Raw genomic sequence first — 55,090 nt, 5'->3', positions numbered from 1 at the left:
TCCCCATGGGGAAGACCCTAACGGTCCATTCGTACGACTGCTATCGCCGGGCGCGCTGTGCCGCGCGGATTCTCCGGAGCCGGTTGACCGTGCCGGGCGCGTGCTCCAGGGCCCGCGGATCGTCCATCAGGGCGTTGAGCAGCTGGTAGTACCGGACCGGGGTCATCCCCAGCCCTTCCCGGATGGCCCGTTCCTTGGCTCCGGGCCCCGACCAGGTGCGTCCCTCGTACGCGAGCACGGCGGCCTCGGCGGCCGTCAATCGCCCGTCGTCCGTCATACGGCCAGATTAACGCCGCCCACCGACACACCCCCGGCCGGACCCGAGCGCCCCAGAGCGCATCCGCCCGACCCGCCGCCCGGACCCGCAGCCGCCCCGGCGGGCGCCGCCTCAGCGGGCGCCGTCGGCCTTCCGCGCCGCGTCGGCGATGTCGCCCAGCACCTTCTCGGGCTGCCCGCCCGGCTGGACCACCTTGCCGATGTTCTGCTTGACGTCCTCGCTCACCCCGGCCCACGACTTCTTGCCGACCGGGTACAGCCGCGCGGTCGGCAGCGCCGTCAGGAAGGTCTTGAGCTGCGGCGCGGCGCCCCCGCCGCCTGCCGCGGCGGCTTCCATGGCCCGGTAGCCACTGGTGGTGACGGGCAGCAGGTCGTACTTGTTGGTGAAGGCCGTCACGTTCTTCGCCTCGTACAGGTAGTCGAGGAACTTGCCCGTCTGCGCCTTGTGGCCGTTCTTGAACGCCATGACCCAGTCGGCGACGCCCATCGTGGGGTGGTCGGTGCCGTCGGCGGTCGGCATCGGCACCATCCCGAACTTGACGCCCTTGCCGCCGGCCTGCTTGAGCAGGGTCGGGTGGCCGTTGAGCATGCCGACCTCCCCGCGCGCGAAGGCGTCGAAGGCGGCCTGCCGGTCGAGCTTGCCGGGCTCGACGGGACCGGTCAGGCCCTGGCCGACCATCCTGTCGCGCAGGAACTCGAAGGTCTTGACGTTCTCCGGGGAGTCGATCTCGTAGCTGTCCTCGTTGTCGGTGTAGCCGCCCCCGCCGGACAGCATCCACATCATCGACTCGGCCTGTGCCTCCTCGCGGCCCAGCGGCAGCGCGAGGGGGGTGGGGACACCCGCGGCCTTGAGCTTCTTGGCGGCCGCTTCCAGGTCCGCCCAGCTCTTGGGCTGCCAGCCGCCCTTGGTGTCCTTGGGTATGACGCCCGCGTCGGTCAGCAGCTTCTCGTTGTAGAAGAGCAGCCGGGTGCTGGCGACGAAGGGCATGCCGTACTGGGTGTGCCTGACCTTGCCGGCGTCGGCGAGCGGCCCGAGGAAGTCGGCCTCGGTCTGCACGGAGAGCAGTTCCTCGGCGGAGTACAGCTTCCCGGCTTCCGCGTAGTCGGCGTAGGCGCCGATCTGCGCGATGTCGGGCGCCTTGTGGGCCTTGACCATCTCGGCGACCTTGGCGTCGACCTCGGTCCAGGAGTAGACGCTGACCTCGACGTTGATCCCGGGGTGGGTCTTCTCGAAGGAGTCCCCGAGCTCCTTCCAGTAGGCGGCGGAGGAGTTCTGTGGATTGTCGCCGTAGTCGGCCGCCACGACCCGCAGGGTCACGTCGTTGTCCCCGGTGAGGCCCAAGGCTCCGCAGCCCGTCAGCGTCACGACGGTCAGACAGAGCGCGGCCCCGGTCGCGGCCAGGCTCAGGTAACGGCCCTTCACAGTTCTGATCCACCCCTTGTCGTACCTACTATTCGTCGTAAGGTCTACACCACTTTCCGGCTGCTTCACATTCGGAACACGCCGCTCGCCCGGACCGTGTCCGGACCGTTGCCGGAGCGGGCTCCCGGATTTGTATGGCCGCTCAACATTCCCTCCAATGGACTAGACCTTTGCCTCCCGAGCACGCGAGACTGTCCTCTGTGAAACCCGTGAAACACGTCATCGCCCTCGATGTGGGCGGCACCGGGATGAAGGCCGCCCTCATCGCCGAGGACGGCACCCTGCTGCACGAGGCGCGCCGCGCCACCGGTCGCGAGCGGGGCCCCGAGGCCGTCGTCGAGACGATCCTCGGCTTCGCCGCCGACCTCCTCGCGTACGGCCGCGAGCACCTCGGCCGGACCGCCTCGGCCGCCGGTGTCGCGGTGCCCGGCATCGTCGACGCCGAGCGGGGAACCGCCGTCTACGCGGCGAACCTGGGCTGGCGCGACGTACCGATGCGCGAGCTGCTCGGCGCCCGTCTCGGCGGCATCCCGGTGGCCCTCGGACACGACGTACGCACGGGCGGCCTCGCCGAAGGCCGGATCGGCGCGGGTCGTGACGCCGACCGGTTCCTGTTCGTCCCGCTCGGCACCGGCATCGCCGGCGCCATCGGCCTGGCCGGCCGCATCGAGGCGGGCGCCCACGGCTACGCGGGCGAGATCGGCCACATCGTGGTCCGCCCGGGCGGCCCGGCCTGCGGCTGCGGTCAGCACGGCTGCCTGGAGACCCTCGCCTCCGCCGCCGCCGTCAGCCGCGCCTGGGCCGCCGCCTCCGGCGACCCAGACGCGGACGCCGCGCACTGCGCCAAGGCCGTCGAATCCGGTGACGCCCGCGCCCGCGAGGTGTGGCTGGCCGCCATCGACGCCCTCGCCGACGGCCTGGTCACCGCCATCACCCTGCTGGACCCGCGCACGGTGATCATCGGTGGCGGCCTGGCGGAGGCGGGGGAAACCTTGTTCACACCTCTTCGGACGGCCGTCGGGGAGCGCGTGACGTTCCAGCGGCTGCCCGAGATCGTTCCGGCTGCCCTCGGGGACACCGCCGGATGCCTGGGCGCAGGGCTGCTCGCCTGGGACCTACTCGCCACGGAGGTACCTGCCTGATGGCCGCAAGCACACAGAGCGCTGTTCTGTCAGGTGCCAAGGTGGTGCTGCCCACCGGGATCGTGGCGGGCGGCCGCGTCATCGTCGACGGCGAGCGGATCGCGGGCAGCGCCGCCCCGGACACCCCCGTGACCGACCTCGCCGGGCACTGGATCGTCCCCGGCTTCGTGGACATGCACAACCACGGCGGCGGCGGCGCCTCCTTCACCTCCGGCACCGCCGAAGAGGTCCTCAAGGGCGTACGCACCCACCGCGAACACGGCACGACCACGCTGGTCGCCTCCACCGTCACCGGCGAACTCGACGAACTGGCCCGCCGCGCCGGACTCCTGGCCGAGCTGACGCAGCAGGGCGAGATCGCGGGCGTCCACTTCGAGGGCCCCTTCATCAACGCCTGCCGCAAGGGCGCCCACAAGGCGGAGCTGCTCCGCGACCCCGACCCGGCCGAGGTCCGCAAGCTGGTCGACTCCGCCCACGGCGCCGCCCGGATGGTCACCCTCGCCACCGAACTCCCCGGTGGCCTGGACTCCGTACGCCTGCTGGCCGAACACGGGGTCATCGCCGCGATCGGCCACACCGACGCCACCTACGACCAGACCCGACGGGCCATCGACGCGGGCGCCACCGTGGCCACCCACCTCTACAACGCGATGCCCGGCCTCGAACACCGTGCCCCCGGCCCGATCGCGGCCCTGCTGGAGGACGAGCGGATCACCGTCGAGCTGATCAACGACGGCACGCACCTGCACCCGGCGATGCTGGAACTGGCCTTCCACCACGCCGGCGCCCACCGCGTCGCGCTGATCACCGACGCCATGGACGCGGCCGGCTTCGGCGACGGCACCTACCACCTCGGGCCGCTGGAGGTCGAGGTGAAGGACGGGGTCGCCCGTCTCGTGGAGGGCGGCTCGATCGCCGGTTCCACGCTGACCCTGGACACCGCCTTCAGGCGCGCGGTGACCGTCGACAAGCTGCCCGTCGAGTCGGTGGTCCAGGCGATCTCGGCCAACCCGGCCAAGCTGATCGGCCTGTACGACCAGGTCGGCTCGCTGGAGCCCGGCAAGTACGCCGACCTCGTGGTGCTCGACGCCGAGTTCGGGCTCAAGGGCGTCATGCGACGCGGCGAATGGATCGTCAAGCCCGGAGCCTGAGAGGCCGATCGACTGGACGGGAACGGGCCGTCGCGCCGCCGGACTGGGCGGACGGCCCGCGGTTTGGCATGATCCCGGCACACACCAAGACCGGGGCTGACCATGATCCTCACCGTGACCCTCAACGCCGCACTCGACGTCACCTACCGGGTGCCGCGACTGCTCCCGCACACCTCGCACCGGGTCACCGGCGCGACCGAACGCCCCGGCGGCAAGGGCGTCAACGTCGCCCGCGTGCTCGCCGCGCTCGGCCACCGGGTCACCGCGACCGGGTTCGCGGGCGGCGCGGTGGGCGCGGTCGTACGGGAACTGCTGGCCGCCGACCCCGGCGTGACGGACGCCCTGCTCCCCTGCGCGGGCACCACCCGGCGCACGCTGGCGGTGGTCGACGAGGCCTCCGGCGACACCACGCAGTTCAACGAACCGGGCCCCCAGATCACTCCCGCGGAATGGACCCGCTTCCAGTCCCGCTACGAGGAACTCCTGGACGGGGCCCGCGCGGTCGCGCTCTGCGGGAGCCTGCCGCCGGGCGTGCCCGTGGGCGCGTACGCGGTACTCGTCCGGACCGCCCGCGCGGCCGGGGTCCCCGTACTGCTGGACACCAGCGGCGAGGCGCTGCGCCGGGGCGTCGCCGCCCGGCCCGAGATGATCAAACCGAACACCGCCGAGTTGGCCGAACTGACCGGCTCGCGCGACCCGCTGCCCGCCACCCGCGACGCCCGCAGGCGCGGCGCCCACGCGGTGGTCACCTCCCTCGGCCCGGCCGGGCTGCTCGCCGCCACCGCCGACGGCACCTGGCAGGCCGCCCCGCCCCGCCCGCTGAGCGGCAACCCCACCGGCGCCGGCGACTCCGCCGTCGCGGGCCTGCTCTCGGCCCTGACGGAGGGTCTGGACTGGCCCGCCCGCCTGACCCGCGCCGTGGCCCTCTCGGCGGCCACCGTGCACGCCCCGGCGGCGGGAGAGTTCGACCCCCGCACCTACGAACAGGTACGGGGGTCGGTGAAGGTGACGGCCGCTCAGGTGGGGTAGCTTCCCGCTACGACTTCTCCAGCCAGAGCTGGTCGATGATGATCTCGCACTGATTGCCCGTCTCGCAGGACATCTTGACGGTGTTCGGGCCCTTGTTCAGGTCCACCAGCGAGTACGTGGAGACCCAGTTTCCCCAGTCGCCCGGCTTGGCGTTGGCGAAGTTCTTCATGTTTATCGGCCGGCTCTGCTGCTCACCGTTGACGGTGAGCGTGGTGCTGGCGTCCTTGCCGGGGACGGCGTAGCTGATCTTGAGCTTGTACTTGGCCGTCTTGGGCGCGTCCAGGCTCCAGGTCAGCGCGGCGCCCGGCTGGTTGAAGTTGCCGACGTACTGGCCGCCCGTGCTCTTCGCGCCGGGCACCGTGCTCGTCAGCGCCGCACCGCCGGTCAGGGTCATGCCGGAGCCCGAGGCGTCCGCCTTGGGAAGCGGCGCCTCCGAGGGCTGCGCGGAACCGCTCGGCTGCGGGCTCGGCGAATTGTTCTGCGGCGCGCCCGACTGCTGGTTCTGGCCGTTCGCCTGGTTCTTGTCCTTGTCCTTGCCCTTGTCGCCGAAGGCCAGGGCCGCGCCGATGCCGATCGCGACGGCGGCCACCACCGCGACCGCCGCGATGAGCAGCCCGCGGCGGCTCGATCCGCCGCCACCGCCGTGCCCGCCGTGGCCGGGGACCGGGTGCGTCTGCGTCTGCTGCGTCTGCTGCTGCGGAACGGCGTAGCCACCGGCCTGGAGCGCCTCGGGAGCCTGGTACTGGGCCTGGTAGCCCTGCGGACCCGGCTGCGCCGGCCCCGGCTGGTACGGGACGGCACCGCGCTGGCCGCGCCGGTCGCCGACCGTGCGCACCTGGTTGTACGAGGTACGGGGGACACCGGGCTGTGCACCGCCCTGCCCACCGGCCGCGGGGCCGGGGTATCCGTACCCGCCGGGGGAACCGGGCGGGGTGGCACCGGCAGCCTGGCCGTCCGCGTAGAGGTAGCCGAACGGATCTTCGTCCTCGGGCTGGTTCGCCCCGCCGTGCGGACCGCTGTTCGCGGGCGTCGTCATCGCAGGTCACTCCTTTCGACCCACGGGAGCCTACCCCGAACACGTGCGCCCACGGGCGGTCGATCGACTCAGCCCGCCCGGCGGTGCGCCTTGGAACGGGACCTTTTCTCGATGTACATCCGCTGGTCGGCGGAGCGCAGCACCTCGTCCGCCGACATGCCGCAGCTGGCCCAGCCGATCCCGAAACTCGCCCCGACGCGGACCGCGCGGCCGTCCACCCGGATCGGCGGGATGATCGCGTTCCGCAGCCGGACGGCCAGGTCGGCGGCGTCGGCCGCGCCCAATCCGTCGGCGAGGACGACGAACTCGTCACCGCCGAGCCGGGCGACCGTGTCCCCGTCGCGCACGCCCGTCGTCAGCCGCCGGGCGACCTCGATCAGCACCGCGTCGCCCGTGTGGTGACCGAACCGGTCGTTGATCGACTTGAAGCCGTCGAGGTCGCAGAAGAGCACCGCGAGCCCCTTCGTCCCGTCGTCGATGTCAGTGGCGGGTGCGACGGTGTGGACGTGGTGGTCGTACGGGCCCACCTCGCCCGGTCCCGCCCCGGCGACCGGCCCCACGCCCTGCCCTTCGAAGGGATCGCCGTACCCGTCGGGGCGAAAGCCGTGCTCCGCGACATCGCCTCCCGTCTCCGGTCGCCCCTCGAACGCCGCGTCCAGCGCCTCCACGGCGGTGGCCCGCACCGACTGTGGCCGGCGACACAGTCGCGCCCCGAGCCGCGAGCGCAGTTCGGCGCTGTTGGGCAGGCCGGTCAGCGCGTCGTGGCTGGCCCGGTGCGCGAGCTGCAACTCGTGCCGCTTGCGCTCCTCGATGTCCTCGACGTGGGTGAGCAGGAACCGGGGACCGTCGGCGGCGTCCGCGACCACCGAGTTGCGCAGCGAGACCCAGACGTACGTGCCGTCGCGCCGGCCCAGCCGCAGCTCGGCCCGGCCGCCCTCGGCCGAGGTGCGCAGCAACGTGCCGATGTCCTCGGGGTGGACGAGGTCTGAGAAGGAGTACCGGCGCAGTACGGAGGCCGGCCGCCCCAGCAGCCGGCACAACGCGTCATTGGTCCGCAGCAGCCGGCCGTGTTGGTCGCCGCCCATCTCGGCGATGGCCATGCCGCTGGGCGCGTACTCGAAGGCCTGGCGGAACGACTCCTCGCTGGCGCGCAGCGCCTGCTGCTCGCGCTCCAGCCGGACCAGGGCCCGCTGCATGTTCGCGCGCAGCCGCGCGTTACTGATCGCAATCGCCGCCTGGAAGGCGTACATCTGCAGCGCCTCGCGGCCCCACGCGCCCGGGCGGCGGCCGTTGCGCGGTCTGTCCACCGAAATGACACCCAGAAGTTCCCCGCCGGACGCATACATGGGGGCGTAGAGCCGGTCCTCGGGGTGCCACTCGTCGACGAAGCGGGGATCGGGCCCCTCGGTGTGCCACTGGGGCACGTCGTCCTCCAGCAGGACCCAGCCCTCGGTGTGCGGGATGAAGCGGAGCCCGTCCCAGTTCTCACCCATCGTCAGACGGCGTTCCCAGGAGAGGCGGGAGCCGACGCGACCGGTGATCAGGGCCTCGGCGGCCGGGTCACCTGCGAAGGCGGCCACGACGAGATCCCCGTCAGGGCGTACGAGGTTGACGCAGGCGAGTTCGTAACCGAGGCCCGCGACGATGCCGTCCACGACGGTCTGCAGTGTGTCCGCCAGGCTCCGGGCCGTGTTGAGGTCGGCCACCACCCGGTGCAGCTGCCGCAGGGTCGCAAGACGGACGTACGGCTCCGACTCGGTCTCCATTGCTCGCTCTCCCCGAGACCTCGACAGCAACTCCAGGTGTGTCATCGGCGGTTCGTTGCGGTGTCCCGTCCACTGAATCACAGTGAGCTGTGCGGCAGGTACACAGGGTCAACAAATCTTGCCGTCTGTGACTCAAGTCACATGAGATGAAGAACGTGCTCCGAAGAGGCGCGAGTTCCCGCGTCCCGACCGGGAGCGCTCCCTCTCCTTTCCGGGGGCAAACGATACGCGCGGTCCCGCGTACTCGGGGGTCCGACAACGCCGGTGGCCGGGGGAAGTGCCGGGAGCGACTTGGGCGACAGGCCTAGGACCGAGGGTCCGTACCGGCCTCGGACCAAGGCCCGATGTGCGGGGCGGGGGAGCGAGACTAGCGTTCCAGGCGTGCCGAAGACGACCCTGGAACCCGCCCCCGCAACCACCACCCCGCATCCTGAGGGGGTGACCGACGAAGAATTCCGGGCCGCCATGTCCCGCCTGGCGGCCGGCGTGACGCTGATCACCGCCCACGAGCCCGCCCTGACGGCCGACGGCCCGCGGGGGGAGGACGTCGGCATGACGGCGACCGCCTTCATGTCGGTGTCCCTGGACCCGCCGCTGGTGCTGGTGAGCCTGCGGGAGGGCTCACGGATGGACGACCTGCTGGCGGAGCAGCCGCTGTGGGCGGTGTCGCTCCTCGCGGACAACCAGCTCCAGGTCGCGGGGCGGTTCGCGATGAAGGGCCGGATCAGCGACCGACTGCTGTTCCAGGGCGTGCCCTACGAGCGGGGCGCGCTCTCGGGGGCCCCGCTGCTCACGGGGGCGCTGGCCACGCTGGAATGCCGCACGGAATCCCGCGTCCCGGCGGGCGACCACACCCTGATCGTCGGCCGCGTCCTGTCGGCCGCCCTCCCCACCCCGGACGCCCCACCCCTGACCTACTTCCGCGGCCGCTACCGCCACCTGACCCCGTGACGGCCACATCCGGCCCCGTCCAGCCCACCCCGGCCAAAACCAGCCCCGCCGGCGCTTGAGGCGCGGCCGACCCAAATCCCCCGCCGGCGACCGAGGCGCGGCCGACCAAAACCGGCCCCGCCGGGGTTTGAGGCGCGGGGCCCGGGGCGGAGCCCCGTGAGCCCGGCGCAGCCGGGGCCGCTCAAACGCCACGCCGCGCAACGCACGCCGCCGGAGCAACCCCGCGGAGCACCCCGCAAAGCGCCCGGTCTACCAGTCCCGCCCCGTCCGCCCCCGCTTCGTCTCGGCCCGCGCCTTCTTCTCCCGCAGCCGCCGCTCGTTGATCCCGCGCGGGATCTTCGTCGCCCGCCGCTGCTTCGGCGGCGGCGCCGTCGCCTCGGCCAGCAGCGAAGCCAGCCGCACCAACGCCATCTCCCGGTTCCGCAGCTGCGAGCGGTGCTCGGACGCCCGGACCGTCAGGACCCCGCCCACCAGCCGGGACGCGAGCCGCTCCAGCGCCCGCTCCTTCCACACCTCCGGCAGCGCCTTCGTCGCCGCCAGGTCGAACAGCAGCTCCACCCGCGAGTCGGAGGTGTTCACGTGCTGACCACCCGGCCCGGAGGAACGCGAGAACCGCCAGCCGAGCTCCCCCTCGGGCAGCACGACGGAACCACGGATGACATAGGGACCAGGCATGCCCCTATGATCCGCCCGGCACAGCGCCGCGTCACCCCATTTCCCCTCCGCCGATCCCGCGCCACGCCGGCCGGTGGAACCTACCGACCCCCTCCCCGCGTTATGAAGGGCAGCGGTAACTTGGCCACGTCCGGCGGTCATGTGATTGAGGAAGGGACACCAGTCAAAATGGCAGTAAGCCTGTCCAAGGGCGGCAACGTCTCGCTTAGCAAGGAGGCTCCCGGCCTCAGCGCCGTCACGGTCGGCCTCGGCTGGGACGTCCGCACCACCACCGGTGTCGACTTCGACCTCGACGCCTCCGCCATCGCGGTCAACGCGACGGGCAAGGTCGTCTCCGACGGTCACTTCGTCTTCTTCAACAACAAGTCCACCCCGGACCAGACCATCGTCCACACCGGTGACAACCGCACCGGCGAGGGCTCCGGCGACGACGAGTCCATCAAGGTCAACCTCGCAGGCCTCCCGGCCGATGTCGACAAGATCGTCTTCCCGGTCTCCATCTACGACGCCGAGTCCCGCAGCCAGAACTTCGGCCAGGTCCGCAACGCGTACATCCGCGTCGTGAACCAGGCCGGCGGCGCCGAGATCGCCCGCTACGACCTCTCCGAGGACGCGGCGACCGAGACCGCCATGGTCTTCGGCGAGCTGTACCGCAACGGCGCCGAGTGGAAGTTCCGCGCCGTCGGCCAGGGCTACGCCTCCGGTTTGACCGGCATCGCCCAGGACTTCGGCGTCAACGTCTGATTTCCCCGGCACCGCCGCCGGCGAGGCGCCTTCCCGCCATCGGGAGGGCGGTCTCGCCGCGGCCCCCGCCCGACCCGACCGGCACGGGCTACGGCTTCGGGCTGTCCGCGCCGTACAGCCACACGTCCCAGACCTTCCTCAGGTCATGGCCGGTCTTCTGCTGCGCGTAGGCGGTGAAGTCCGCCGTACTGGCGTTCCCGTGGCGGTGGTCCGCGGCCCAGCCCCGCAGCAGCGCGAAGAACCGCTCGTCGCCGACCTCCTGCCGGATGCGGTGCAGCACCATCGCGCCCCGGTAGTACACCGGCCCCTCCGAGATGTCCGCGGGCCCGGGCGGCGCCGCCGGCGGGAACGCGTCCCAGTCCGAGGCGAGCTTCCCGTCGAGGGACGTGTCACCGGCGAGCAGCGCGTCGAATCGTTTCTGCGCGCTCGGCCCACCGTGGTCCTCCGACCACAGCCACTCCGCGTACGTCGCGAACCCCTCGTTAAGCCACATGTCCTTCCACGACTTCGGCGACACCGAGTCCCCGAACCACTGGTGCGCGAGTTCGTGCACCACGAGCTCCACCGAAGGGGCCCCCGAGAAGACGGGTTTGGTCTGCGTCTCCAACGCGTAGGGCAGCGTGCCGTCCGGCACCACGATCGTCCCCACGGTGGCGAAGGGATACGGCCCGAACCGCCCGGAACCCCAGTCCACCACCTCCGGCAACCGCCCCAGCGCGGCGGTACTGCGGGCCTCCTCCCCGGGCGCGACCGCGTCGTAGACGCCGATGCCCGAGGACGTGCGGCCGGTGGCCACCTTGAACTTCCCGATGGCGACGGTGGCCAGGTAGCTCGCCATCGGCTCGGCGCTGTGCCAGGCGAAGGCGGTCCGCCCGTCACCGGTGTCCGTGCGGGAGCCCAACTCGCCGTTGGAGACCGCCTCGTAGCCTTGGGGAACGGTGAGCGTGATGTCGTAGGACGCCTTGTCGCTGGGGTGGTGGTTGCCCGGGAACCAGGTCATCGACCCGACGGGCTCACCGACGGCGACGGCCCCGTCCGGGGTCGTGATCCAGCCCTCGGGGGAACCGTCCGCGTCGGTGAGGGGCTTCGGCGTGCCGCTGTAGCGGACCTCCGTACGGAAGACCTCGCCCTTGTCCACGTCCTCGCGCGGACGCACGGTGAGCTCCCGGCCCGTCCGGTTGTAGCGGGCCGGCTTCCCCCCGACGGTGACCGAGTCGACGCGCAGCCCGCTGAAGTCCAGGTTGAAGGAGCTCAGCGTCTGCTCCGCGCGGGCGGTGATGACGGCCCTGCCGGTCAGCTGCCCTCCGGCGGGCCGGTAGCCGAGGTCGAGGGCGTAGTGGTCGACCTGGTAGCCGCCGTTGCCCGCCTTGGGGAAGTACGGGTCGCGCAGCCCCGACGCGCCGGGCCGCCCCTGCACGGTCGTCGCCGTACACCCCGCGGTGAGGGCGAGGAGGGCGGCGACCGCGGGGGCGGCGAGGCGGGTGAGCACGCGGTGATCCACGCGTTCGATCCTATGCGGGAGGGCGCGAGGGCAGCCTGTTCACGGCCTCCCGCACTACTTGTCGAGGGCGTCGACCCCGGCCTTGGCGAACTTCTCGTCCAGGTCACCGCTCGGGGCGCCGGCCACGCCGATGCCGGCGACCGGGGCGCCCTTGGCCTGCACCGGCGCGCCGCCCGCCAGGAAGAGGGTGCCGGGGATGTCCTTGAGGTTCGGGGTCTGGGCGAGCCGGCCCGCGAGCACCGAGGTCGGGGCGTTCCAGGACACGGCGGTGTAGGCCTTGCGCTGCGCCGACTCGTAGGACTGCGGGCCGGCGCCGTCGCCGCGCAGGGTGACGACGGTGTTGCCGTTCCGGTCCACCACCGCGACCGTGACCTTCTGGCCCTCCTTCTGGGCGGCCTGGAGCGAGGCCTGGGCGGCGCGGGTGGCGGCGTCGACCGTGAGGTGGGTCGTGGTGGTGAAGTTCCTGTCGTCGCCGTCGCCCTTCTGGGCCTCCGCCTTCTGCGCGTCGTCCTTCTGCGCGTCGCCCTGTGCGGCGACGGCCGCCGGGGCGGAGCCGGTCTGCGCCGCGTTCGCGCTGACGGCGCCGAAGGTCCCCGCGCCGAGCGCGACGGCAAGGGCGGTACCGGTGAGGACGCGGGTGCGGGTGTTCATGTCTGTTGCTCCTGAGGACGTCGGGGGCCGTGACCTGTGCGGCCGGCGCGGCTGTTCCAGCTCGTGCTGCTCGTACGGCTCGTACGGCTCGTGCTGCTCGCCGCTGGTTCAAGCCTCGGGCCGGACCCCGGGGCCGGCCGTCCCCGGACCGGCTCGCGCCGGCCACCGCACCGGATGACGCCGGGGTCATCCGATCGGTCGATGCGGACCCGGCACGTCGGGGCTTGGCTCAGGATGGACGTACGCACCACCCACCTCAGGAGCACCCCGTGAGCAGCCAAGCACCACCGCCCGGGACACCTGCCACCGTTGCCGCGCCTGCCACCGCGGCCCCTTCCGACCCCGCTCCCGCCGGCGCCCACACCGGGACGCGGATGCTGGCCGCCGTCACCCACACGGCGTTCTTCCTCCTCCTCGGCGCCTCGATGGCCCGCTTCCTGCTCCACCACCCCGGCGACCCCCGCACCCCCTGGGTCATCGCCCTCGGCACCGCCCTCGCCCTGCTGTACGTGCTCGGCCCCGCCGTCGGCGCCGCGCCGACCGCGCGACGACTGATCTGGCTCGGCGTGGTCGTCGCCACCTGGGTGGTCCTCGTCGTCCTCGCGCCCAGCTTCGCCTGGTGCGCCGTCCCGCTCTTCTACACCTCGCTGCGCACCCTGCCCCCGCGCGCCGCGGTGGTCCTGGTCGCCCTGCTCACGGCCCTCGTCGTCGCCGCCCAGCTCAAGCTGTCCCCGTCCTTCGACCCGAACCTGTTCCTGGCCCCGCCCGCCGTCGCCGCGCTCGCCACCGCCGTGTTCGTCCACATGGAGCGCCAGACACGGGCCCAGCGGACCCTGATCGATGACCTGCTGCGCACCCGCCGGGAACTGGCCGCGACCGAGCGCCGCGAAGGCGCCCTCGCCGAACGCCAACGGGTCTCCATGGAGATCCACGACACCCTGGCGCAGCACCTGTCCAGCCAGCAGATGCTGCTCCAGGCCGCCGACCGTACCTGGGACAGCGACCCGGCCACCGCCCGCGCGCACGTCCGTACCGCCACCGACATCGCGGCGCGCGGCCTCGCCGAAGCCCGCCGACTGGTCCACGACCTGGCCCCGCCCGAACTGGCGGGCGGCGGGCGCCTCGCGGACGCCCTGCGCGCGCTGGACGCCGGCCCGGACATCGAGGTCCGCTTCCACCTGGAGGGCGCGCCCGCGCCGCTGCCCGAGCGCGCCGAATCCGCCCTGCTGCGGATCGCCCAGGGCGCGCTGGCCAACGTCCGGGAGCACTCGGGGGCCCGTACCGCCGCCCTGACCCTGAGCTTCCTGGGCGATCAGGTCGTCTTGGACGTCGCGGACGACGGGCACGGCATCACCACCCCGCGAGCACCCCGAGGACCCCACGGCGGGGCCCCCGACCGGGGCCACGGCCTCCCCGCGATACGTGCCCGCGTACGACAACTCGGCGGCACTCTGACCCTCGAATCCACCCCCGGCGAAGGCACCGTCCTCTCCGCCGCGATCCCCCTGGAGCCGGTCCGATGACCACGATCCTGCTCTGCGACGACCACGTGGTGGTCCGCGCCGGTCTGCTGGCCCTGCTGGGCAGCGAACCCGACATCGAGGTGCTCGGCGAGGCGGGCAGCGGCGAGGAGGCGGTCGCGCTGGCCGCGAAGCTCCGGCCCCAGGTGGTGCTGATGGACCTCCAGCTGGGCGACGGCATCGACGGTGTGGAGGCCACCCGCCGCATCGCCTCGGCGCCGAACCCCCCGCACGTGCTGGTCCTGACGACGTACGACACGGACGCCGACATCACCCGCGCCATCGGGGCGGGCGCCACGGGCTACCTGCTCAAGGCGGAACGCCCCGAGGAGCTCTTCGCCGCGATCCACTCGGCGGCAGCGGGCCGCACCACCCTCTCCCCGCCGGTGGCGAGCCGCGTGATGGCCCACATGCGGGGGTCCCGCCCGACCCTGACCGACCGTGAACTGGACATCCTCGGTCAGCTCGCCCACGGCCTCGGCAACCGCGACATCGCCCGCGCCCTCTTCATCAGCGAAGCCACGGTCAAGACGCACCTGGGACGCATCTACGACAAGCTCGGAGTCGACACCCGCGCGGGAGCCGTCTCGGTGGCCAAGGAACAACGCCTCCTGCCCTGACCCCGGCGCCGTCCCACCCACATTCGAGGCGCGGAAGCCCGCACCCATCCCCGCCGGCATTCGAGGGGCAGGAGCCCGGGGACCGCCCCGAGGCCCCCGCCCCCCGCACCGGCACACCGCCCCGCCGTGACACCATCAATACGTGCTCGACATCGGCTACTCCCTCTCCCGCCGCTTCCCCGACCCCCCGCAGACCGACTACCGCTCGGCGGACGTCCACACCCTGCGCCACGACCTCTTCTGCGGTGACGTCTACCTCGCCGACACCAACGCCGACCGCGAACTGTCCACAGCCTGGGGATGGGTCCCCGTCCTCGACTTCGCCTGGGCCCTCTGCGACATCGTCGAGCAACTCGACCAAGACCCGCGCGGCAGCCGTTCCGCCAACCGCCAGTACGCCGAACTCGACTTCACCGAGTCCTCCGACCGCATGCTCTTCGAGCGCCGCTTCGGCTGGGTCGACATCGAGGCCGACTGGATGCCGCCCGAGGAAGCCCCCCTCACCTTCACGCACCGGCTGCTCCGCCGGGAGGCCCGCGACTTCCTGCACGACCTCGTCGCCGACCTCATCGACATGCACGACGGCCTCGCCGACAACCCCGCCATCTGGACCCTCCAGGCCCGCTTCCCCCGCGTCCCCGCCTGACCCGCGCCCCCGTCACGCCCCCGCCCCCTTGCGGTCCTCACCGCCCTTAGGGCACCACCCGCAGCCCCAGTTGCGCCGCCAACGCCGGAGCCAAGTCGTAGAGCTGCGCCGGACTGATCACGGCCCCCGCCAGGGCCTCCACTCCCCGGGCGATCCCCAGCTCCCCCGCCTCCCGCAGGTCCACGTCCGTCATCCGCGCCCCCTGGAAGTCCGCTCCCCGCAGCGTGCAGTCCCGGAACTCCACCCGCTCCAGCACCGCCCCCGCGAAATCCGGCTCCACCAGCACGCACCCCTCGAAGACCACGTCCTTGAGCCGCGCCTCGCGCAGGTTCAGGTAGTCGATCTTGCCGCCCCGCACGACGACCCGCTCCAGCACCGCCCCGTGCAACTGGACGCCGCCCAGCCGCGCCTCGACCAGTTCCACGTCACGCAGCGACGCCCCCGACAGGTCCGTCCCCACCCCACGCACCCCCTCCAGCACCGAGTCCATGACGCGCGCCTTCGCCAGCCCCGCCTCGTCCAGCGCGCACCGTCGCACCGCACAGTCCATGAACCGGGCCCCGATCCCCTCCTGGCCCCCCAGGTCGAGGTCCGCGAACTCCACCCCGTCGTAGTCCCCGTCCGGCTCCAGCCCACCCCCCTCCCATGCGACGAGCTCCGGCAGCCGCACCTCCGCCCGCTTCGCCGCCTTCACCGCGCCGCCCCGCCCGCCCTGACCCTGCCCCTTGCGCACCATCCCCCCATCGTGACGCACACCACCGACAGCGGCCCGCCTACGAGGTCCCCGCCCCCGCCCCGGCCAACCTGCCCAGCGCCTCGTCCGTCAGCCGGTACACCGTCCACTCGTCCTGCGGCCGCGCGCCCAGGGCCTCGTAGAACGCGATCGTCGGCTCGTTCCACTTGAGCACCGACCACTCCAGCCGCTCGTACCCCCGCTCCCCACAGATCCGCGCCAGCTCCGCCAGCAGCGCCTTCCCGTACCCGCCCCCGCGCGCGCCGGGACGCACGTACAGGTCCTCCAGGTAGATCCCGTGCACCCCGCGCCACGTCGAGAAGCTGAGGAACCACAGCGAGAACCCGACGGGCTCCCCCTCCTCCGTCTCCGCGACGTGTGCGAACGCCGCCGGCCGCTCCCCGAACAGCGCCTCCCGCAACTGCTCCTCGGTGGCCCGCGCCTCCTGCGGCACCTTCTCGTACTCGGCCAGCTCTCGGATCATGGAATGGATGACGGGAACGTCCGCCGGCTCAGCGCTACGAATCATGCCCGCACCCTACGACCGGGCCGCCCGGCCGCATCAGCCAACCGGCCCCCGATCCGCCCCCGAAACGCGACACCCCGTCCCTGGACACCCCCGCGAAACCGGGTGTAGCAACTCCCCCATGACGATCAACGGCGGCATTTCCTTCTGGTACGCGACGGATCACACCGCCACCGCACCGCCCCGCGCCCCCCTCACCTCCGACACCACGGCAGACGTCGTCATCGTCGGCGGCGGCTACACCGGCCTGTGGACCGCCTACTACCTCAAGGCCTCCGCACCCGACCTCCGCGTCACCGTCCTGGAGCAGAAGTTCTGCGGCTACGGCGCCTCCGGCCGCAACGGCGGCTGGCTCTACAACGGCATCGCCGGACGGGACCGCTATGCCGCGCTCCACGGCCACCAGGCGGCGCTCCGCCTCCAACGGGCCATGAACGAGACCGTCACCGAGGTCATCGACGTCGCCGCCAAGGAGGACATCCGGGCCGACATCCACCACGGCGGCGTCCTCGAAGTCGCCCGCACCCCCGCCCAGCTCACCCGCCTCAAAGCGTTCCACGCCGCGGAACTCGCCTTCGGCGAGAGCGACCGCACCCTCCACGACGCCACCGACACCCGCGCCCGCATCGACATCGCGGACGCCGTCGGCTCCAGCTGGACCCCGCACGGCGCCCGCGTCCACCCCCTGAAGCTGGTCACCGGCCTCGCGGCGGCCTGCGAACGACTCGGGGTCGTCATCCACGAATCGACCCCCGTCACCGAGATCGCCCCCGGCCGCGCCCACACCCCGTACGGCACGGTCACCGCCCCGTACGTCCTGCGCTGCACCGAGGGCTTCACCGCCGCCCTCAAGGGCCACAAGCGCTCCTGGCTCCCGATGAACTCCTCGATGATCGCGACGGCGCCGCTCCCGCCCGAGGTATGGGACTCCCTCGCCTGGTCGGGCCGCGAGGTGCTCGGGGACATGGCCCACGCCTACATGTACGCGCAACGCACCGCGGACGACCGCATCGCGATCGGCGGCCGAGGGGTCCCCTACCGCTACGGCTCCCGCACCGACAACGACGGCACCACCCAGGAACGCACCATCGCGTCCCTCACCGCCCTGCTGACCTCCTTCTTCCCGCTCCTCACCGGGGTGGAGATCACCCACGCCTGGTCGGGGGTGCTCGGCGTCCCCCGCGACTGGTGCGCCACCGTCACCCTCGACCGCACCACCGGCCTCGGCTGGGCCGGCGGCTACGTCGGCTCGGGCGTGGCCACCGCCAACCTCGCCGGGCGCACCCTGCGCGACCTGGTCCTGGGCGAGTCCACGGACCTGACGGCCCTCCCCTGGGTCAACCACCGCGTCCGCCGCTGGGAGCCGGAACCCTTCCGCTGGCTCGGCGTCCAGGCCCTCTACGCCGCCTACCGCGAGGCGGACCGCCGCGAGACGGCCACCCACACCCCCACGACCACCCCGCTGGCCCGCCTCGCGGACCGCATCTCGGGCCGCCACTGACCACCCGACCTCCCCCGACGACACAGAAGGCCCCGGACCACAACGGTCCGGGGCCTTCCCGCGCAGAGCCCCCTGTCGGATTCGAACCGACGACCTACGCATTACAAGTTGTCCGGTCCCGTTCCGCAGGCGTCCACAAACATACGCTCCACCCATCCTGCTGCACGTCAGCACCGTTTCCGGATGCGCCTGGACTTCGGTACACGATCACGGAATAGCCTCATAGTGAGCCCGTAACTGAGACCTGCGTGCCGCCAGCAGCACGATGCAACAGCGGACCTCACCATAGGCCCCACTGCGGCTACAAGAGGGAGCCTCTTCACGCTACGGGTACCACCCCATGTGTGCCAGGCCACCGCTCATCCCCGTCAACTGGGGTGCCTGAGTGCCCGACTCCATCTGATCAACTGTCCGATGATCCTCTCAGCACGAGAACAAGCCTCAGCGCCAACAAACGGCAAGAGGCACACTGCCGGGACAACGGCGAAGCTGATCAGAAGCAGCGGAACCAAGCAGAGAGCGATGATCAACACCCTCTGTATCGACCTAGCGCCCTCGAAGACGAATGTCCAGATCTCCAACCTCTTCGCTCCTTCTACGTAGCAGACTGGCAAGCGCTGACGCGGTCAACATCTAGAGCACCGCGCCCAGTTGCGGCAGGGCGCAACCGTTGCCGCTTGTGCCGCACCATGAACACGCACGAGAGGGTGGTCGAAGTGACAGACATCGTCAGGTCACACGCGCGGCGCAGCGAGCTGGAGATCAGCTCCATCCCAGAGGTTGCAGCCCTCGCAACGGAGTTGACGACTCTGTTCAACGGCCTTGAGGTGCCGCAGCAGCAGTACGCAGTGCGGGTGATGCTCGACAAGAGCACGGTCTCCCGGTTCTTGAACGGCAGGCGAGTCGCCTCACAGGATTTTATCGATCGGCTTTTTTCCGAACTTGAGCGACATCGGCGCACAAAAATCACCGAAGAGACACGCGCACAAATAAGGGGACTACGCCTAGCCGCACTAAGGGAGACCGACCAAGCATCATTTCAGCTCGAAAACCTTCGCGATGAGCTAGATAAATCCCATAGAGCAATCCGAATGCTTGAGAGACAGCAGGAGGCGTTGGAGCTTCTATTGGATCAGCGGGAAGCCGCTGCCGAAAACGCCGAAAGGGAGATACACGAGCTGCGCGGAGTCTGGATCTCAGAACGAAGAGAAAATGAGACCACCGCCATAGAGCTCACCAAACGAAACGAGAAACTAAAAAGCGACAGCGAAAGACTACAAGACGAAATCTCAGAACTTAAAGAGCAGCTAGCCCAAGTGACGCACCTAAAAACTGGCGCAGAGGATAGGTGTTCTCGGCTAGAGGAGAGGCTGCTGGAAGCAGAAAGACGATTGGCTGAACAACTCGACCAAGCCGGTGAGCAGGCGTTCAATCTAAGCCCGCAAGAGGCGTTCGAGGAGATCAGGACGAGCGAGACACACAGGAGGTACTACGACGCCGCCCGAACACTGTCACTTTCTGCCGCTCACTTTTCGGTATCCGACCTAGCCGAACTATGGGACCTCCTGCTCGCCTACGGTCGACCCACAGAGCCCACATCTCTCATCAGTGATGCCATCCGGTTTCGATCCGCCGAATTTTGTGCGCATATCACAGAAGACCTATTGACGCGAAAGCTTTCCTTTGACCAGCGGAAGATGATCGGAACCCTTCTCGGCACGTACAAGGCCCCGGAAGAATTGGACTATCTGTACTCGCGCTGGAAGACCGGCGGCCCCCCCTACGGAGTCCTGAGGTACACGTTTCGGGAGTGGGCCACGTTGGCGCCGCCACGACAGGTCGGCATGCGACTGACCCAACTTGCCCAAGATTCCGACACAACCATCTCGGTGGGAATTCTATACAGTTATGGCACCCGAGACGTATCCGACATTTTCCTACTTTCGGACTGGCTGCTCGGCACGTCCATGGCTGAGGAATTCCAAACCCTGTTTTTGCGATGGTTTCCGACTATTCTGGAAGCCAAGACGAAGGAGACGGAGAAGAAGTGGATGAAGCTATCCGCCGAGTCTCGGTATGGAGACATCTTGAGAGGGGCCTTCGAAGGCCACTTTCCGCGCATGAGAGCGTAGCCCTGTCCTGGATCGAAGGCACGGCTGCGGCTAAATCCCGTCCGGAGCCCGAGACGATCTGGATCGAAGGCCCCGCCTAACATCGGCGGTCACTCAGCCCCGCGTTATGAGGCGGTTGGTGAACCCTCCGGCGCAGAGACGTTCGTAAGCCGCGATGACAGCCGACGGGACGTCCTGTTCGACCAGGAACCCTTGCTGCGGATAGACGAGTAGTCGCTGCTGCGCACCTACGAGCATGTCAAAAACCAAATGCGGGTCCCGAATCGAATCCACATACTTCGCGAGCGTTATCGGGGCGGACGCGCTGACGACATCAACCTCCGGCCAAAGCTTGCGGGCGGTTGCGTAGGCCCGCCGCTCCTCGTACGGCTTGCTGACGAGCAGTACCGACGAAACATCGACCCCACGCTCTACGAGGAGGTCACGGGAGAACTGGATGTTCTCGCCGGTGTTCCGCGCGTTCGGCTCGACGAGGACGGCGTCCGCTGGCATACCCAGCTCCAGCGCCCGCTCCCGGTAGTGCTCCGCCTCGCCCCGCGGCATCCGCTCTCGCGTGGTGCGGCTCGTGGCTCCAGTGAAAACGATGAGCGGCACGAGCCCACGTCGGTACATGTCCACCGCCACATCAGCCACGCCCAGGTCATGACTGCCAAGCCCCATAGCTACCGAGCACGGCCGTAGCTCGTGGCGCATCTGCTGGAAGTCCCAGAGGCACTGGGCATCAGCCCAAGCCTGTTCCGAAATCACGGGGCCACCTCCCGCGCTGAGTCGGGGACCTTGAAGTCATAGGCCCAGGCGAAACGAGTCGCCGCATGGAGGCCGATGGCGAATTCCACCACGGTCCCGTCGGCCGTGTAAGTCGTGCGGTGCAACTCGACCACCCATTCGCCGGGCGCCAATTGCAGCAGCGCGGCCTCGTCGGGCTTGGCCACCCGGGCGAACAGCTCCTCCCGCATGTGGTCGATCTCGTACCCCGCGTCGTACAGGACGCGGAATCCGCCTCCACGGCCGGCGGGGCCTGGGGTCGGGTCAACGATGCGCGTTCCCTCTACGTGCTCGGGCCGGTAGTAGCTGGTCAGCGTGTGCGTCGGCTGGTCGCCTTCTTTCACGAGCCTGGCTCGCGCGTACACCCCTGCGCCCTCGGGAAGCCCGTGAGCCGCGGCCACCAGCGGAGGTGCCGGCACGCGGCTGACGCTCTGAGTCTGTTCCCCGCGCTTGTAGGCGCGGCCGGACGCGACGCGGTCGGCAATGAACGCGACCCCGTCCCCGTCTCGCCACTTCGCCTTGTCGTACCGAGCGATGCCGAGCCGTTTCAGCGGCGCCTGTTCGCGCACGACCGTGCCATGCCCCCGCGAGGACGTCACCAGGCCCTCGGCTTCGAGCGCCTTGTACGCCGCGTGAACCGTGGACTTGGAGCCCTCGCCCGCGTCCACCAGGTCCCGAATATGCGGTAGCTGCTGGCCAGGGGCGTAGTCGCCGCTTCGGATGCGCTCGGCCAGCTTGTCCGCCAGCTCTCGCCACTTCGGTGCCATGCGAACTCCTCTCGATGTACTCAGTCAAACACAGTCCCAGGACTGTTGACAGTCCTGGGACTGTAGGTCCATAGTCATCCACAGAAGTTCGCAGTCCTAGGACAGCGGACCGGAGAGCGCCTATTGGGGCTGCTCTCGGCGCCCGGAGAGCCCGGAGGGGCTCGAAGGAAGCGGCGGTTCCTTGAGAACTCAACAGTGGATCGAGGTATCCGCCCCCCTCCGAGAGGGCGGCGTACGCGGGTCCTGTCCCCACGTACGGATCAGCGCCAATCACCAACTCCTCCGCTGCCCTCTGCGCAGCGGCCGGTTGCCTCCTCCGTCCGTCCGGCGCCTTTGCGCTGTACGGACGGGGCCGAGGGGAGCCGGACGTTCCGGCCCCGGAAGGGGTTCGAGATGAACAAGAAGCTCGCCGCGGCGATACAGCGTTACAACGAGCTGGAAGACGCCGGCATGCACAGCGACGACCGCAAGACCCCCTGGAGCCACCAGAGCTGGGCCGAGGACTGCGCGGACCAGCCGTTCCACACGCAGCCGAGCGTCAGCCACTACCCGCGCCCGGCCTGACCTTCCACCCCAACGAAGTGCGGCCCCGGTGTTCGAGCACCGGGGCCGCTTCGAGCCGTCCACCTGCTAGGGAGAACACGACTCATGAAACACATCGTTGCACGTCAGAAGCCCGTTACGGTCCTGCCGGCGGACCTGGAGCCGTCGGGTGCGGAACTGGACGCGATCGAGACCGAGATGCCGGTAATCCTGGCCGAGGTCGAGTTGCTGGACGCGCTGATCGCGCTGCTGGACCGCCCGGCGTCCGAGTTCGACGCCCAGCGCGTCCGGCGGGCCCGCAACCGGGTACTGACGGCCCGGCGGGAGCTGGCTAACCACACCATCGGCATCACGGTGTCGGGGGACGTGGCATGAGTAAGCAGATCTTCGGAGCCCAGTTGTCGCTGCGCTGCTGCGACATCACCGCCCCGGACGGGACGGCCGGACCGTGCTGGCAGCTGTACGTGGCCATGACCGGTCTGGTGAGCGAGTGGCCCACCTTCACCTGGCCGACCTCTACCGATATCCCGAGCGTCCTCGCGCGGCAGGCGGCCCTGGCGTACCTCGGGTTCACGCTCGCCGAGGACGCCGAGTGGGAGTGGACGGAGCACGTCGGCCCCGGCTACCACCACCGCCCCCGCGTCCTCCTCATCGGCGCGGCCAAGGTCCAGCCTCTGACGCAGGGGGCGCCATGAACAGCGTTCACCTGCGTTCAGCGGAACGCGCGCTGGCCGTGGGCACGTGGCTGATCGTGGGCGGGGCGATGCTCTACTCCGTCCTCACCGTCACCCCGCTGATGGCCGCGCACACCCCCGGGGCATGGGTGTGGACGGCGCCGATCCTGCCGCTCGTGGTGGATGCGGCCGTGGTCATCGTGGTCCGCCTCGACTCCGTCCTGGCCCGTCTGGGCGGGCACGGCGGCACCTGGCCGGTGGCCCTGCGGTGGATGACCGGCGCCATGACCCTCGCCCTCAACATCGGCGCGTCCGCCCTGGTCGGGGACCTCGTGGGGGTCGCCATCCACTCCGTCGCACCGCTCCTGCTGATCGTCACGGCGGAAGCCGGCCTCGCCTACCGGCGGGCCCTGACCGCCGCCGTGCGGGCCCTGGAAGCCGAGCAGCATGCCAAGGCGGAAGCTCGGGCGAAGGCGGTCCAGGACCGGGAGGACGCCCGCGAACAGCGGGCCCGTGAACGCCGCGAGCACGAGGCGGCCATCGCCCGTGAACAGCGTGAACACGAGGCCCGACTCATCCGTGAGGAAGCCGAACGCCAGGACCGCATCCGCCGCGAAGCACAGGAGCGAGCGGAGGCTGCCGAGCGTGCGGAGCGCGAGGCCCGTGAACGCCGTGAACACGAGCGTGAACAGGCCCAGGCCGAGCGTGAACGCCTTGAACGTCAGGCAGCGCAGCAACGCGAACTGGAAGCCCAGCAGCGGGCCGAGCGTGAACGCCGTGAACGGCTCCGTGAACAGGAACGCATCGAGCGTGAACGCGCCGCGCTGCTGGCCGCCGGACCGCCGGAAAAGAAGCTCGACGAGGAACCGGCCCTCGCCACCGTCGGCGCCGCGTTCCACGCCGGACTCCCCGTTCGGGTCGCCGCTGAACTGACCGGCTGGTCCGTGGGCTGGGTCTCCACCCGCTACCAGGAACTGCGCGACGCGAACACCGCCCCCGTCCTGGAAGGAGCCACCCAGTGAAGCTCTCCCCGCACACCACGCCCGCCGAGCCGGACAACCTGCTGATCCGGATGCACAACCAGGTAGCCGCGGCCGTCGACGTAATCGGCACCCTGGCTTACCACGGCTCGGGCTGGCGTTGCCACGGCTGCGGTGATCGCTCCGAGATGTTCGACAGCCTGCTCTTCACCCGCTGCACGGCGAACGAGCACGCCACCGCCTGCCGGGCCGCCTACCACCGCCTCGGCTGATGAGCACGCTGCCCGTCTACTCCTGGCGTCTTGCCCCGGACGGTTTGGCCACCCGCCGCCAGCTCCGCGCCCAGGGCCTGCGGCCCGGCGGACAAGACGTCGTCGCCCAGCTTGAACGGCCCCGCTACCGGCGGGGCCCGCTGGTCGCCTACCTCTACCTCGTGGAACGAGCCAAGCCGGTCCGCCCGATGACCGCGCGGAAAGCCGCGGCCCTCGCCAAGGCGAACGCGGCCCGCCGCACCTGCCCCCAGTGCCGCACCGATGCCGGATACGTCATCCCGGCCTCGCTCGGCATGTGCGTCCCCTGCGCCTACCCCGATGAACAGCGCGTCGCCTGAACCACCCGGCGAGGGCCCGGCCGTAGGCGCCTCCTACAGCGACGGCCGGGCCCTCTTCTCCCGTGAAGGAGCACGTTCAGCATGACCGAGACCATTACCGAACCGCAGGCTCCCCCCGAAGAATCCACCCCCGCCCCGGCCCCGCCGGAGGCCGACAAGCCCGCGCCGGCCAAGGACATGGAGCACACCCCGGGCGGTTTTCCGGTGGTGCCGTTGTCCCTGTCCGGGGCGAACACCACGGCGGGCCTGCTTGCCGCCTCTGCCCTGGTCGGTGGGCCGATCGTGGCGGCGGTCGCGATGACCGGCGCCGCTGTCCTGGGCACCGCCGCCGTGCGGCGCCGGTCCAAGGCCGGCGCGAAGAAGACCGCTGCGAAGCCGTCCGAGGGCGCCGGGCGGACGCCGGGCGGAAGGGGTGGCCGTGGCCTCTTGGGCCGTGTGCCGTCCCAGCCCCACGCGTCATCACGTGCCGGTGGTGGGGGCGCCGGCGCCCGAAAGGCCGCTGCCGGTCGGCAGGTCGGGCATCGTGTGGGCGCCCCCTCTGGTGGCCGGCTCGGGCCGACCGTGGCCAAGACGGGTTCACCGTCGGCTCGTCAGCGGGCCGCCCGTGCGGCGGCCGGTCTGGCCGGTGGCCGGGCTGGTCAGGTGCAGGCACTGCGTTCCCAGGCCCGCACCCAGTCCCCGACCCGGGCGGCTTCCCGCGCGGCGACGGTGCAGGCCCGCCGGCAGGTCGCCGACTCGCGGCGGGCCGCCAAGGCCGCCGAGCGCGCCGCATCGACCGCCGGGAAGCCGCGGGGGGTGGCGGCGCGGACCCTGGCGAAGGGCATGGGCAAGGCCGCCGGCGTTCGGGACAAGGCCGTGAGTGCCGCCCGGGCGGCGCGGGATCGAAGCTCCGGCCGGGCCGTGGCCTCGGGCCGTGAGGGTGTCCGGTCGGCAGCACTCCGGGCGAGGGTCGCCCAGCTCAAGGCACCCGCCCAGAAGGCGGCCCGCAAAGCCCTGCTCCGTTCCACCGCCCGCTTCCACGGGCGGCGGGCGTTGGCCGCGTTGTGCGGGCTGCTGGCCGGGGTGGTCGGCATGGTCACCACGCCGCTCGGGCGAAAGCTCGGCTGGGCATGGCTGATGCACCCCGGCCGCCGCCTCTACCGACTTCTCGCCGGCCGCGCCGAAGCCGAGCGCGAGACCCGGGACGAGGAGATCCGCGCCCGGCTCGACCAGGACGAGAAGGACGCCGAGCAGGAAGCGGCGGCCGAGCTGGAGCAGGACGACGAGCAGCAGATCACCGACCGGGTCGAGCGGCCCGAAGGACAGGTACCCGCACCTCCCGTCAGCGAAGGAGCACACGAGATGGACAGCACCACGTCCGGGTTCAGGTTCGAGGAACTGGCCGCCGAGATGGAACAGGCCGCCCAGTCCTACGAGCCGGAAAGCGCGATGGAGATCCTCGCGATGATCGAGGGCCTGCCCCAGGCTCTCGGCTCGATCGCGAACATCATGCAGATCCTCGCGGAGCGCTCCGACTCGGAGTTCCCGCTGGAGAAGGAGGTCGCGGGCGGCTTCAACGACATCTACGGCGCCCTGAACTCTGCCACCGCCGTCGCCGAGGACCTGGGCGCGGTGTTCCGTCAGGCCCACGAGGCCGACATCGCCCGCCACGAGGACCCCCGCAACGGCCCCGACGCCGAGAAGGGATGGAACGTCTGATGACCACCACTTCCGCCATCAAGCACGAAGGTCTGGCCTTGGACTGGGCCGCCGGCCACGGACCGGTGACCGGGGCCCTTTCCGCGACGACCGGCGCGTTCGCCGTCGCCACCGTCGGCACCCTCGCCCACATGCCGCCGAGTTGGGCGCTGGCGGTCGGTACGGTCGGCGCGATCGGCCACACCGCGACCGGCCTGCGCCAGAAGCTGGCCGGCCGCACCATCGGCGCCCGGGCCGCTTCCTGGCTCCTCGGGTCCGGCTGGACCACCTGGGCGCTCGCCACCAACCCCCTGACCTGGACCGCCCTCGGTTCTCTCGCGGTGATCGGGGTCGGCATGGGCGCCGCGGCCCGCTCCGTCGGCTTCTACGAGGAGGCCCGCGAGCTCGAAGCCCTCGCGGCGGCCGAACGACAGGTGGCCCGGGAACTGTCGGCGGAACGGCGGGAGATCGCCGCCGAATGGGTCGATCGCATCGAGCGGGTCTGCCACATCACCGTTCGCGTTCTGGCGGTGGAGATGTGGCCGACCGGGGCCGGGTTCACCATCGACGCCGAACTCCCGCCCGGCGGGATCACCTACGCCAAGATCGCCACCGAGTCCGCGCGCCTGTCTGCCGACGCCCGCCTGCCGCACGGCTGCACCGCCACCGCCTCCCGAGGCATCCACCAAGGACGTGTCCTCATCGACGTGACCACCGTCAACGTCCTGGAACAGGAGATGCCCTACCCGTCGAATTACGGGCCGCTGTCGGTCCTGACCGGCATCCCCTGGGGCGTGCGCACGAACGCCGACGAGGTACCGGTGTTCCTGCGCGAGCAGTGCGCCCTCGTCGTCGGCCCCACCGGATCGGGCAAGACCAACATGGTCCACACGATCCTCGCCGGGTTCGCACGCTGCACCGACGTCATCACCTGGGTGATCGACCTCAACGCCGGCTCGGCCGGCCTGCCCTGGGTCCGCACCGAGGGCACCGGGGGCGCGCGACCGGGCATCGACTGGCTGGCCTCCACCCACGAGGAAGCCCTGATCATGCTGGACACGGCGATCCGGGTGGCCAAGCACCGCAAGATGGCCTACCAGGACCTCATGTCCAAGGCGAACACCGACCTCCTTCCAGTCAGCCACGAGATTCCGCAGATCGAGATCGTCATCGATGAAGGCGCCGAGATCCTCGCCTCCACCGACAAGCAGCACCGGGTCCTCGCCCGGAAGATCCTGGAAGTCATCCGCATCGCCCGCGCCATGGCGCTCCGGACCGTGCTGACCGCGCTCGGCGCGACCGGCGCGGTCCTCGGCGACCTGATGATCCGCCGCGAGGCGAAAGTCCGCGCCGCCCTGACCGGCGGGGAGACCGAGGGCATGGACCTGTCCAAGCTGTTTCCCGGCTCCCGGGGACTCAAGGTCGACCAGGCCCCCTACAAGGGCGCCGGTTTCCTCGGCACCCCCGAATCGGGTATCGGCCTGTTCAAGTCCTGGCGGATCAAGCCCGCCCAGATCCGCGACATCGTCATCGCCACCTCCGACCGCCACCCCCGCCTCGACCCGGTCTCCGCGAAAGCCGCGGGCCCCGACTACGCCCGCCGCTGGGACCAGAACCGCACCGCCTGGATCACCGAGCACCACACCACCCCGGCCGTCGAGTCCCAGGCGCCGGCGGGCGGGTCGGGCCTGAACCTCTCCGCGTTCCGCACCGGCCCCGCCCCGGCCGCGCCGGCGGTGGACGCGGTCGACGCGGAGTTCGAGCGGCTCATCGGTATCGAGTTCACCGCCAGCCCCCAGCCCCAGACGCCCGACACTCCGCAGGAGCCGAAGGCCGAGCCGTCGGGGCTGAACCTGTCCGCGCTCCGCGACGACAAGGAGACCGGGCCCTCCTGGCTCCCGGACGCGATCACCGCGATCCGCGCGGCCGGCGCCGAGGGCATGAAGCCTGCCGCCGTCGCCGACCTCGTCGGCCGCAGCCGCGAAGCCGTCCGCAAGACCCTCAAGGCCGCCGCCGAACGCGGTGAACTCCACTACCGCGACCGGGGCCCGCACTCCGTCTACGTCCACCCCGATCACGCCTGAACGGCCACCCACCGCTACCGCCTACTGCCTACCGCCAAATTGGCAGTAACCCCCGATACGGGCCTCCTACTGCCCACCAGGCGCCCTCACCAGCCGTTTTGGCAGTAGGCAGTACCGGGTTGGCAGTAGGCAGTAGGCAGTAGCCGCACACACGCAGAGCGACCACCCACGCGGGCGGCCCCACCACCAAAAGGGGCCGCCCGCACCGCGTCCAGGAGCCTGCAATGCCCTATGAGCCCACGACCGCGAGCACCACCCCGCCCGCCCGCTACGGCGACCCCATCTACCACCCGACCGCAATCCGACAGCCGGTCCTGCCGCTTGCGGAACTCCCGCCGGGGGTCGAGATGGTCACCCTCCCGAACGGCTACCGCACCCTCGCCTACACCCAACCCACGACCCCGCAGCCCGCGCCGGCCGTCCAGTCGATCCCCGCGTGGGCGAAGACGACCGCGCTCCTCGCCCCTACCGTCGGCGGTGGCATCGCCGCCGCCGGGTTCGGGATCTCCTACGCCGCCCCGGGACTGATCGCCATGACCGATGCCCTCTGGGCCGCCATCGCCCTCATCGCCGCCGGCACCCTCGCCCCGCTCCTCCTCCGCACCACCCGCGGAACGGGCCGGGGTGGGGCGCCGGTCCAGCACGTCACCCAGAACATCACCGCCTCGGGGATGTTCGGCCGTGCCACCGGCACCCTCAACAACCGCTGAAAGACTGGCCATGGACCAGCAGCCGGAGCCTCTTGCCGACCGCGTCTCCGACGCCGTCGCCCTGCTCGTCGGCAAGCACACCGTCCGCTGCCCGCAGCCCGGTTGTCGCGTCAGCGTCCGCTACCGCGCCGTCACCCCCGACGAGGCCAAGCGCCTCACCGACCTCGCCACCGACCACACCCGCCACTGACCAGTACAAGGAGCAGAACCATGCGATTCCGCATCCTCCGCACCAACTGGCCGCGTCCGACCGTGGTCCTGACCGATACGCCCCGGCCCGACTGCCCCGACTGCCAAGGGGTCGGAGGCCACAACTGCGACTACGGCGACTACTCCACCGGCGAGTACGCGGGCACCGAATGGGAGCCCTGCCGCTGCTGGGACGAGACCCGCCGATGGGTCCTCCTCCCGCTCCCGCACCGCCGGAACCGGCCCGGCACCAGTCCGGACCCGTGGGCCGACGCGTACAGCGACGAACCCCCGTTCTAGCAAAGCGAAGGGCGGCCCCCGTCTCGGCAAAGTCCGGGGCCGCCCTCATCCAGCACGTTCCACTGAACTGGAGGAATCCAGCATGACCCACACGACCGACATCCGGCCAGAGGACCACCGGCCCGCCTTACTGGATCTGTTCTCCTGCGCCGGCGGCGCCGCCATGGGTTACCACCGCGCCGGATTCGACGTGACCGGCGTCGATATCCGCCCCCGCCCGAACTACCCCTTCACCTTCATCCAGGGCGACGCCCTCACCGTCCTCGCGGACCTGATCGAGTCCGGCGAGATCCGCCGGTTCACAACGGCCCACGCCTCCCCGCCCTGCCAGAAGGGTTGCGCCCTCACCGTGGGCACGAACACCTCCCGAGGCTGGGGCGGAACGCATGTCGACCTCGTGGCCCCCACCCGTGACCTCCTCGACGCATCCGGCCTGCCTTACGTGATCGAGCAGCCCAACGGCAAGGCCGACGTCCGCAAGGACATCACCCTGTGCGGGGAGATGTTCGGCCTCGGCGTGCTCCGCCACCGCAACTTCGAACTCGGCAGGTGGAGTACACCGCAGGCCGCGCACCCGAAGCACCGCGGCTACGTCCGAGGCTGGCGCCACGGCGCCTACCGCGACGGGCCGTACGTCGCCGCCTACGGCGAGGGCGGCGGCAAGGCCACCGTCCCCGAGATGCAGGCCGCCATGGGCATCGACTGGACCGACGTCCGCGAGGAACTCACCGAAGCCATCCCACCCGCCTACACCGAATGGCTCGGCCGTGCTCTCCTCGCCCGCCCCCGATCCGGGGCGGTGGCCGCATGAGCGACCTGCTGACGACCGCCCTGAGCATCGCCGCCCGCGGCTGGCCCGTCTTCCCCCTCCGGACCGGCTCCAAAGTGCCCGCCTTGCACGGGGAGACCCGGTGCCCGCGCACGGGTGCCTGCACGGACGGCCACACCAAGCCCGAACAGCGCGCCACCACCGACCTCGACCGCATCCGTACCGCATGGGCCACCACCGCCTACAACGTGGGTTTGGCGACCGGGCCGGCCGGGTTGGTCGTGATCGACCTCGACCCGCCCAAACAGTCCGACCCGCCCGGCACCCAGAGCGGCGCTCAGATCCTCGAAGCCCTCTGCCAGGCGACCGGCGAGCAGGTCCCGCCCACGTTCACGGTGACCACGCCGTCCGGTGGCCGGCACCTGTACTTCACCGCCCCTGCCGGGGTCACGATGCGCAGCACCCAGGACATCCTCGGGCGGCACATCGACACCCGGGCATGGGGCGGGTACGTCGTCGCACCCGGCAGCGTCACGCCCGCCGGTGCCTACCGCGTCACCGACGACCGGCCCGTCGCCCCGCTCCCGAACTGGTTGCAGGCGAAGCTCGCCGCTCCGCCCCGGATCATCGCCCGCCCCCTCGTCGCCCGCTCCGCGCCTCGCAGTGGTGGCCGTCGGGCCGCCTATGCCGACGCGGCGCTCCGCAACGAGGAGCGGAACGTTGCCGACGCGCCCGAGGGGCACCGGAACAAGGCGCTGGTCAGGGCCGCCCGCGCCCTGGGGCGGCTGATCGCATTGGGCGACCTCGACCGCGATGAGGTCGAGCAGGCTCTTAGCCGGGGGGCGGAAGCGGCCGGACTCAAGCCGTACGAGTACCGCTCCGCCATCACCAGCGCCCTCAACTGGTCCATCCGCAACAACCCCGTCAGCCGGCGGACGGCATGACGGCCCGCGAACACCCCCCGGCTAACAGCCCCACAAGGACCCCCGCCGGGATCAGCCCCGCCGAACCGGCCCCCGCCCCGAACGGCCGTGGCGCGCCGAAGGTCGTCGCCGAAGGCGTCCTTTCATCTGTTCGCCCTGACCCGCGCGCCGACGACGGACGCCGGCCCCTCGCCTGGCTCCACATCACCGCCCCCGGCCGCGGCACCACCCCCACCGCCCGCTCCTGGTGCGCGTGCGGGCGCGACCTCTTCGCCGCAGGCCAGACCCGCGCCCTAGCCCTGATCTCTGACCACGACCGCCACCGCACCACTTGCCCCCTGTGGGCCGACGACAGGAGCGCCGTCGCATGACCCTCACCACCGTCCACCCTGTCCCCACCGCCACCGAGGCCCCGGAGCAGACGCCCGAGGGAGCGACTGTTCTCGACGCGGTGGAGGCCTTCCACCGGCGCTTCAACGTCTTCCCGAGCGAGGCCGCATACGTGGCGGTCGCGCTGTGGGACGCCCACGCACACCTCCTCGAAGCGTTCGACGCCACTCCGCGGATCGCGTTCCTGTCACCGGAGCCCGGCTCAGGTAAGTCCCGCGCACTGGAGATCGTGGAGACTTTGGTCCCCGCGCCGATGGTGGCGGTCAACGCCTCCCCGGCCGCGCTCTTTCGCGCCGTCTCCGGCGGCGAGGGACGGCCGACCATCCTGTTTGATGAGATCGACACCGTCTTCGGGCCGAAGGCGGGGGAGAACGAAGAACTGCGCGGGTTCATCAACGCCGGCCACCGCCGCTCCGGCGTCACCTACCGGTGCGTCAGCGACGGCGCGGGCAACCAATCCGTCGTCGGCTTCCCCTCGTACTGCGCCCTCGCCGTAGCCGGATTGGGCAATCTCCCTGACACGATCCTGACCCGCTCCGTCGTCATCCGCATGCGCCGCCGGGCCCGCTCGGAGAAGGTCGAGCCGTTCCGCGCGCGCCTGCACACCACCGAGGGCCACGCCCTCAGGGACCGACTCGCCACCTGGGCCGACAACGTCCGAGACCGCATCACCGGAGCCTTCCCCGTCATGCCCGACGGAGTCACCGACCGGCCCGCCGACGTCTGGGAACCCCTCCTCGCCGTCGCCGACGCCGCCGGCGGCGATTGGCCCGACCGCGCACGGGCCGCCTGCGTCGAACTGGTCACCGCTGCCGAGAGCGACGACAAGGCGAGCCTCGGCGTCCGCCTCCTCACCGACCTGCGCGACCACGTCTTCGGCGACATCCCCCGCCTCCCCACCGCCGCCGTCCTCGAACAGCTCCGCTCCCTGGACGAAGCCCCCTGGGGTGACATGAACGGCCGCCCCCTCGACGCCCGCGGGCTCGGCCAGATGCTCCGCGAGTACATGACCGGCCACAACCGCCCGATCGTCGCCCGCAACATCAAGACCGCCGGGACCGTGCTCAAGGGCTACTACGCCGACGACCTCGCCGACGCCTGGACCAGGTACTGCCCGCCCCCCGGTTCCTGAAAGTCCGCTACCTCCGCTACCGCCGCTACCACGCAGGTCAGACCACCTGGGGAGGTAGCGGCAACACCCCGAGGTAGCGGCAAAGATCCGCTACCCCAACCCGCCACCGGCCTCGTACTCACCCCAGGCCGGTGGCGGCACTCATCCGCTACCGCTACCTCATCCGCTACCCGCACACCGCCCCTGACCTGCCCGGTAGCGGAGTAGCGGCGGTAGCGGACCTCTGAGGGACAAGAACCGCCCCGACATCCGATCACCGTGGAGGCACTTCGATGACCACCGCAGCCATGCCCGTCGCCCCAGTCCTCTGCACGGTCGAGTTGGCGGCCGAGTTGCTCTCGCTCGGCCGCTCCACCCTCTACGAGCTGATGGCCGCGGGTGAGCTGCCGTTCGTCAAGGTCGGTCGCGCCCGCCGTATCCGCCGGACCGACATCGACGCGTTCGCCGCCCAGCTCCAGCCCCAGTCCGTCTGATCTCAGCAGCACAGCCGCAGGCGGCCCCGGGCAGTCCCCGGGGCCGCCTTTCGCATGGAGGAGTACATGAGTCCACGCAAGCCGAACATGGAGTCGTCCATCTACCTGGGCAGTGACGGGTGGTGGCACGGTCGAGTCACGATGGGCGTGAAGCCCGACGGCGGCCCGGACCGCCGGCACCGCCGGGGCAAAACCGAGGCGGAAGTCGCCAAGAAGGTCCGCGAACTGGAGAAGCTGCGCGACGAGGGCCGGGCCACGAAGGCGGGGCGAAAGCCGACCGTGGCGGAGTGGATGGACACGTACCTGTCGACAATCGCGAGTCTCAAGCTCAAGCCGCGGTCGCTGGACGACTACTGGTCCAAGACCCGGAACGACATCATCCCGGGCATCGGCAAGCACCGCCTCGACAAGCTAGCCCCGGAGCACCTGGAGGTGATGTACGCGGTGATGCTGGAGGAGGGGCACGCCGCGTCCCACGTGCTCAAGGTGCACCGAATCCTCTCCCGGGCCCTGAAAATCGCCCACCGCCGCAGGATCATCAACGAGAACGTGGCCACCCTGGTGGACCCGCCGTCCGTGGACGAGACGGAGGCGAACCCGTTCTCGCGGGACGAGTCGAAGGCCTTCCTCGCCGCGGCAGCCAAGCGGCCCACGTTCATGCGTTGGGCCATCGGCGTCGGAATGGGCTTCCGGCAGGGGGAGGCCCTCGGACTGCGCTGGCAGTACGTCGACCTGGAGCACGGAGTGTTCCACCCTGCCTGGCAGCTCCAGCGGCTCACGTGGAAGCACGGCTGCAAGGACGCGCACGCCTGCGGGGCCCGGCTCCACCGGTTCGAGCCGTGCCCGGCCGACTGCTCGGTGCACAAGGGCTACAAACGCGGGTGTCCCCCGCCCTGCCCGAAGACCTGCCGGCGGCACGCCAGCACCTGCCCCGAGCGCAAGGGCGGGGGCCTGGCCTTCACCCGGCCCAAGACGAAGAAGAGCCAGAACCCCGTCCCCATCCCGCCCCCCTTCCTGCCGTACCTCGCGGAGCACAAGGCGAGGCAGGACGAGCAGCGCCAGGCGGCCGGCGACCTCTGGGAGGAGTGCGGCGCGGTGTTCACCCGCGCCGATGGCCGGCCGCTGGACCCGCGGGCCGACTGGGAGGAGTTCAAGGAGCTGCTCGCGGAGGCGGGGATCAGCGACCGCCGACAGCATGACGGCAGTCGTCACACGGCCGGCACGATCCTGAACGAGCTGGGGGTGGACATGCCCACCATCATGGAGATCCTCCGGCACACCCAGATCAGCCAGACGCGCCGCTACGTCAAGGGCCGCTCCGAGCTGTCCCGCGAGGCGATGCGCCGGATGGGAGAGGCCTTCATGCCGGCGCCCGCGACCCGCTCCGCGCCCGCCCCGGGACCGGGTCCCGGACCCGTGTCTGAGACCAGAACTGAGACAGAGAACACCCGTGCGGCCCGCGCCCGTCGTCGCCGCAAGATCCGCTGACATAAGACAGCCCAGCTCAGACGAGGTCTGAGCTGGGCTGTCCGCAGAGCCCCCTGTCGGATTCGAACCGACGACCTACGCATTACAAGTGCGTTGCTCTGGCCGGACTGAGCTAAGGAGGCGATGCGACGCTGCGCGGCGCGCAGAATCGCCTTCACTTTACACAGCCCGCCAACCCGCCAGCCAAGAACTTTCCGACGTCACGTCCCCGGGGTGCTGACAGGAGGCGGGCGGGCCGGTAGCGTCGGGCGGAGTCCGCTTACTGGACTAGACCTTCCACTCGGATCGTCCGGCACGTTCCTGCCGGTAGAAGGGATTCACCACCATGGCTTCTGTCACCTTCGACAAGGCGACCCGGCTGTACCCCGGCGGCGACAAGCCCGCCGTCGACCAGCTTGAGCTGGAGATCGAGGACGGGGAGTTCCTCGTGCTCGTCGGCCCCTCGGGCTGCGGCAAGTCCACCTCGTTGCGCATGCTCGCCGGCCTGGAGGACGTCAACGGCGGCGCCATCCGCATCGGCGAGCGCGACGTGACGCACCTGCCGCCGAAGGACCGGGACATCGCGATGGTGTTCCAGAACTACGCGCTCTACCCCCACATGTCCGTCGCCGACAACATGGGCTTCGCCCTGAAGATCGCCGGCGAGGACAAGGCGACCATCCGGCGCAAGGTGGAGGAGGCGGCGAAGATGCTCGACCTCACCCAGTACCTCGACCGCAAGCCGAAGGCGCTCTCCGGCGGCCAGCGCCAGCGCGTCGCGATGGGTCGCGCCATCGTGCGCAAGCCGCAGGTGTTCCTCATGGACGAGCCGCTGTCGAACCTCGACGCCAAGCTCCGCGTGTCGACCCGTACGCAGATCGCCGCGCTCCAGCGGGACCTCGGCATCACCACCGTCTACGTCACCCACGACCAGGTCGAGGCCATGACCATGGGCGACCGGGTCGCGGTCCTCAAGGACGGTCTGCTCCAGCAGGTCGACACCCCGCGCAACATGTACGACCGGCCCGCGAACCTCTTCGTCGCCGGGTTCATCGGCTCGCCCGCCATGAACCTCGTCGAGGTGCCGATCACCGACGGCGGCGTGAAGTTCGGCGAGAGCGTCGTCCCCGTGTCCCGCGAGGCGCTGACCGCCGCCGCCGAGGCGGGCGACCGCACGGTGACGGTCGGCGTGCGTCCCGAGCACTTCGACATCGGCGACACCGGCGGCCTGACGATCACGGTGAACGTGGTCGAGGAACTCGGCGCGGACGGCTACGTCTACGGCTCCGTCGCCGACGCCACCGCCGGCAAGCAGGACCTCGTGGTCCGCGTCAACGGCCGCAAGGTGCCCGAGAAGGGCGCGACGCTGCACGTGATCCCGCGCCCCGACGAGATCCACGTGTTCTCCACCTCCTCCGGCGCCCGCCTCTCCGACTGACGGGCCGCACACCGCCGGTGAAGGGGCGCTCCGTCAAGGGGCGCCCCTTCGCGGCGAGTTGCGGCGGGCCGTAACCGGAATCCCGGGCAGATCGGGCCATTCGGCCCTACTCGTCAACCCGCGAATCGAAAAGCCACGTCGAACCGTCCCCCGACCGGGTGACCGAATGTCGTCACACCTTCACCGAGCGCTACTCTCGCCTTCGTGACCCACACTGCCCGCCGTATCGGCCGTTCCCTCGCCCTGGTCCTGCCCGTCGTCCTGGTCCTGTCCGGGACGCTGGCGGTCACCATGGTCCCCTGGGCGGACAACTCCTCCTCCCAGATCCTGACCGCCTCCGCCGAAGGCGTGTCCGTTCCCGCCAAGCCGCGCGCCGCGCAGGATCTGCTGCGCGACAAGCTCCTCACCGAGCTGCGCCAAGGCGAGGAGCCGGGCGACGTCCTCACGCACCTCCAGCAGGAGGTCGACCGGCGGCCCTCGCTCGCCGAACACTGCGTGGGCATCGCGCGGGCGCTGGGCCGGGCCGCCGTCGAGGCCTACGGGCCGACGAAGGCGCAGTCCTTCGCCCGCCCCGTCTGCGACACCTCGTACGCGTCCGGCGTCGCCTCGATGGGCTGACGGTGCTTCCGGCCGGTTGACGGCCGTCCGGCCGGGCTGCGGGTCAGGCATCCGGCCCGGCTGCGGGTCGGGCGTCCGGTCAGTGGTCGAGACCGCCGTCCGCTCGTCCGTCGAGTCGGCCGCCGCCGCAGGAGGCCCCCTCCTACGCTGGCGGACATGACCGACGTTTCCCCCGTACCGCCCCAACCCCCTTACGACACTGCCGCGTTCCCGGCTGCCCCCACCCAGGCCGTGGTCCTGGCGGGCGGCCAGGGTACGCGGCTGCGGCCGTACACGGACGACCGGCCCAAGCCGATGGTCGAGATCCCAGGAACGGGCATGCCGATCATCGGGCACCAGCTCGCCTGGCTGGCGGCGGAGGGGGTGACCGATGCCGTCGTCTCCTGCGGGCACCTCGCCGGCGTCCTCCAGGACTGGCTCGGCCGGACCCGGCTGCCACTGCGCGTGACGACCGTGGTGGAGGCGCAGCCGCTGGGCCGCGGCGGCGGCCTCAAGTACGCCGCGCGGCACCTCCCGCACCCGGACCGGCCCTGGTACGCCACCAACGGCGACGTGTGGACCCGGTTCTCGCTGCGCGAGATGGCCGCGTTCCACAAGGAGCGGGACGCGGTCGCGACGCTGGCGCTGGCCCGGCCGCGCATCCCGTGGGGGGTCGTGGAGACCAATGAGTTCGGGCAGGTGCTGGACTTCATCGAGGCACCGCAGTCGCCGTATCCCGTCAACGCCGGCGTGTACGTGTTCAGCCCGCGGTTCGCCGCGCTGCTGCCCGACGTGGGCGACCACGAGCGCACCACCTTCCCCCGGCTGGCCCGCGAGCGCCGCCTCGCGGGCTTCCCGCTGCCCCAGGGGGCCTACTGGCGGGCGATCGACACGGCGAAGGACCTGACCGAGGCCGCCAGGGAGTTGGCCGCGTACGGCGGCTCCTGAGCGGTCGCACGGGGGCGGCGGCCCATGCCGCGCCGAGGCGTACGAAGCCACCGGACGCCCGCACCCCGCCCGGAACCGACGCCCGCCGCCCGCGCCCCGCAACCGGCCCACCCCGCACCCCGGCGCCGCGGGCACCCCACCCGCCCGGAGCGCCCAACCCCTGGCACCAAGGCGGCCCGGCATGCCGAAGGGCCCGGCGCGCTCCTCGCGCGCCGGGCCCCCGACCTCGTGGGACGGTCCTCGGCCGGACCCGAAGGTCTCGGCCGGACCGACGGCCTCAGCCGAGCAGACCGCCGACCAGACCGGGCTTCTTGGCGGCGCCGCCGCCACCGCTGCCACCGCTGCCGCTGCCCGAGGACGACGTCGGTGGCTGCTGCGGGCTGGACTGGCGCGGAGTGCTGCGCGGAGTGGTCTGGCTCCCCGCGCCGCTGCGGCTCGCGGATGGTGACTGCGCGGCCGTCCCGGCGCTCTGCGACGGCGCCGAACCGGCGCCGCCCCGACCGGACTTGGCGGCTGGCGTGGACGCGCTCGCCGAGGGCGTGGCGGGCTTCGAGGGCTGCTGCGAGGGCTGCCGCTGCTGCTTGGCCGGGGCCTGCGCCGGCAGCGGGGTGCCGGGCAGGTAGTTGCTCGGGGCCCGACCGGGTCCGGGAACGGTGACCACGGCGGTGGACCGGACGGCCCCGCCGAGGAGCGAGCCGACGAGCAGGGTCAGCCCGCAGATCACACCGCCCATGAGGGCTCCGCGCCGCAGTACGCGCCGGCGCAGTTGCCAGACTTCGGAGCGCGGGCCGAGCGTCCGCCAGGCTTCGCCCGCCAGGCGCCCGTCGAGCGAGTAGACGGGGGCGCCCGCGATGATCAGCGGGCTCCAGGCGGCGAGGTAGATGATGTCGGGCGCGTCGTACGCCGGGACGGTCTTCCAGCTGACCGTCATCAGCAGTGCGGCGGACAGCAGCGCGCCGAAGCAGGCGGCGAACCGCTGCCACAGTCCGAAGACCGTGAGCACGCCGACGATGACCTGGAGGAACGCCACGGTGAGCCCGGAGCCCACGGGGTGCGCGAGCGCGAAGTCGCGCAGCGGCTCGGCCAGTGCCCAGGGATGCAGGGTGTGCAGCCAGGTGACCATGGAGCCGCGTTCACCGCCGTCGAAGTAGACGGGGTCGCACAGCTTGCCCATGCCGGCGTAGATGGAGATGAAGCCGAGGAAGACGCGCAGCGGGAGCAGCACGACGCCCAGGTTCATCCGGCGGCCCGGGTAGTACGAGGCCTGGGCGCGGGCGTCGGAGGCCTGCCGCCGGGACTGGTCGGCGCTCCCGCCGTCCTCGTCGTAGGCGTCGTCGTAGGCGTCGTCGTACCCGCGGGGCGGCCCGTAGTCGTAGGCCGGCCGCCCGGGTTGCCGGACCGCGCCGATGGGGCGGGTATCGTCCGGGTCGCCGTAGGTGCGCTGCCCGATGACGGTCGGCGTGGCGAGCGTGTCGTCGGCGAGGTCGTGCGCGAGGTCGACGCGCGGGATGGTCTGGGTGGCTCCCCCGTCGAAGCGGTCGTGGCCGCGCCCCGCCTCCCGGGCGGCCTGGAGCAGTCCTCCCATCGCGGCGGTGTCGCCGGCGTCCGCCTTGCCGCTCCAGACGACGGGGGCCCGGCGGCGGGTCGCCCCGGCGGCCGCGACCGCGGCGCCGCCGAGGACGGGCGCCCGGCCCTGGGCGTTGGAGGGCATCGAGGGCTTGGAACGCGCGCTCGGGCTCGGTGCGAGCCGCACGCGGAAGCTTGCGTGGTTGACGATGACCTGTGCGGGATCGCACGGCACCTTGACCATGCTCAGCGCGGGCTGGTCGTCGAACCCTGACGTTCTGGTGTCCACACTCATCTAACCGAGTGACGAGTGATAAGGACACTGCCTTGACAGCAGGGATGTGTCCGAGACCCGTCAAGATCAAGTCACCCCGCCCGGACGGGGCGGGGTGACACGCTCACGGGTCACGCTCCCTGGGCCAACCGGATCAAGGGAGTGGGCCGGACGGGCCGGGCGATCAGGTGCGCGGCGCCTCGGCGCGGCGGCGGGCGGCCTCGTACAGCACGACGCCCGCGGCGACACCGGCGTTCAGCGACTCGGCGCCGCCCGGCATCGGGATGCGGACGAGGTAGTCGCAGTTCTCGCCGACGAGGCGGCCGAGGCCCTTGCCCTCGGAGCCGACGACGATGACGACCGGACCGGCGAGCGCCGGCAGGTCGTTGACGGTGTGCTCGCCTTCGGCGGCGAGACCGACGATGGCGATGCCGGCCTTCTTGTAGTCCTGGAGGGCGCGGGTCAGGTTGGTGACGCGGGAGACCGGCGTACGCGCGGCGGTGCCGGCGGAGGTCTTCCAGGCACCGGCGGTCATACCGGCGGCGCGGCGCTCGGGGATGACCACGCCGTGACCGCCGAAGGCGGAGACGGAGCGGACGATCGCGCCGAGGTTGCGCGGGTCGGTGACACCGTCGAGGGCGACGATCAGCGGGTCCTCGCCGTTGTCGTAGGCGGCGGTGGTGAGGTCCTCGGGGTGCGCGTACTCGTACGGCGGGACCTGGAGGACCAGGCCCTGGTGGTTGAGCCCGTTGGTCATGCGGTCGAGCTCGGGGCGCGGGGCTTCCATCAGGTTGATGTTGCCGCGCTGGGCGGCGAGCTGGAGGGCCTCGCGCACGCGCTCGTCGTTGTCGATGAACTGCTGGACGTAGAGGGTGGTGGCCGGGACGCCGTCGCGCAGCGCCTCGAAGACCGGGTTGCGGCCGACGACCATCTCGCTGGTGCCCTTGGGGCCGCCGCGGCGGGGGGCGGGGCGGCGCTTGGCGGCCTGGCGGGCCATGGCGTTGCTGATGCGGTTCGCCTTGTGCTTCTTGCGGTCCTCGGCCTTGGGCGTGGGGCCCTTGCCTTCCAGGCCCTTGCGCCGCTGGCCACCGCTGCCGACCGTAGCGCCCTTCTTGTTGGACGTGCGGCGGTTCCTGCGCTGGCTGTTCCCGGCCATGACCTCTACCTGTTTTCGTTGGTGCTGCGGTGTGTACGTATGAAGAGTGTGCCGCCCGGGACGCCGGGCGGCACAGCGGGACTGCTCCGGTGGGCTCAGCGGGGGCCGAGCGTCCAGCGGGGTCCCGTGGGACCGTCCTCGATGACCAGGCCGGACTGCTGGAGCTGGTCGCGGATCGCGTCCGCGGTGGCCCAGTCCTTGCGGGCACGGGCGGCTTCGCGCTGTTCCAGGACCAGGCGCACCAGGGTGTCCACGGCGCCGTGGAGGTCCTCGCCGCGATCGGCCTCGCCGACCCAGGACGGGTCGAGCGGGTCCAGGCCGAGGACGCCCAGCATGGCCCGTACCTCGGACAGGCGTGCGATGGCCGCGTCCTTGTCGTCGGCGGCGAGGGCGCTGTTGCCCTGCCGGACCGCCGTGTGCACGATCGCGAGCGCCTGCGGCACGCCCAGGTCGTCGTCCATGACCTCGGCGAAGGCGGGCGGCACTTCGGCGGCCGGCTCGACGGGGCCGCCGGCCTTCTCGATCACGCGCTGGCAGAAGCCCTCGATGCGCGCGAAGGCGGACTCCGCCTCGCGCAGCGCCTCCTCGCTGTACTCGATCATCGAGCGGTAGTGCGGGGTGCCGAGGTAGTAGCGCAGGACGATCGGACGCCACTGCTTGACCATCTCGGAGACGAGCACCGAGTTCCCGAGGGACTTGGACATCTTCTCGCCGGACATGGTGACCCACGCGTTGTGGACCCAGTACCGCGCGAACTCGTCGCCGAAGGCCTTCGCCTGGGCGATCTCGTTCTCGTGGTGCGGGAAGATCAGGTCCAGGCCGCCGCCGTGGATGTCGAAGACGCTGCCCAGGTACTTGTGCGCCATCGCGGAGCACTCCAGGTGCCAGCCGGGACGGCCGCGGCCCCAGGGGGTCTCCCAGTCGGGCTCGCCCGGCTTGGACGCCTTCCACATGGCGAAGTCGCGCGGGTCCCGCTTGCCGGTGATGCCGTCCTCGGAGGGCTGGCGCAGGTCGTCGATGGTCTGGTTCGACAGGGACAGGTAGCCGGGGAAGGAGCGCACGTCGAAGTAGACGCTGCCGTCGGCCGCGTAGGCGTGACCGCGCTCGATCAGGACGCGCATCATCTCGATCATCTCCGGCACGTGGCCGGTGGCGCGGGGCTCGTAGGTGGGCGGGAGGCAGCCCAGGGCTTCGTAGCCGTCGTTGAAGGCGCGCTCGTTGTCGTAGCCGATGGACCACCAGGGGCGGCCCTGCTCGACCGACTTGGTGATGATCTTGTCGTCGATGTCCGTCACGTTGCGGATGAAGGTGACGTCGTAGCCGCGGTAGCTGAACCAGCGGCGCATGATGTCGAAGTTCAGGTATGAGCGGACGTGCCCGATGTGCGGGGCGGCCTGCACCGTGGCGCCGCACAGGTAGATCGAGACACAGCCCGGGGTGACCGGGGTGAAGTCGCGGATCTGCCGGGCGCTGGTGTCGTACAGGCGAATAGTCACGGCATCCAGGGTAGTGGGCCCGTAGCAGTGCCCCGCGACCGTTCGGGGACGCGGGGCACTGTTTGTTGTCGCGGCGGGGTCGCCGTAGGGCCCGCCGGGGGCCGCTAGGTCCGGTTCGTCCGGTAGACGAGGGCCGTGGCGATGGCGGCGAGGCCTTCGGCCCGGCCGGTGAGACCGAGACCGTCGGTGGTGGTGCCGGAGACGGAAACGGGGGCGCCGGCGGCGGCCGTGAGCGCCTTCTGCGCTTCCTCGCGCCGCTTGCCGATCTTCGGGCGTACGCCGATCACCTGGATGGCGACGTTGCCGATCTCGAAGCCCTCGGCCCGGACGATACGCGCGGCCTCCGCGAGGAGCGTGACGCCCGCGGCACCGGACCACTCGGGGCGGGAGGTCCCGAAGTGCGCGCCGAGGTCGCCGACACCGGCGGCCGAGAAGAGGGCGTCACAGGCGGCGTGCGCGGCGACGTCGCCGTCGGAGTGTCCGGCGAGGCCGTCCTCGCCCTCCCACAGCAGGCCGGCGCACCACAGTTCGCGCCCGGCCTCGAAGGCGTGCACGTCGGTGCCGATGCCGACGAGCGGCATCGGCGGGGCGGCGGCGGCTCCGGCGTCGTGACCGGTGGGGCCGGCGGGGCTGGCGTCGGCAGGGCCGGTGGGGTCAGTAGGCATCGGTGGCCCTCCTGCGGGCGAGTACGGCCTCGGCGAGGACCAGGTCGAGCGGACGGGTCACCTTGAAGGCCTCTTCGTGGCCGGGGACCGCCACGACGGTGACGCCGAGGCGTTCCACCATTCCGGCGTCGTCCGTGGCGCCTTCGCCGTTGACGGCGAACTTCTCGTGCGCGCGGCGCAGCGTGGCGAGGTCGAAGCCCTGCGGGGTCTGGACGGCGCGCAGCCGCGCCCGCTCCGGAGTGGCGACGACGGGCTCCGGCTCGCCGGGCTTGCCGGGCTCGACCTCCTTGACGGTGTCGGCCAACGGCAGCGCGGGCACCACGGCGGGCGCGCCGTCGCGGACCGCTTCCACGACGGCGTCGACGGTCTCTACGGGGACCAGCGGGCGCGCCGCGTCGTGGATGAGCACGCAGGTGACGTCCGCCGGGAGCGCCTCCAGGCCCGCGCGCACGGACCCTTGGCGGGTCTCGCGACCCGGTACGACGAGGATCTCGGTCCGCTCCGGCAGCGGGTGCTCGTCCAGCAGGCGGCGCACCTCGGCCGCTCCGTCGGAGGGGGCGACGACCACGACGAGGGACACCGCCCGGGAGCGGGCCATGGCGCGGACGGCGTGGATCAGCATCGGCGTCCCGCCGAGGGCCCGCAGAGCCTTGGGGGCGCCGGGGCCCAGGCGCACCCCCCGCCCGGCGGCCGGGATGACGGCGGCGGTGCGGTGGGGGCGCGATTCGTCAGACATCAGTAGCTCCGAGCCAGGTTTGTGACTTCGGCCGACATGGGTATGGCGTTGAACGTGACTCCGGGTGCGCCGCCCTCGCCCCTTCCGTGACGACCGGTCGAGTCGGCTGCCCGGACCCGGTGTGACACGTGCGGCCTGCGTGACACGTGCGATTGCGTGACACGTGCGATTGCGTGACACGTGCGATGCGCGCGAGAGCGCGGAGGCGCGAGCGCGAAAGACATATATGGGGACAGACATGCCGCAGCGCCCGGCAACAAGTCTCCTTGTCATCGGGCACCGCGGCACAACTGTCTGCGAAGGGCCTGCACGACGGGATCTGTGGAGCGGATCCCTCCGGCTCGTCGCGTAGGGGTTCTCGCGTCAGGACGCGAGGACCTCGTCGAGGAGGGCCTCGGCCTTGTCCTCGTTGGTGTTCTCGGCGAGCGCGAGCTCGCTCACCAGGATCTGGCGCGCCTTCGCGAGCATGCGCTTCTCGCCCGCGGAAAGCCCGCGCTCGCGCTCACGGCGCCACAGGTCACGCACGACTTCCGCGACCTTGATGACGTCGCCAGAAGCGAGCTTCTCCAGATTTGCCTTGTAGCGCCGGGACCAGTTCGTCGGCTCTTCTGCATACGGTGCGCGGAGCACCTCGAAGACCCGGTCCAGCCCGTCCTGGCCGACTACGTCGCGAACGCCGACGAACTCCGCATTGTCCGCAGGCACACGAACCGTCAGGTCGCCCTGGGCGACCTTGAGCACCAAGTAGGTCTTGTCCACGCCTTTGATCTGACGAGTCTCAATGGCCTCGATCAGCGCGGCCCCGTGATGGGGATAGACCACGGTGTCGCCAACCTTGAACGTCATGTGACAGGTACCCCTTCCGTGGCTATCCAGGGTAACACGAGAACTGACTGTTATGAATGGCGTTTTCGCAGGTCAGGGCACATCTCGGGGCTTGACAACAGCGACACGTACGTGCTGCGAAGGGCTTCCGGAAGGGGGTATTCGCAGGTCGGAGGCGCTGTGCGGACCGGACGAAACGACCACGCTACACCTGGGGGACGCGCCGTTCGGTGTGACGTACGTCCCGTTTTGCCGGGTTCGAAGGCCGGAAACCGAACTACTCCGTTCGACTGGCGGGCGCCTGTACGGAGCGGTTCCGGCCCAATCCTCGAATTGATCATCGGATGGCGTTCGGGGGAATCCGGAAAGCGATCGGCGAACGGCGTCCGAACCGCACGCCAACCGCGACCCCGGCGATCTTCGCGGGATATGGGGAATGCGAGATCGTCGGGCGGAGGGGGCCGTCGTCCTGGTGATCGCGGGCGGACGCCGCGAGTGATCGTGGACGGATCTCGCGGTGATCGCGAGGACCCGTACAGGGCGGCCCGGGCACTGCGGAGGGTCGGGTGCGGGGGCGGGGCGGCGGCTCGGTAACCTAAGCGCGCTGACACACCCTTAGGGCGGCTTTACCTCAGCCGTCCGACGGGGCACCTCCCCCAGCGCGAGCTGGGGTCGTCCACCTTCCGTCCGTACGTCCAAGGAGTTGCCGCCGCCGTGAGCCGCAGCCTTCGACGCGGCGCTCTCGCCGCTACCGCCATCGTGTTCTCGATCGCTTCGCTCTCCGCATGCGCTGCGGGCAGTGACGCGCAGACTCTGGAGATCAAGCCGGACAACGCCGCCGTCACCAAGGGCGACATCAAGATCCAGAACGCGCTCGTGATCACCCCGAGCACGAAGGACAAGAAGGGCCCGGCCGCCATCTCCGCGACCGTCTTCAACGGCGGCAGCAGCCCCCAGACCCTTGAGGGCATCACCCTCGCGGGTGGCAAGACCAAGGTGACGGTGAAGCCGGCCGAGGGCTCGGGCAAGGTCGTCGTCCCCGCCGGCGGCTCCCTGGTGCTGGGCGGCAAGGGCAACGCCTCCGCCGTGGTCGAGGGCGGCCGCGAGGCCGTTCAGGACGGCAACGTGCAGCAGGTCGTCTTCCAGCTGAGCGACACGGGCGACGTGAGGCTCGGCGCCTACGTCGTCCCCGGCGCGGGCATGTACGCCGCCTTCGGCCCGACCGAGGCCCCGGCCCCCGCCCCCGGCGCGGCCGGCGCGAGCCCCTCGGGCAGCCCGTCCGGGACCCCGTCCGGCGCGCCCGCCGGCACCCCCTCGGGCGCCGCGTCGGCAGCCCCGTCCGGCACCCCCTCGGGTTCGGCCTCGCACGCCGCCGGTCACTGAGACCCGCGGGAACACCACGTACCACGGGAAGGGCCCCCATCCGCTGCGGATGGGGGCCCTTCCCGTGTGGAGCGCCCGGTTGGGCGGCGAGCGCCGGTGCGGTCTACGGCTCGAACTTGTAGCCGAGGCCGCGGACCGTGACCAGGTAACGCGGTGCGCCCGGGTCCGGTTCGATCTTGGCGCGCAGGCGCTTGACGTGCACGTCGAGGGTCTTGGTGTCACCGACGTAGTCGGCGCCCCACACCCGGTCGATCAGCTGCATACGGGTCAGGACCCGGCCCGCGTTGCGCAGCAGCATCTCCAGCAGGTCGAACTCCTTGAGCGGGAGGTCCACCTTCCCGCCGGCGACGGTGACCACGTGCCGGTCCACGTCCATCCGGACGGGGCCGGCCTCCAGGGCCGCCGGGGTGACCTCCTCCGGCTCTCCGCGGCGACGCAGGACCGCGCGGATGCGGGCGACCAGCTCCCGCGAGGAGAAGGGCTTGGTCACGTAGTCGTCGGCTCCTATCTCCAGGCCGACGACCTTGTCGATTTCGCTGTCCTTGGCGGTCACCATGATCACCGGGACGTTGGAGCGGCCGCGCAGTTGGCGGCAGACTTCCGTGCCGGGCAGGCCGGGGAGCATCAGGTCGAGGAGGACGAGGTCGGCGCCGTTGCGCTCGAACTCGTCAAGCCCGTCGGGGCCGGTCGCGGCGATCGCGACCTCGAAGCCCTCCTTGCGGAGCATGTAGGACAGGGCGTCGCTGAAGGATTCCTCATCCTCGACGACGAGCACTCGGGTCACGGAAGGACCTCCGGGGCAGGGATGGCTGTTTCTGAGTCGAGCGGGGGTCGGGCGGTGGTGGCGGAGGCGGTGGCAGGTTCGACGGACGGGCTGCCGGCCGGGTCGGTGGGGGGCGCCGCCCCCGGGGCGGGGGCGCCCGCCTCGGGAAGGCGCAGGGTGAAGGTGGAGCCCTGGCCCTCCGAGCTCCACACCGACACCTCTCCGCCGTGCGAGGCCGCCACGTGCTTCACGATGGCCAGCCCCAGCCCGGTTCCTCCCGTGGCACGGGAGCGGGCGGGGTCGACCCGGTAGAAACGCTCGAAGATGCGCTCGCGGTCCTTTTCCGGGATGCCGATGCCCTGGTCGGTCACGGCTATCTCGATCAGATCTCCTCGCGGCGCGGTCACCCGGCGCGCGGCGATGCCGACGCGGGTACGGGCCGGGCTGTAGTTGACCGCGTTCTCCACGAGGTTTCCGAGGGCCGCCGCGAGCTGGCCGCGGTTGCCCCACACCCGCAGGTCGGCGGTGCCGCCGGCGGCCATGGTGATCTGCTTGGAGGTCGCGGTGTGGCGGCAGCGGTCGATGGCCTCCGCCACCAGGGTGTCCACCCGTACCGGCTCGGCGTCCTCCAGCGGGTCGTCGTTCTGTACCCGGGAGAGGTCGATGAGCTCCTGCACGAGGTTGATCAGGCGGGTGGCCTCGATCTGCATGCGGCCGGCGAAGCGGCTCACGGCCTCCGGGTCGTCACTGGCGTCCATGACGGCCTCGGAGAGCAGGGAGATCGCCCCGACCGGGGTCTTCAGCTCGTGCGAGACGTTGGCGACGAAGTCGCGGCGGACCGCCTCGATCCGGCGCGCCTCGGTCAGGTCCTCGACGAGCAGCAGCACCAGGCGCGAGCCGAGCGGCGCGACGCGGGCGGAGACGGCCAGGGCCTCGCCGCGGCCGGTGCCGCGCCGGGGCAGGTCCAGTTCGATCTGGCGTATCTCGCCGTCCCGGCGGGTGTCGCGGGCCATGTGGAGCATGGGCTCCACCGCGAGCTTGCCGCCGCGGACCAGACCGAGGGCGTACGCCGCCGAGCTGGCCTTGACGACCGCGTCCCCCTCGTCGAGCACGACGGCGGAGGAGCGGAGCACGGAGAGGACGGTGTCCACTCCGGGCGGGAGCACCGCGTTGATGTCGGGGCGCATGGAGCTCCGGGTGGGGCGGGCCTGGTCGCGCTCGCTCCAGCGGAACGCCAGCATCGCGATCACACCGGTGCACAAACCGGCGATCGCTGCAGCTGCGGCGACCGCCGCGTTCACGTCCATGCATCCAGGTTAAGCAGGCGCGATGACACTTCCACAGCCGTTCGGGTGGCAGCTCGAACACTCGTCGCCCAGAGTTCACCCTGGGGACGGGGCTGATTCACTTGGGGTGCCGGAGTCGGACGCGTTCACGGCCCACCGTGTTGACGTGGGGCCGGAAGCCCACGCGGCCGCCCGAGCGCGTCACAGCGCCGAAAGAGCGAGCGGTAAGCAGTAGCGAGCAGGCAGAGCAGGCAAGAGAGGGACACCAATGCGCGACGCGTACCACGAGGAACTGGACTCGATCGGAGAAAGCCTGGTCGAGATGGCCCGGCTCGTCGGTTCCGCGATCGGGCGGGCCACCACGTCCATGCTCGACGCCGACCTGAAGCTGGCGGAGAGCGTCATCGCCGCCGACCAGAAGGTCGACGACCTCCAGCACGACTTGGAGGCCCGCGCCATCGCGCTGCTCGCCCGGCAGCAGCCCGTCGCCACCGATCTGCGCATCGTCGTGACCTCCCTGCGCATGAGCGCCGACCTGGAGCGCTCCGGCGACCTGGCGCAGCACGTGGCGAAGCTGGCACGACTGCGCTTCCCGGACACGGCGGTGCCGCGGGACCTGCACGCCACCATCCTGGAGATGGGGCAGCTGGCGCAGCGCCTGATGGCGAAGGCGGCCGAGGTCATCATCACCAAGGACGTGGACCTGGCGCTCCAGCTGGAGCAGGACGACGACGAGATGGACCACCTGCACCGCACGCTCTTCCAGCACCTGATGGACGACCGCTGGAAGCACGGCATCGAGACGGCGGTCGACGTGACGCTGTTGGGCCGCTACTACGAGCGCTTCGCGGACCACGCGGTGTCGGTCGCGAAGCGGGTCGTCTACCTGGTGACGGGCGAGCACGCGGACGAGTTGCAGCCGCCGACCCAGGTCGAGGGCGTCTGAGCGCGTCGCGCTTCAATGCGCCGTTGACGCGCCGGGGCGGCTGGGCGTGAATGGGTGCGAAGGCACACCGCCTGCGCACCGCCCGCGAGGAGGATCCATGCCCGATTCCCCCGTCCCCATCACCCCGGAGCACGAGCAGCCGCAGCCCCCGCCGTCCCGGGAGCCGCTGCGCCTCCCGCTGCTGGCGGCCTGCGGCTGCGGCTCGGGCTGCGGCTGCGGCTGCCAGTCCGGAGCCCCGTGCCAGTGCGGCGGCTGACGCCGACCCGGCAGCAGACAGAAGCGGGGCCCCGTCCGCGGCCGCGGCCGGGGCCCCGCGCGTCGGACGGGCTCGTCCGGGGCCTACTTCTTCCGGCTGTGGGCCTCGGTGTCGGCCATGGCCTTGGCACCGCTGTCGGCCATGGCCTTGGCCTCGCTCTCCTGCATGCCGATGGCGAAACCGAGCGCCTCGGCGATGTGCCCGGCGGCCGACATGACGCGTGCCGTGCCCACGACGGGGGCGATCGCGACGAGTACGTCCTGCAACTGCTCGGCGCTCAGGTCGGCCTTGGCAGCCGCGCCGATGTGGGCGAGGTAGGAGATCGGCGGCGCGTCCATGGCCACCAGCGCGGCGATGCGGGTCAAGATGAGCGTGCCCTCGTCCATGCCGCACCGCTCGATCGAATCGAGAGTCATCGCGGCGAGGGTGTCCAGGACGGGTGTGTCTGAGGTCGTGGCCATGTTCGGACCGCCTATCGGTGCGCGAGGAGCCGAAACGCACCACCCGGCGAACACGGGCCCCCGCGTGTCGGCCATTGCCCTTCCACCGTAGAACCGCCCCGATCCGCGCGCTCGTCAGCCGGCACGGGCGACCGGACAGCCCCCCGACGACAACCCCGGGACGCCAAGAAGCCCCCACCCGCCGCGAAGCGGCGGGCAGGGGCTTTTAGTGGCTCGGGGCTACTTCTTGCCCTGGTTCTTGACGGCCTCGATGGCGGCCGCGGCGGCGGTCGGGTCGAGGTAGGTACCGCCGGGGGTGAGGGGCTTGAAGTCGGCGTCCAGCTCGTAGGAGAGCGGGATGCCCGTCGGGATGTTCAGGCCCGCGATGTCGGCGTCCGAGATGCCGTCGAGGTGCTTGACCAGTGCGCGCAGGGAGTTGCCGTGCGCGGCGACCAGGACGGTGCGGCCGGTCAGCAGGTCCGGGACGATGGCGTCGTACCAGTACGGGAGCATGCGGACGACGACGTCCTTGAGGCATTCCGTGCGCGGGCGCAGCTCCGGCGGGATCGTCGCGTAGCGCGGGTCGTCCGACTGCGAGAACTCAGTACCGTCCGCAAGGGGCGGCGGCGGGGTGTCGTACGAGCGGCGCCACAGCATGAACTGCTCCTCGCCGAACTCGGCGAGCGTCTGGGCCTTGTCCTTGCCCTGGAGCGCGCCGTAGTGGCGCTCGTTCAGGCGCCAGGAGCGGTGGACCGGGATCCAGTGGCGGTCGGCGGCCTCCAGCGCCAGCTGCGCGGTGCGGATCGCGCGCTTCTGGAGCGAGGTGTGCACGACATCGGGGAGCAGGCCGGCGTCCTTGAGCAGCTCACCGCCGCGGACCGCCTCCTTCTCGCCCTTCTCGTTGAGATTGACGTCCACCCAGCCGGTGAACAGGTTCTTCGCGTTCCACTCGCTCTCGCCGTGGCGGAGGAGGATCAGCTTGTACGGTGCGTCGGCCATGCGTACGAGCCTAATGGACGGCCCGGGGCGCTCGCGCGCGGTGTCCACGGCGGTCGACGGGCCCTTTCCCGCGCCCTCCCGTACCCCCTCCCGCGCCCCTTCCGCCCGTGCCGCGACCGCCGTCGATTGACGTACGGCGTCAATTGGGTGGCGTGTCCGCGACAGGCGCTCGTAGGGTGCCGAGAGCCGAAGAGGCACTTACTAGCTGATGCTTGATCGCCTGGGGGAATCCGTATGTCAGTGGGCCGTTGGACACGCGGGGCGCGGGAGAGCGTGGGAGGGCTGCCGCCCGCCTTCTGGTGGCTGTGGACGAGCACGCTGGTCAATCGGCTCGGGGCCTTCGTCGCGACCTTCATGACCCTGTACCTGACCATCGACCAGGGCTACTCGGCCTCCTTCGCCGGCCTCGTACTGGCCCTGCACGGGCTGGGCGGCGTGCTCTCCTCCCTGGTCGCGGGGGTGATGACCGACCGGCTGGGGCGGCGGCCCACGCTGCTCGCCGCGCAGCTCTCCACAGCCTGCTCCGTGGCGCTGCTGGGGTTCATGGAACACCCGGGCGCGATCGCGGCGGTCGCGCTGCTGGTCGGCATGACCTCGAACGCCTCGCGTCCGGCGGTCACGGCGATGATGGCGGACATCGTCCGCCCCGAGGACCGGGTACGGGCCTTCGCGCTGAACTACTGGGCGATCAACCTCGGTTTCGGCGTCAGCGCCATGGCGGCGGGCTTGGTGGCGGAGTACAGCTACCTGGCCGGCTTCCTCGGCGAGGCGACGCTGACGCTGCTGTGCGCGGTGCTCGTCTTCGTGAAGCTCCCCGAGTCCCGCCCGGTGAGGGACACGACCTCGGGCGCGGACCACGGGCCGGCGATCGGGTTGGGGACGGTGCTGCGCGACGGACGGTTCATGGGGGTCGTCGGGCTGTCCTTCCTCATCTCGCTCATCTTCACCCAGGGGTCGGTCGGGCTGCCGGTGGCGATGGGCTCGGCCGGGTACTCGGCCGGGGACTACGGGTTGGTCATCGCGGCCAACGGGCTGCTGATCGTGCTGCTCCAGATCCCGGTCACACGGTTCATCGAGCACCGTGACCCGCAGCGGCTACTGGTGGTCTCGGCGCTGCTGGCCGGCTACGGCTTCGCCATGACGGCCTTCGCGGGGTCGCTGTGGGCGTACGCGCTGACGGTGTGCGTGTGGACGCTGGCGGAGATCGTGAACTCGCCGACGCAGATGGGCCTCGTGGCGCGGCTGTCCCCGGTGCACGGGCGGGGGCGCTACCAGGGGATGTACACGCTGTCCTGGGCGGTGGCCTCGCTGGTGGCTCCGCTGATGGCCGGCTACGTGATCGACCACCTGGGGGCCGGATGGCTGTGGGGGGCGACCGGGGCACTGGGGACAGTGGCCGGGTTGGGGTACTGGCTGCTGATGCGCAGGCTCCCCGAGGGTGAATCGGCCCCCGTCCCGCCGTCCGGGCCCACGGTCGAGGGCCCGGCCGCCGTGGTCGCCGCTCCCATCGCCCCGGCCCAGGTCCCGGACCCGTCCGTCGCCTGACAGCCGACGGGCGGCGGATGGCGGACGGCGGACGGCGGACGGCCCACGTCGGGCCGGTCCGCTCAGGCCGGGCGGGCTGAGCCGGGCGGGCTCAGGCGGGGCGCGCTCAGGCGGGGCGCGTCAGATGACGGAAGGCGTCCAGGTTGCGGGTGGACTCGCCGCGCGAGACGCGCCACTCGTACTCCCGCCGGATCGCGCTCGCGAACCCGAGCTCCAGCAGCGTGTTGAACGCGCCGTCCGCCGCCTCCAGGACCGTGCCGAGAAGGCGGTCCAGGTCGGCGGGGGTGACCACGCTCAGCGGCAGCCGCGCCGTCAGGTAGACGTCGCCGAGGCCGTCGACCGCGTACGCCATCCCGTACAGCTTGAGGTTGCGCTCCAGCAGCCAGCGGTGGACGCCCGCCTCGTTCTCGTCGGGGTGGCGGATGACGAAGGCGTTCACCGACAGGGAGTGCTTGCCCAACTTCAGCGAGCAGGTGGTGCTCAGCTTGCGGGTACCGGGGAGCTGGACGACGTACGAGCCCGGTGACGGGCTCTCCCAGTCCAGGCCGGCCTCGGAGAGGGTTCCCTCGACGATCGCGGCGGTGTCAGCGTCTGCGTCAGCCATGGTGGGAGCGTACGCGACGGCGATGATCATGCATCGCCGCGGTGTACACGTCCGCCGTACCGCTCGCCGCCGTGTCCCAGCCGAAGAACTGCGCGTGCCGCGCGGCCTCTGCGCCCATCCGGTCCGTCAGCCCCGGTTCGTCCAGGAAGCGGCGCAGCTCGCGCGCGTAGTCCACGGGGTCGTGTCCGGGTACGAGGATTCCCGTCACGCCGTCGTTGACGGCGACCGGCAGGCCGCCGACCTCGGCGGCGAGCACCGGGGTGCCCGCGGCCTGCGCCTCGATGGCGACGAGCCCGAAGGATTCGTTGTAGGAGGGCATGACGAGCACGCTCGCCGCCCGGAACCAGTCGGCGAGCCGGTCCTGCGCCACCGGCGGGTGGAAATGGACCACGTCCGCGATGCCGAGCTTCGCGGCGAGCTTCTGCAGCCCCTCGGGCTTGGCGAGGCCACTGCCGCTGGGGCCGCCCACGACGGGGACGAAGAGCCGCGCGCGCAGCGACGGATCGCGGTCGACGAGCTCGGCGACCGCGCGCAACAGGATGTCGGGGGCCTTGAGCGGCTGGATGCGGCCGGCGAAGAGCGGGATGACGGCGTCCTGCGGGAGCCCGAGGCGGGCTCGGGCGGCGGCCCGACCGTCGCCGACGGTGAAGCGTTCCAGGTTCACGCCGGGGTGGACGACGGCGACCTTGCCGGGGTCGGCCTCGTAGTGCCGGACGAGCTCGTCGGCCTCCTCGGCGGTGTTGGCGATGAGCCGGTCGGCCGCCGCGACGATCTGGGTCTCGCCGATCACGCGGGCGGCGGGCTCGGGGGCGTCGCCCTCGGCGAGCGCCGCGTTCTTGACCTTGGCCATGGTGTGCATGGCGTGTACCAGCGGCACCCCCCAGCGCTCGGCGGCGAGCCAGCCGACGTGACCGGAGAGCCAGTAGTGGGAGTGGACGAGGTCGTAGTAGCCGGGGCGGTGCCCGGCCCAGGCCTGCATCACGCCGTGGGTGAAGGCGCACAGCTGGGCCGGCAGCTCCTCCTTGGCGAGGCCCTCGTAGGGGCCCGCGTCCACGTGCCGCACGAGGACGCCGGGGGCCAGCTCGACCCGCGGCGGCAGGCCGCCGGTGGTGGCCCGGGTGAAGATCTCGACCTCGATGTTGATCGCGGCCAGGCGCTTGGCGAGCTCCACGATGTACACGTTCATCCCACCGGCGTCGCCGGTGCCGGGCTGGTGCAACGGTGAGGTGTGCACGCTGAGCATGGCGACGCGGCGGGGCTTGCGGAATTGGCCCACGGCCGGGAGCCGCAGGCGGGGCGGCTCGTGGCGGGTCGAGCGGGCGGCGGCGATGCGGCCGCTGATACTGCCGCCGAGGCGGGACACGTACTGGCTCAAGGGAGCAGTTCCTCTCGCTCGGACGGCGCGCTGTGGGCATGGGGTAGGGCATGGCTCGCAGAGCGCGGTCGCGCCCTGCAAGGAGTGCAACCCGTATGGACGCGTCCCGCATTCCGGGGTGGACGGATTTCCTCCCGGTCTTTACGGGGAGAGCGGGGCGCTCGGCGCGTTTTCCGCTCCCGCGCCCGCTCCGCATACGCTCGGCGCATGGCTTCCCGCAGCACCCCACCGCCCCCCAGACGCCCTGTGGGCACGGTCACGCGCGGGACCACGAACCCGAACCGTCTGCGCCGGATGGACCGCTGGATCGCGGCCACGCACGGGGCGGCCCTGCGGCGCGCCGAGGCGCCGGTGGCGGTGGACCTCGGCTACGGGGCCGCGCCCTGGACGGCGGTCGAGCTGCTGGACCGGCTGCGGGAGGCGGCGCCGCGCGTGCGGGTGGTCGGCATCGAGATCGAGCCGGCGCGGGTGGCGGGGGCGAAGCCGTACGAGCGCGACGGGCTCAGCTTCCGGCACGGCGGCTTCGAGGTCCCGCTGGACGGCGGGGCGGCGCCGATGCTTATCCGCGCGGCGAACGTGCTGCGCCAGTACGACGAGGAGCAGGTCGAGGCGGTGTGGCGGCGGCTGTGCGCTCGGCTGGCCCCGGGCGGGCTGCTCGTCGAGGGGACGTGCGACGAGATCGGGCGGCGCCACGTATGGGTCGCACTCGGCCCGGAGGGGGCGCGCACGGTGACTTTCGCGACCCGGCTCGGCTCCCTTGAGCGCCCCTCGGACCTGGCGGAGCGGCTGCCGAAGGCGCTCATCCACCGCAACGTGCCGGGTGAGCCGGTGCACGCGTTCCTGCGCGACTTCGACCGCGCGTGGGCGGCGGCGGCCCCGTACGCCTCCTACGGCGCACGGCAGCGCTGGATACGGACGGCGCGGGCGCTGGCCGGCGATTGGCCGCTCGCGGACGGGCCGGTGCGCTGGCGGCAGGGGGAACTGACCGTGCGCTGGGAGGCGTTGCGCCCGGTGGAGTGAAGATCGCCCATCGGGGAACCGGTGTTGGGGACCGTCCGTTGAGCCGTGAGGGGTGGGGGTCGCGCGACTCGGTGCGTCCCGGGCGATGTCGGGCGGTTCCGGGGTTATCCACAGAGGGTGTCGGAATCCACCGACTCGTGGCACCATCCCGATGTCGGCAACAAGTTACTGATGAATAGTCAGATGTGATATCGGGTGATGTCCGTGATGTCTCATCCGACTTGGGGCGCCTGGGGGGAACCATGGGGACCGTGAAGCGAGTGCGACGGCGAGGTGTCTCCGCTCTCACTCTGCTG

Annotated in this window: 59 protein-coding genes and 1 tRNA gene (2 of these 60 only partly in view); 35 read left to right on the top strand and 25 right to left on the bottom strand. The window is 71.3% G+C overall.

Translation table 11 applies throughout. The features are described from left to right. The 3 genes from otsB to E6R62_RS14255 all read right to left on the bottom strand — a co-directional run. Positions 1–7 carry the 5' portion of a trehalose-phosphatase gene (otsB, locus tag E6R62_RS14265; RefSeq protein ID WP_136213771.1) on the bottom strand. 845 nt of this gene lie to the left of the window's left edge, so the window shows 7 of its 852 coding nt (coding positions 1–7); the start codon lies at positions 5–7; the stop codon falls past the left edge of the window. A 33-nt stretch (positions 8–40) separates the two neighbouring features. Then, a complete protein-coding gene (locus E6R62_RS14260) occupies positions 41–277 on the bottom strand; it encodes a DUF3263 domain-containing protein (RefSeq protein ID WP_136213770.1) in 237 nt (78 codons plus the stop codon). 111 nt (positions 278–388) lie between these two features. Then, a complete protein-coding gene (locus E6R62_RS14255) occupies positions 389–1,699 on the bottom strand; it encodes an extracellular solute-binding protein (RefSeq protein ID WP_240801665.1) in 1,311 nt (436 codons plus the stop codon). A 248-nt stretch (positions 1,700–1,947) separates the two neighbouring features. Here E6R62_RS14255 and E6R62_RS14250 point away from each other — a divergent pair, with 248 nt between their 5' ends. From E6R62_RS14250 to E6R62_RS14240, 3 genes are all read left to right on the top strand, one after another. After that, positions 1,948–2,841, top strand: coding sequence for an ROK family protein (locus E6R62_RS14250; protein ID WP_240801670.1), 894 nt, complete (start codon positions 1,948–1,950; stop codon positions 2,839–2,841). Then, positions 2,841–3,992, top strand: coding sequence for an N-acetylglucosamine-6-phosphate deacetylase (gene nagA / locus E6R62_RS14245; RefSeq protein WP_136213769.1), 1,152 nt, complete (start codon positions 2,841–2,843; stop codon positions 3,990–3,992). The genes E6R62_RS14250 and nagA overlap by 1 nt, the downstream gene beginning before the upstream one ends. A 102-nt stretch (positions 3,993–4,094) precedes the next feature. After that, positions 4,095–5,021, top strand: coding sequence for a 1-phosphofructokinase family hexose kinase (locus E6R62_RS14240; protein WP_136213768.1), 927 nt, complete (start codon positions 4,095–4,097; stop codon positions 5,019–5,021). A gap of 7 nt (positions 5,022–5,028) precedes the next feature. Here E6R62_RS14240 and E6R62_RS14235 read toward each other — a convergent pair whose 3' ends face one another. After that, positions 5,029–6,057, bottom strand: a complete 1,029-nt coding sequence (locus tag E6R62_RS14235; RefSeq protein WP_136213767.1) for a carbohydrate-binding protein — start codon at positions 6,055–6,057, stop codon at positions 5,029–5,031. 68 nt (positions 6,058–6,125) lie between these two features. Then, complete coding sequence (cdgB, locus tag E6R62_RS14230) at positions 6,126–7,823, bottom strand: diguanylate cyclase CdgB (RefSeq protein WP_136213766.1); 1,698 nt, start codon at positions 7,821–7,823, stop codon at positions 6,126–6,128. 381 nt (positions 7,824–8,204) lie between these two features. On the opposite strand from cdgB, the gene E6R62_RS14225 reads away from it, so the two are divergent. Next, positions 8,205–8,774: a flavin reductase family protein gene (locus E6R62_RS14225; RefSeq protein ID WP_136213765.1), complete on the top strand. Its 570-nt coding sequence runs from the start codon at positions 8,205–8,207 to the stop codon at positions 8,772–8,774. A 249-nt stretch (positions 8,775–9,023) separates the two neighbouring features. Here the strand turns inward: E6R62_RS14225 and arfB are convergent, their stop codons facing one another. Then, a complete protein-coding gene (arfB, locus tag E6R62_RS14220; protein ID WP_136213764.1) occupies positions 9,024–9,449 on the bottom strand; it encodes an alternative ribosome rescue aminoacyl-tRNA hydrolase ArfB in 426 nt (141 codons plus the stop codon). Between the two features lie 168 nt (positions 9,450–9,617). Here arfB and E6R62_RS14215 point away from each other — a divergent pair, with 168 nt between their 5' ends. Next, entirely contained in the window at positions 9,618–10,193 is a 576-nt protein-coding gene (locus E6R62_RS14215) for a TerD family protein (protein WP_136213763.1), read from the top strand. An 88-nt stretch (positions 10,194–10,281) separates the two neighbouring features. Here E6R62_RS14215 and E6R62_RS14210 read toward each other — a convergent pair whose 3' ends face one another. Then, positions 10,282–11,694, bottom strand: a complete 1,413-nt coding sequence (locus tag E6R62_RS14210) for a M1 family metallopeptidase (protein WP_240801664.1) — start codon at positions 11,692–11,694, stop codon at positions 10,282–10,284. Positions 11,695–11,748: 54 nt separating this feature from the next. Next, the gene (locus tag E6R62_RS14205; RefSeq protein ID WP_136213762.1) at positions 11,749–12,345 is read right to left on the bottom strand and encodes a heme-binding protein; all 597 of its coding nucleotides are present in this window, start codon (positions 12,343–12,345) and stop codon (positions 11,749–11,751) included. Positions 12,346–12,719: 374 nt separating this feature from the next. Between E6R62_RS14205 and E6R62_RS14200 the strand changes: the two genes are divergently transcribed. The 3 genes from E6R62_RS14200 to E6R62_RS14190 all read left to right on the top strand — a co-directional run bounded on the left by E6R62_RS14200 (position 12,720) and on the right by E6R62_RS14190 (position 15,131). Further along, on the top strand, positions 12,720–13,868 hold the full coding sequence (locus E6R62_RS14200) for a sensor histidine kinase (protein WP_136213841.1): 1,149 nt from the start codon (positions 12,720–12,722) through the stop codon (positions 13,866–13,868). Further along, a complete protein-coding gene (locus E6R62_RS14195; protein WP_136213761.1) occupies positions 13,865–14,485 on the top strand; it encodes a response regulator transcription factor in 621 nt (206 codons plus the stop codon). The genes E6R62_RS14200 and E6R62_RS14195 overlap by 4 nt, the downstream gene beginning before the upstream one ends. A 142-nt stretch (positions 14,486–14,627) precedes the next feature. Further along, complete coding sequence (locus E6R62_RS14190; RefSeq protein ID WP_136213760.1) at positions 14,628–15,131, top strand: hypothetical protein; 504 nt, start codon at positions 14,628–14,630, stop codon at positions 15,129–15,131. A 46-nt stretch (positions 15,132–15,177) separates the two neighbouring features. Here the strand turns inward: E6R62_RS14190 and E6R62_RS14185 are convergent, their stop codons facing one another. Then, positions 15,178–15,867, bottom strand: a complete 690-nt coding sequence (locus tag E6R62_RS14185; protein WP_136213759.1) for a pentapeptide repeat-containing protein — start codon at positions 15,865–15,867, stop codon at positions 15,178–15,180. Between the two features lie 37 nt (positions 15,868–15,904). Continuing rightward, a complete protein-coding gene (locus E6R62_RS14180; RefSeq protein WP_136213758.1) occupies positions 15,905–16,393 on the bottom strand; it encodes a GNAT family N-acetyltransferase in 489 nt (162 codons plus the stop codon). Between the two features lie 118 nt (positions 16,394–16,511). On the opposite strand from E6R62_RS14180, the gene E6R62_RS14175 reads away from it, so the two are divergent. Together E6R62_RS14175 and E6R62_RS14170 are read left to right on the top strand one after the other, a co-directional pair. After that, positions 16,512–17,891 (top strand): FAD-binding oxidoreductase, encoded by a 1,380-nt coding sequence (locus E6R62_RS14175; protein ID WP_136213757.1) that lies wholly within the window; start codon positions 16,512–16,514, stop codon positions 17,889–17,891. Positions 17,892–18,580: 689 nt separating this feature from the next. Continuing rightward, positions 18,581–20,023: a hypothetical protein gene (locus E6R62_RS14170; RefSeq protein WP_136213756.1), complete on the top strand. Its 1,443-nt coding sequence runs from the start codon at positions 18,581–18,583 to the stop codon at positions 20,021–20,023. A gap of 93 nt (positions 20,024–20,116) precedes the next feature. Here the strand turns inward: E6R62_RS14170 and E6R62_RS14165 are convergent, their stop codons facing one another. Both E6R62_RS14165 and E6R62_RS14160 read right to left on the bottom strand, forming a co-directional pair. After that, positions 20,117–20,770, bottom strand: a complete 654-nt coding sequence (locus E6R62_RS14165; RefSeq protein ID WP_136213755.1) for a YdcF family protein — start codon at positions 20,768–20,770, stop codon at positions 20,117–20,119. After that, the gene (locus E6R62_RS14160; RefSeq protein ID WP_136213754.1) at positions 20,767–21,555 is read right to left on the bottom strand and encodes a GntR family transcriptional regulator; all 789 of its coding nucleotides are present in this window, start codon (positions 21,553–21,555) and stop codon (positions 20,767–20,769) included. The genes E6R62_RS14165 and E6R62_RS14160 overlap by 4 nt, the downstream gene beginning before the upstream one ends. 393 nt (positions 21,556–21,948) lie before the next feature. Here E6R62_RS14160 and E6R62_RS39510 point away from each other — a divergent pair, with 393 nt between their 5' ends. The 16 genes from E6R62_RS39510 (at position 21,949) to E6R62_RS14085 (ending at position 34,497) form a co-directional block, all read left to right on the top strand. Further along, complete coding sequence (locus E6R62_RS39510; protein ID WP_168714048.1) at positions 21,949–22,119, top strand: hypothetical protein; 171 nt, start codon at positions 21,949–21,951, stop codon at positions 22,117–22,119. An 84-nt stretch (positions 22,120–22,203) separates the two neighbouring features. Next, entirely contained in the window at positions 22,204–22,473 is a 270-nt protein-coding gene (locus tag E6R62_RS14155; RefSeq protein WP_136213753.1) for a DUF6284 family protein, read from the top strand. Then, positions 22,470–22,793 carry a DUF6303 family protein gene (locus tag E6R62_RS14150; protein WP_136213752.1) on the top strand — a complete coding sequence of 108 codons (324 nt, stop codon included), beginning with the start codon at positions 22,470–22,472 and terminating at the stop codon, positions 22,791–22,793. The genes E6R62_RS14155 and E6R62_RS14150 overlap by 4 nt, the downstream gene beginning before the upstream one ends. Beyond that, a complete protein-coding gene (locus E6R62_RS14145; protein WP_136213751.1) occupies positions 22,790–23,794 on the top strand; it encodes a DUF2637 domain-containing protein in 1,005 nt (334 codons plus the stop codon). Before E6R62_RS14150 ends, E6R62_RS14145 begins: the two co-directional genes overlap by 4 nt. Beyond that, positions 23,791–24,024, top strand: coding sequence for a hypothetical protein (locus tag E6R62_RS14140; protein WP_136213750.1), 234 nt, complete (start codon positions 23,791–23,793; stop codon positions 24,022–24,024). The genes E6R62_RS14145 and E6R62_RS14140 overlap by 4 nt, the downstream gene beginning before the upstream one ends. Then, the gene (locus E6R62_RS14135) at positions 24,024–24,362 is read left to right on the top strand and encodes an RRQRL motif-containing zinc-binding protein (RefSeq protein ID WP_136213749.1); all 339 of its coding nucleotides are present in this window, start codon (positions 24,024–24,026) and stop codon (positions 24,360–24,362) included. The genes E6R62_RS14140 and E6R62_RS14135 overlap by 1 nt, the downstream gene beginning before the upstream one ends. Before the next feature lie 81 nt (positions 24,363–24,443). Continuing rightward, entirely contained in the window at positions 24,444–26,060 is a 1,617-nt protein-coding gene (locus E6R62_RS14130) for a hypothetical protein (RefSeq protein WP_136213748.1), read from the top strand. Then, positions 26,060–28,123, top strand: a complete 2,064-nt coding sequence (locus E6R62_RS14125; protein WP_206308723.1) for a hypothetical protein — start codon at positions 26,060–26,062, stop codon at positions 28,121–28,123. Before E6R62_RS14130 ends, E6R62_RS14125 begins: the two co-directional genes overlap by 1 nt. 224 nt (positions 28,124–28,347) lie before the next feature. Beyond that, a complete protein-coding gene (locus E6R62_RS14120; protein WP_136213747.1) occupies positions 28,348–28,833 on the top strand; it encodes a hypothetical protein in 486 nt (161 codons plus the stop codon). Positions 28,834–28,843: 10 nt separating this feature from the next. Then, positions 28,844–29,023, top strand: a complete 180-nt coding sequence (locus E6R62_RS14115; protein ID WP_136213746.1) for a hypothetical protein — start codon at positions 28,844–28,846, stop codon at positions 29,021–29,023. Between the two features lie 20 nt (positions 29,024–29,043). Next, positions 29,044–29,322, top strand: a complete 279-nt coding sequence (locus tag E6R62_RS14110) for a hypothetical protein (RefSeq protein ID WP_136213745.1) — start codon at positions 29,044–29,046, stop codon at positions 29,320–29,322. Positions 29,323–29,404: 82 nt separating this feature from the next. Continuing rightward, positions 29,405–30,133, top strand: coding sequence for a DNA cytosine methyltransferase (locus E6R62_RS14105; RefSeq protein ID WP_136213744.1), 729 nt, complete (start codon positions 29,405–29,407; stop codon positions 30,131–30,133). Then, positions 30,130–31,035 (top strand): bifunctional DNA primase/polymerase, encoded by a 906-nt coding sequence (locus E6R62_RS14100; protein ID WP_136213743.1) that lies wholly within the window; start codon positions 30,130–30,132, stop codon positions 31,033–31,035. The genes E6R62_RS14105 and E6R62_RS14100 overlap by 4 nt, the downstream gene beginning before the upstream one ends. A gap of 346 nt (positions 31,036–31,381) precedes the next feature. Next, positions 31,382–32,536, top strand: coding sequence for a DUF3631 domain-containing protein (locus E6R62_RS14095; RefSeq protein ID WP_136213742.1), 1,155 nt, complete (start codon positions 31,382–31,384; stop codon positions 32,534–32,536). A gap of 272 nt (positions 32,537–32,808) precedes the next feature. Continuing rightward, positions 32,809–33,009, top strand: a complete 201-nt coding sequence (locus E6R62_RS14090) for a helix-turn-helix domain-containing protein (protein ID WP_136213741.1) — start codon at positions 32,809–32,811, stop codon at positions 33,007–33,009. Positions 33,010–33,075: 66 nt separating this feature from the next. Then, entirely contained in the window at positions 33,076–34,497 is a 1,422-nt protein-coding gene (locus E6R62_RS14085; RefSeq protein WP_136213740.1) for a tyrosine-type recombinase/integrase, read from the top strand. A gap of 47 nt (positions 34,498–34,544) precedes the next feature. Here E6R62_RS14085 and E6R62_RS14080 read toward each other — a convergent pair. Beyond that, positions 34,545–34,619: transfer RNA gene (locus tag E6R62_RS14080), tRNA-Thr, on the bottom strand. Positions 34,620–34,822: 203 nt separating this feature from the next. Here E6R62_RS14080 and E6R62_RS14075 point away from each other — a divergent pair. The 3 genes from E6R62_RS14075 to E6R62_RS14065 all read left to right on the top strand — a co-directional run bounded on the left by E6R62_RS14075 (position 34,823) and on the right by E6R62_RS14065 (position 37,459). Then, a complete protein-coding gene (locus tag E6R62_RS14075) occupies positions 34,823–35,914 on the top strand; it encodes an ABC transporter ATP-binding protein (RefSeq protein ID WP_136213739.1) in 1,092 nt (363 codons plus the stop codon). A 204-nt stretch (positions 35,915–36,118) separates the two neighbouring features. Continuing rightward, on the top strand, positions 36,119–36,532 hold the full coding sequence (locus E6R62_RS14070; protein WP_136213738.1) for a hypothetical protein: 414 nt from the start codon (positions 36,119–36,121) through the stop codon (positions 36,530–36,532). 156 nt (positions 36,533–36,688) lie between these two features. Beyond that, positions 36,689–37,459 (top strand): nucleotidyltransferase family protein, encoded by a 771-nt coding sequence (locus E6R62_RS14065; protein ID WP_136213737.1) that lies wholly within the window; start codon positions 36,689–36,691, stop codon positions 37,457–37,459. 277 nt (positions 37,460–37,736) lie between these two features. Here the strand turns inward: E6R62_RS14065 and E6R62_RS14060 are convergent, their stop codons facing one another. The 6 genes from E6R62_RS14060 to E6R62_RS14035 form a co-directional block, all read right to left on the bottom strand. Continuing rightward, on the bottom strand, positions 37,737–39,320 hold the full coding sequence (locus E6R62_RS14060) for a DoxX family protein (protein ID WP_136213736.1): 1,584 nt from the start codon (positions 39,318–39,320) through the stop codon (positions 37,737–37,739). A 163-nt stretch (positions 39,321–39,483) separates the two neighbouring features. Further along, the gene (rlmB, locus tag E6R62_RS14055) at positions 39,484–40,455 is read right to left on the bottom strand and encodes a 23S rRNA (guanosine(2251)-2'-O)-methyltransferase RlmB (RefSeq protein ID WP_136213735.1); all 972 of its coding nucleotides are present in this window, start codon (positions 40,453–40,455) and stop codon (positions 39,484–39,486) included. Between the two features lie 95 nt (positions 40,456–40,550). Next, positions 40,551–41,951, bottom strand: a complete 1,401-nt coding sequence (gene cysS, locus E6R62_RS14050; protein WP_136213734.1) for a cysteine--tRNA ligase — start codon at positions 41,949–41,951, stop codon at positions 40,551–40,553. A gap of 104 nt (positions 41,952–42,055) precedes the next feature. Next, the gene (ispF, locus tag E6R62_RS14045; RefSeq protein ID WP_136213840.1) at positions 42,056–42,532 is read right to left on the bottom strand and encodes a 2-C-methyl-D-erythritol 2,4-cyclodiphosphate synthase; all 477 of its coding nucleotides are present in this window, start codon (positions 42,530–42,532) and stop codon (positions 42,056–42,058) included. A 73-nt stretch (positions 42,533–42,605) separates the two neighbouring features. Further along, positions 42,606–43,352 (bottom strand): 2-C-methyl-D-erythritol 4-phosphate cytidylyltransferase, encoded by a 747-nt coding sequence (ispD, locus tag E6R62_RS14040; protein ID WP_136213733.1) that lies wholly within the window; start codon positions 43,350–43,352, stop codon positions 42,606–42,608. Between the two features lie 363 nt (positions 43,353–43,715). Then, the gene (locus tag E6R62_RS14035) at positions 43,716–44,198 is read right to left on the bottom strand and encodes a CarD family transcriptional regulator (RefSeq protein ID WP_003953493.1); all 483 of its coding nucleotides are present in this window, start codon (positions 44,196–44,198) and stop codon (positions 43,716–43,718) included. A gap of 693 nt (positions 44,199–44,891) precedes the next feature. On the opposite strand from E6R62_RS14035, the gene E6R62_RS14025 reads away from it, so the two are divergent. After that, entirely contained in the window at positions 44,892–45,560 is a 669-nt protein-coding gene (locus E6R62_RS14025; protein ID WP_136213732.1) for a DUF461 domain-containing protein, read from the top strand. Positions 45,561–45,663: 103 nt separating this feature from the next. On the opposite strand, the gene E6R62_RS14020 is transcribed toward E6R62_RS14025, so the two are convergent. Both E6R62_RS14020 and E6R62_RS14015 read right to left on the bottom strand, forming a co-directional pair. Further along, positions 45,664–46,344, bottom strand: a complete 681-nt coding sequence (locus tag E6R62_RS14020) for a response regulator transcription factor (RefSeq protein ID WP_030387286.1) — start codon at positions 46,342–46,344, stop codon at positions 45,664–45,666. Beyond that, positions 46,341–47,630: a cell wall metabolism sensor histidine kinase WalK gene (locus E6R62_RS14015; RefSeq protein ID WP_136213731.1), complete on the bottom strand. Its 1,290-nt coding sequence runs from the start codon at positions 47,628–47,630 to the stop codon at positions 46,341–46,343. The genes E6R62_RS14020 and E6R62_RS14015 overlap by 4 nt, the downstream gene beginning before the upstream one ends. Positions 47,631–47,877: 247 nt before the next feature. Here E6R62_RS14015 and phoU point away from each other — a divergent pair, with 247 nt between their 5' ends. Then, positions 47,878–48,555, top strand: a complete 678-nt coding sequence (gene phoU, locus E6R62_RS14010; protein ID WP_136213730.1) for a phosphate signaling complex protein PhoU — start codon at positions 47,878–47,880, stop codon at positions 48,553–48,555. Between the two features lie 97 nt (positions 48,556–48,652). Beyond that, on the top strand, positions 48,653–48,811 hold the full coding sequence (locus E6R62_RS39505; RefSeq protein WP_168714046.1) for a hypothetical protein: 159 nt from the start codon (positions 48,653–48,655) through the stop codon (positions 48,809–48,811). Between the two features lie 83 nt (positions 48,812–48,894). Here E6R62_RS39505 and E6R62_RS14005 read toward each other — a convergent pair whose 3' ends face one another. Together E6R62_RS14005 and E6R62_RS14000 are read right to left on the bottom strand one after the other, a co-directional pair. After that, positions 48,895–49,272 carry a carboxymuconolactone decarboxylase family protein gene (locus E6R62_RS14005; protein WP_136213729.1) on the bottom strand — a complete coding sequence of 126 codons (378 nt, stop codon included), beginning with the start codon at positions 49,270–49,272 and terminating at the stop codon, positions 48,895–48,897. 219 nt (positions 49,273–49,491) lie between these two features. Then, positions 49,492–50,250, bottom strand: coding sequence for a phosphoglyceromutase (locus tag E6R62_RS14000; protein WP_136213728.1), 759 nt, complete (start codon positions 50,248–50,250; stop codon positions 49,492–49,494). A gap of 234 nt (positions 50,251–50,484) precedes the next feature. Between E6R62_RS14000 and E6R62_RS13995 the strand changes: the two genes are divergently transcribed. Next, a complete protein-coding gene (locus tag E6R62_RS13995; protein WP_136213727.1) occupies positions 50,485–51,795 on the top strand; it encodes an MFS transporter in 1,311 nt (436 codons plus the stop codon). 106 nt (positions 51,796–51,901) lie between these two features. On the opposite strand, the gene E6R62_RS13990 is transcribed toward E6R62_RS13995, so the two are convergent. Together E6R62_RS13990 and mshA are read right to left on the bottom strand one after the other, a co-directional pair. Further along, positions 51,902–52,399 carry a YbjN domain-containing protein gene (locus E6R62_RS13990; protein ID WP_136213726.1) on the bottom strand — a complete coding sequence of 166 codons (498 nt, stop codon included), beginning with the start codon at positions 52,397–52,399 and terminating at the stop codon, positions 51,902–51,904. Continuing rightward, the gene (gene mshA, locus E6R62_RS13985) at positions 52,392–53,774 is read right to left on the bottom strand and encodes a D-inositol-3-phosphate glycosyltransferase (RefSeq protein WP_136213725.1); all 1,383 of its coding nucleotides are present in this window, start codon (positions 53,772–53,774) and stop codon (positions 52,392–52,394) included. The genes E6R62_RS13990 and mshA overlap by 8 nt, the downstream gene beginning before the upstream one ends. 207 nt (positions 53,775–53,981) lie before the next feature. On the opposite strand from mshA, the gene E6R62_RS13980 reads away from it, so the two are divergent. Continuing rightward, positions 53,982–54,794: a class I SAM-dependent methyltransferase gene (locus E6R62_RS13980; protein ID WP_136213724.1), complete on the top strand. Its 813-nt coding sequence runs from the start codon at positions 53,982–53,984 to the stop codon at positions 54,792–54,794. A gap of 242 nt (positions 54,795–55,036) precedes the next feature. Next, positions 55,037–55,090, top strand: partial view of a C40 family peptidase gene (locus E6R62_RS13975; RefSeq protein ID WP_136213723.1) — the beginning only. The gene runs 1,056 nt beyond the window's last position; the window shows 54 of its 1,110 coding nt (coding positions 1–54); the start codon lies at positions 55,037–55,039; the stop codon falls past the right edge of the window.

Source organism: Streptomyces sp. A1136, from assembly GCF_004795055.1.
Lineage (GTDB): Bacteria > Actinomycetota > Actinomycetes > Streptomycetales > Streptomycetaceae > Streptomyces.
Note: the sequence above shows the minus strand (reverse complement) of the source record. Positions and strands in the feature narration are given on the sequence as shown.

Bases quoted from the DNA above. Each gene is read 5' to 3' on its own strand.
- E6R62_RS14115 (WP_136213746.1), top strand. From the start codon at position 28,844: ATGGACCAGCAGCCGGAGCCTCTTGCCGACCGCGTCTCCGACGCCGTC.
- E6R62_RS14160 (WP_136213754.1), bottom strand. From the start codon at position 21,555: ATGGCACCGAAGTGGCGAGAGCTGGCGGACAAGCTGGCCGAGCGCATC.
- E6R62_RS14075 (WP_136213739.1), top strand. From the start codon at position 34,823: ATGGCTTCTGTCACCTTCGACAAGGCGACCCGGCTGTACCCCGGCGGC.
- E6R62_RS14215 (WP_136213763.1), top strand. From the start codon at position 9,618: ATGGCAGTAAGCCTGTCCAAGGGCGGCAACGTCTCGCTTAGCAAGGAG.
- E6R62_RS13980 (WP_136213724.1), top strand. From the start codon at position 53,982: ATGGCTTCCCGCAGCACCCCACCGCCCCCCAGACGCCCTGTGGGCACG.
- E6R62_RS14195 (WP_136213761.1), top strand. From the start codon at position 13,865: ATGACCACGATCCTGCTCTGCGACGACCACGTGGTGGTCCGCGCCGGT.
- E6R62_RS14060 (WP_136213736.1), bottom strand. From the start codon at position 39,320: ATGAGTGTGGACACCAGAACGTCAGGGTTCGACGACCAGCCCGCGCTG.
- E6R62_RS14035 (WP_003953493.1), bottom strand. From the start codon at position 44,198: ATGACGTTCAAGGTTGGCGACACCGTGGTCTATCCCCATCACGGGGCC.
- E6R62_RS14180 (WP_136213758.1), bottom strand. From the start codon at position 16,393: ATGATTCGTAGCGCTGAGCCGGCGGACGTTCCCGTCATCCATTCCATG.
- rlmB (WP_136213735.1), bottom strand. From the start codon at position 40,455: ATGGCCGGGAACAGCCAGCGCAGGAACCGCCGCACGTCCAACAAGAAG.
- E6R62_RS39505 (WP_168714046.1), top strand. From the start codon at position 48,653: ATGCCCGATTCCCCCGTCCCCATCACCCCGGAGCACGAGCAGCCGCAG.
- E6R62_RS14135 (WP_136213749.1), top strand. From the start codon at position 24,024: ATGAGCACGCTGCCCGTCTACTCCTGGCGTCTTGCCCCGGACGGTTTG.
- E6R62_RS14175 (WP_136213757.1), top strand. From the start codon at position 16,512: ATGACGATCAACGGCGGCATTTCCTTCTGGTACGCGACGGATCACACC.
- E6R62_RS14005 (WP_136213729.1), bottom strand. From the start codon at position 49,272: ATGGCCACGACCTCAGACACACCCGTCCTGGACACCCTCGCCGCGATG.
- E6R62_RS14000 (WP_136213728.1), bottom strand. From the start codon at position 50,250: ATGGCCGACGCACCGTACAAGCTGATCCTCCTCCGCCACGGCGAGAGC.
- nagA (WP_136213769.1), top strand. From the start codon at position 2,841: ATGGCCGCAAGCACACAGAGCGCTGTTCTGTCAGGTGCCAAGGTGGTG.
- E6R62_RS14090 (WP_136213741.1), top strand. From the start codon at position 32,809: ATGACCACCGCAGCCATGCCCGTCGCCCCAGTCCTCTGCACGGTCGAG.
- E6R62_RS14065 (WP_136213737.1), top strand. From the start codon at position 36,689: ATGACCGACGTTTCCCCCGTACCGCCCCAACCCCCTTACGACACTGCC.
- phoU (WP_136213730.1), top strand. From the start codon at position 47,878: ATGCGCGACGCGTACCACGAGGAACTGGACTCGATCGGAGAAAGCCTG.
- E6R62_RS14170 (WP_136213756.1), top strand. From the start codon at position 18,581: ATGAACACGCACGAGAGGGTGGTCGAAGTGACAGACATCGTCAGGTCA.
- E6R62_RS14015 (WP_136213731.1), bottom strand. From the start codon at position 47,630: ATGGACGTGAACGCGGCGGTCGCCGCAGCTGCAGCGATCGCCGGTTTG.
- E6R62_RS14185 (WP_136213759.1), bottom strand. From the start codon at position 15,867: ATGGTGCGCAAGGGGCAGGGTCAGGGCGGGCGGGGCGGCGCGGTGAAG.
- E6R62_RS14095 (WP_136213742.1), top strand. From the start codon at position 31,382: ATGACCCTCACCACCGTCCACCCTGTCCCCACCGCCACCGAGGCCCCG.
- E6R62_RS14205 (WP_136213762.1), bottom strand. From the start codon at position 12,345: ATGAACACCCGCACCCGCGTCCTCACCGGTACCGCCCTTGCCGTCGCG.
- E6R62_RS13995 (WP_136213727.1), top strand. From the start codon at position 50,485: ATGTCAGTGGGCCGTTGGACACGCGGGGCGCGGGAGAGCGTGGGAGGG.
- ispD (WP_136213733.1), bottom strand. From the start codon at position 43,352: ATGTCTGACGAATCGCGCCCCCACCGCACCGCCGCCGTCATCCCGGCC.
- E6R62_RS14150 (WP_136213752.1), top strand. From the start codon at position 22,470: ATGAGTAAGCAGATCTTCGGAGCCCAGTTGTCGCTGCGCTGCTGCGAC.
- E6R62_RS14200 (WP_136213841.1), top strand. From the start codon at position 12,720: ATGCTGGCCGCCGTCACCCACACGGCGTTCTTCCTCCTCCTCGGCGCC.
- E6R62_RS14110 (WP_136213745.1), top strand. From the start codon at position 29,044: ATGCGATTCCGCATCCTCCGCACCAACTGGCCGCGTCCGACCGTGGTC.
- E6R62_RS14145 (WP_136213751.1), top strand. From the start codon at position 22,790: ATGAACAGCGTTCACCTGCGTTCAGCGGAACGCGCGCTGGCCGTGGGC.
- E6R62_RS14085 (WP_136213740.1), top strand. From the start codon at position 33,076: ATGAGTCCACGCAAGCCGAACATGGAGTCGTCCATCTACCTGGGCAGT.
- E6R62_RS14260 (WP_136213770.1), bottom strand. From the start codon at position 277: ATGACGGACGACGGGCGATTGACGGCCGCCGAGGCCGCCGTGCTCGCG.
- E6R62_RS14130 (WP_136213748.1), top strand. From the start codon at position 24,444: ATGACCGAGACCATTACCGAACCGCAGGCTCCCCCCGAAGAATCCACC.
- E6R62_RS14120 (WP_136213747.1), top strand. From the start codon at position 28,348: ATGCCCTATGAGCCCACGACCGCGAGCACCACCCCGCCCGCCCGCTAC.
- E6R62_RS14105 (WP_136213744.1), top strand. From the start codon at position 29,405: ATGACCCACACGACCGACATCCGGCCAGAGGACCACCGGCCCGCCTTA.
- E6R62_RS14235 (WP_136213767.1), bottom strand. From the start codon at position 6,057: ATGACGACGCCCGCGAACAGCGGTCCGCACGGCGGGGCGAACCAGCCC.
- E6R62_RS14155 (WP_136213753.1), top strand. From the start codon at position 22,204: ATGAAACACATCGTTGCACGTCAGAAGCCCGTTACGGTCCTGCCGGCG.
- E6R62_RS14125 (WP_206308723.1), top strand. From the start codon at position 26,060: ATGACCACCACTTCCGCCATCAAGCACGAAGGTCTGGCCTTGGACTGG.
- E6R62_RS14250 (WP_240801670.1), top strand. From the start codon at position 1,948: ATGAAGGCCGCCCTCATCGCCGAGGACGGCACCCTGCTGCACGAGGCG.
- E6R62_RS14240 (WP_136213768.1), top strand. From the start codon at position 4,095: ATGATCCTCACCGTGACCCTCAACGCCGCACTCGACGTCACCTACCGG.
- E6R62_RS14100 (WP_136213743.1), top strand. From the start codon at position 30,130: ATGAGCGACCTGCTGACGACCGCCCTGAGCATCGCCGCCCGCGGCTGG.
- E6R62_RS13990 (WP_136213726.1), bottom strand. From the start codon at position 52,399: ATGGCTGACGCAGACGCTGACACCGCCGCGATCGTCGAGGGAACCCTC.
- ispF (WP_136213840.1), bottom strand. From the start codon at position 42,532: ATGCCGCTCGTCGGCATCGGCACCGACGTGCACGCCTTCGAGGCCGGG.
- arfB (WP_136213764.1), bottom strand. From the start codon at position 9,449: ATGCCTGGTCCCTATGTCATCCGTGGTTCCGTCGTGCTGCCCGAGGGG.
- E6R62_RS39510 (WP_168714048.1), top strand. From the start codon at position 21,949: ATGAACAAGAAGCTCGCCGCGGCGATACAGCGTTACAACGAGCTGGAA.
- cdgB (WP_136213766.1), bottom strand. From the start codon at position 7,823: ATGGAGACCGAGTCGGAGCCGTACGTCCGTCTTGCGACCCTGCGGCAG.